This is a genomic window from Stenotrophomonas sp. SMYL41 (assembly GCF_036319965.1).
Classification (GTDB): Bacteria; Pseudomonadota; Gammaproteobacteria; order Xanthomonadales; family Xanthomonadaceae; genus Stenotrophomonas; species Stenotrophomonas maltophilia_R.
In genome coordinates this window covers 1-56,357 of record NZ_JAWIRX010000009.1, presented here as the reverse complement: position 1 = coordinate 56,357, position 56,357 = coordinate 1, and the positions used below count along the sequence as shown (strand labels likewise).

The following is a 56,357-nucleotide window of genomic DNA, read 5'->3' as shown; positions in this document are numbered from 1 at the left end:
TCGGTGGTCGCCTGCTGGCCGGGCTTGGTGGCCACGCTGCCATCGCTGTTGAGCTGGCGGAAGTTGGCCGGCACCTTCAGCGCCTGGCAACGGGCAGCAACGGCCGGGCTGGTGGCGGCGGTACCGAAGGAGGTATCGCACGGGTCGGTGAACGAGTCGCGACTGCTGACGGTGCCACCGTACAGGTCATCCACGGTCGGCGCACGGAAGCCGGTGCCATAGGTGGCGCGCACCAGCAGGCTGTCGATCGGCTTCCACTTCAGGCCGAACTTGCTGTTGGTGGTCGAACCGAAGTTGTTGTAGTCCGAGTAACGACCGGCCATGTCCAGCGACAGTTCGCGGGCGAACGGCAGGTCGGCCAGCAGCGGCACCTGCAGTTCCAGGTAGACCTCGTTGAGCGAGTAGTTGCCGTGGGTCGGCTGGCCGCTGGTGCCGGCGATCTCGCCCTTCTGCACCATCGCGTCCGGCGTGTAGCTGGCTTCCTCGCTGCGGTGCTCGAAGCCCATTGCGGCCAGGATGTCGCCGGCCGGCAGGGTGAACAGCGAGCCGGAGATGTTGCCGCTGGCGACCTTGGTGGTGCTCTGCATCTTGTCGACGAAGCGGGTGAACAGGTAGTCCTGCACGTCCTGGTTGCTCAGCGAGCCCGGGCCGGTGTAACCCATCGGGGCGGCCGGGTTCCATGGCACGCAGCCGGCGATCACCGCGCCCGGCGCACCGCAGCGGGCCACGTTGCCGTCCATGAAGGACGGGCCGACGGCCAGGTTGACGTGCGGCTGGTACATGCTGCCGGTACCGATGCGCTCGCCTTCGTTGCGGTTGTACATGTAGTTGACGTTCCAGTCCCAGTACCGCGAACCGGTCTCGAAGCTGCCTTCCAGGCCGATGCTGGCGCGCTTGGTTTCCAGATTGTTCTCGGTGCCGCGCGGCAGTTCCTCGGTGCGGTGCGCGAACAGCGCGTCCTGGCCCCACAGGTTGAACGTGCTGTCCTTGGACAGGGCGGCACGGCTGCCATTGCGGGCCTGTGCGGCGCTGACCGAGTACGGGTAGCCGGCCAGGTGCTTGGTCGATTCGCGCTTGCTGTACAGCGCGTCCGCGACGATGCGCAGGTTGTCGGTGATCGAGAAGCCACCGTTGGCGAACACCGAGGTGCGCTCCAGGCCGGTCAGCAGGCTCATGTTCGACTTGGTGTTGGCACCATCGGCCGGATCCGGCGCGTGGAAGTTGCCGGCCTTGCTCGGGTCGCCGCCCGGGCCCACGGTCAGGTTCCTGCCGCCGACGGTGACGCTGCCCCACGGGGTGTTGCCGTTGAGGCCATCGTTCGGGTGGCGCGGGCCGTTGGTGTAGCGGCTGAACTCGCGGTCCTTGCCCAGCACCTCGTCTTCCTTGGTGCGCTCGGCGCCTACGCTGAACCAGCCGCGGTCGAAGGTCTTGCCGAAGGTCGCGCTGTAGGCGCGCTTCTGGCCGTCACCCTGGCCGTACTGGCCGACATAGACGCTGGCTTCGCCACCATCGAAATTCTTGCGGGTGATGATGTTGACCACGCCGGCAATGGCATCGGAGCCGTACAGCGCGGAGGCACCGTCGGTCAGCACTTCCACGCGCTCGACGATGGACGACGGGATCGAGGCCAGGTCGGAGTAACCGCCGGCGCTGACGCCCATGCGGCGGCCGTCGATCAGCACCAGGCTGCGTTCCGGGCCCAGGTTGCGCAGGCTGACGTACATGCCGCCGAAATCGCGCGAGGAGGTCAGCGAAGACGCGCGGCTCATGCTCGGCGCACCGGCGGCAGGAATGTCCTGCAGGATGTCGGCGACGTTGACGTAGCCCTTCTTCTCGATCTCGGCGCGATTGAGCGCGACCACCGGCTGTGCGGTTTCGACACTGGCCTGGCGGATGCGCGAGCCGGTGATTTCGATGCGGTCGAGGTTGGTCGGGGTATCGCCAGTGCTCTGTGCAAAGGCCGGGGTGGTGCAGCTGGCGGCCAGCGCGATGACGATCGCGTTGCGCAGCGGATTGGTTTTCAGGGACATCCGTGAAATCTCGTGTTTCAGTAAAAACAAGCGCCCGTTCTATGGGCGCGTGGGGTGCTGCAAACCAACGTGGGGGGCGCGATTCTAGAATGTTTCCATTCGTAACTGTTTGTCTCGGCGCCGCTGGAAGTGCGCGAAAATGAATCGCAACCAACAATCCACAGATGCGCTGTGCGCAGCGTCACGCGCGCTGCGTTTGCGATGGGAAGAGGCATCGATAGCGGCGGATTTACCGCAATCTGTAGCAGTGCGTGTGCGGTGGTATCCCTCCACGCATGGCGTGGATCTACTGCACCCAGATCGGGGGTCAGATCCCTTTGCGTAGCGAAGGGATCTGACCCCGCCAACGAGAAAGGGACGGAGCTTTCGCTCCGTCCCTCTGCAGGATGCGCAGTCTGTCGCTGCGTGATGCTCAGGTTTCGCGCAGCGCCGTGGTGATCGGCAAACGCGCCGCGCGCAGTGCCGGGAACAGGCCGCCGACCAGGCCGATGCCCAGCGCCCATTTCAGGCCGGTCCACAGCAGTTCCGGCGACACATGGAACTTGAACACCACTGCGCTGAAGTTACTGCCGATGGTGGACACGCTGTAGCCATTGAACAGCAGCCACGCCACTGCGCAACCGAGCAGGCCGCCGAGCAGGGCCAGCAGCATCGTCTCCAGCATCACCGCCGTCACCACCGGCAGGCCGCGGAAGCCGATCGCGCGCATGGTGGCGATTTCGCGGGCACGCGTAGCCACCGCTGCATACATGGTGTTGAGCGCGCCGAACACCGCACCCACTGCCATGATGGTGCCGATCACCTTGCCGAGGATGTCGATCAGCTTGGTCAGCCCGCCGCCCTGCTTGCTGTAGTAGACGCGGGTGGTTTCCACGTCCAGTTTCAGGCGCGGGTCGGCGGCGACGGCGGCCTTGAACTGCTCGAAGCCAGGCTTGCCACCGGTGCGCACGCTGATCGACTGCCACGCACTGCGCTGGTAGGTGGTGGCCAACGTATCGGCGTCGGTCCACAGTTCCGAATCATGCGCATCGCCGGTGGCGAAGACACCGACCACGGTCCAGGTCTGGTTGCCCAGGGTAAGCGTCTTGCCAACGTCCAGATCGCGGAACTGGCCCTTGGCGCCTTGGCCAACCACGATCTCACGCAGGCCGGTAGCGAACTTGCGGCCTTCAACGATCTTGACCTTGTCATGCACCGCCCACGCCTGCGGGCCCACGCCGCGGAACTGCGCATTGACGTCGGTGCCATCGGACTTCGACACCAGGTTGACCACCTGCGACAGCTCCGGCGAGAGCAGCGGCCGGCCCTGCGCATCGCGGCTGATGCCGGGCAGGGTGGACAGCATCGGTACCTGCTCGCGGGTGATCACCGAGTTGGTTTCGGCCTGCGAGCCGCCACGCAGCACGATGGCGGTGGTGTCATCGCCGGTGTTGTTGAGCGTGGCCTGGAAGCCTTCGCCCATCGCCAGCATCGCCACCAGCACGCCGACCACGCCGGCGATGCCGACCACGATCACCGAGGAGGCGCCCCAGCGCTGCGGCAGGCTGGCCACGCCAATGCGGGTGGCGGCCAGCGCCAGTCGCCCACCGCGGGTCAGCAGCAGCCACAGTGCCACCAGCACGGCCACGGCCAGCACGCCGATCCACGGCAGGCTGATCCACAGCACCAGGCCGACCACCAGCAGCAGCACCGTCACGCCGTTGCCCAGCCACTTCTTGAATTTGCTCTTGAACATGTCTGTGTTCTCCTCAGCGGCCGGCCAGTGCGTCGACGATCTTCAGGCGCTTGGCACGCAGCGCCGGCAACAGGCCGACGATGATGCCGATCACCACGATCAGGCCCAGCCCCATCAGCCAGGTCGGCGTCGGCACGTGCGGCGGCAGCATGCCCATGCTCTTCGGGCCGATGGCCGGCAGGATCAGCGCGGCCAGGCCCATGCCGATCAGGCCGCCCAGGCCGATCAGCAGCACCGACTCCACCATCACCAGGGTCAGCACGGTGCTGTCCTTGAAGCCCAGCGTCTTCAACGTGGCCAGCTCCGGCACGCGCTCGCGCACGGCCTGTGCCATGGTGTTGCCGGTCAACAGCAGCAGGGTGAAGAACACCGCGCCCATGATCGAGGTGACGATCATGCCGATGTCCGCGAACTGCTTGACGAAGGCCTGCTGGAACGCCGATTCGGTCTGGGTCTTGGTCTCGTGGTCGGAGTTGGCCGAGATCGCGTCGATCGCCTGCGCCACCCGCGAGGAATGGTCCGGGTTGTCCAGCGTCACCGTGTACCAGCTCACCTGGTTCTTGATGTAATCGTTGGATTCATCGAAGTACTTCCAGTTCATCATCAACTGGCGTTCTTCATTGGCGGCCAGCGCACGGTCCTTGGAGCGGTAGATGCCCTTGAGCACCAGCGGCCAGTCGTTGCTGCCGCCACGCGGGAAGATCGTTGCCTGCAGCGGGATGGTGTCGCCGATCTTCCAGCCGAACTGCTTGGCCAGGGTCTCGCCGACGATGGCGCCGGTGCGGGTCTGCTTCCAGTCTTCCAGCTGCGCCGGGTCGATCTGCAGCTCGCGGTAGACATCGAAGTAGTTGGGCGATACCGAGAAGTTCGGGAAGAAGTTCTTCGGGTCCTGGTAGATGCCACCGAACCACATGCCATAGGCCACGTCGCGCACGCCAGCGACCTGCCGCACCTGCGTTTCCAGGCGGATCGGCAGTGACTGGGTGATCGACAGCCGCGAAGCGACCACCAGCCGGTTGGCCCCTTCCACGCTGCCGCCGGAGGTGAACGCCACGCGCACCGAGTCGAGCATGCCGAACAGCAGGAACGCGGCTACTACCGAGAGCAGGGTCAGCAGGGTGCGCGTGCGGCTGCGGAACAGCTGCGCCCACACCAACGAGAAGTATTTCATCGCCGTGGCCTCCGTCAGTGGGCCAGCGGCGCGTCGGCCAGCTCGCCCTTGTCCAGGTGCACCGTGTGCGTGGCGTACTCGGCGGCCTTCGGGTCATGGGTGACCATGATGATGGTCTTGCCATGCTCGCGGTTGAGCTGCTGCAGCAGGCCGAGGATCTCCTCGGCGGACTGGCGGTCGAGGTCGCCGGTGGGTTCGTCGCAGATCAGGAAGGTCGGGTCGGAGACGATCGCCCTGGCGATCGCCACGCGCTGCTGCTGGCCGCCGGACAATTCATTCGGGCGGTGGCTGCGGCGGTCGGCCAGGCCGACCAGGGTCAGCGCGATCTCCGCATTGCGGCGGCGCTGGGCGGCATTGAGGTGGGTCAGCAGCAGCGGCAGCTCCACGTTCTTCTGTGCGGTCAGCATCGGCATCAGGTTGTAGAACTGGAACACGAAGCCGACATGATGGCTGCGCCAGGTCGACAGCTGGCCGCCGCTCATCTGGTCGATGCGCTCGCCCTCGATGCTGATTTCGCCGCCGCTGGGATTGTCCAGCCCGCCGATCAGGTTGAGCAGGGTGGTCTTGCCCGAACCGGACGGGCCCATCAGCGCGACGAAGTCGCCGCGGGCGATGTCCAGGTCGATGCCGTGCAGCACCTGCACTTTCTCGGGGCCACGCTGGTAGGTCTTGGTGATGTTGCGCAGTGAAACCAGGGTCGACATGGGTGGTTCTCCACGGAAGGCGGGAAACGGGGAAGCGCACCGGCGGAGGCCGGGGGCGTGCGTCGAACGGTGCTGCCGGCGGCGCCCGAAGGCGCCAGGCCGTTACTGCGCTTGTTTCTGTTGCACCTTGGCGCCATCGCGCAGGGTGTCGGGCGGGTTCACCACCACCGATTCACCTGCGCTCACGCCCTTGAGGATCTGGCGGTCCTTGCCCATCGCCTGGCCGGCCTCGACCGTGCGCTGCTGCACGCGGTTCTCGTCACCCAGCACGAAGGCCACCGAGGCGCCCTCGCGCTGGACCACGGCGCCGCCCGGCACGCGCACACCCTGCGGCTTGGCCGCGGCCTGCGGCTGCGCCTGTTCCAGGAAGCTGACCCGCACGCCCATCTCCGGCACGATGCGCGGGTCTTTCACCTTCAGCGCCACGCGCACCTTCACCGTGGCCTTGCCGCGGTCGGCGGTGGGGATGATGGCGATCACCTCGCCGGGAATCTTCCATTCCGGGTAGGCGTTGAGCGTGGCTTCCACCGGCATCTTGGGCTGCACGCGGCCGATGAAGGCCTCGCCGACCTCGACTTCGATCTCCAGCGAATCCATGTCGACGATGGTGCCGATGCCGGTACGGGTGAAGCCACCGCCGGCCGACAGCGGCGAAACGATTTCGCCCGGCTGCGCCGCCTTGGCGGTGACCACGCCGGAGAACGGTGCGCGCACGATGTTGTTGTCCACGCCCAGGTCGGCGATGGCCAGCTGGTCGTGGGCGACCTTGACGTTGCGCTGTGCGGTATCCAGCTGCGCGCGCAGGCTGTCGCGCTGGGCCACGGCCTGGTCGTACTGCGAGCGCGAGACCAGCTGCTGGCCGACCAGCGCCTGCAGGCGGCTGGCTTCGGCGGCAGCTTGCCGCTGCTGCGCCTCCAACCCGGCGACCTGGCTGCGCGCGGCCTGCAGCTGCGAGGCGTACAGGCTGCGCTGGGCGTCGGCATCGATCGGGTCCAGCGTGGCCATGATCTGGCCCTGCTCCACCCGCATGCCTTCCTCGATCATCACCTCGCGCACCTTGCCGGTGATCTTGGCCGAGACCGTGGCCATGCGACGGGCGACCACGTAACCACTGGCGTCGAGCACCGAACTGCTGGCGCTGCCCTGCTGGATGGCCACGGCGGGGGCGGTTTCCACGTCCACCGCCGGCGCGCGGCCGAACAGGGCGAAGGCCGCAGCGGCCAGCAGCAACACGACCACGATGATCGCGATCCACAGCCAACGGCGGCCACCGCCATTGCTGCCACCACCGGAGGCGGGCGGCGGCTTGCGTTCGATACGGAGTTCCTTCAACAGCTCGGCAGAAGCGTTCATTCGTTCCATCACAGGCGTTCGGGCGGGTGTGGCCGGAAGCGCAGACGGCGGCGGTTCCGGCGGTGGAGCGTGCGGCACAGCATGAAGGCAGGCACAGCGATGACGGCAGTGACAGCTGTCACCCGATGACACTGACGGCAGCAACTGCGAAATGTGACCACGGCGGCACAGGATGGCAACGTCCCCGCTACCGGTACCGCCCATGGATCCGATCGCCCCGTCGCTGGCCCGCCTGCAGCAGGTGCAGGTGCGCTACCGCGACCATACCGCCCTGCATGGCATCGACCTGCAGGTCCGTGCTGGCCAGGTGCTGGCGTTGCTGGGCCGCAACGGTGCCGGCAAGAGTACCGCGATCAGCGTGCTGTTGGGCCTGCGCCGTGTCGACGCCGGCCAGGTCGAGCTGCTCGGCGGCGACCCGCAGCATCGCGCCAGCCGCCTCGGCCTGGGCGTGATGCTGCAGAGCACCAGCCTGCCAGCGATGCTGCAGGTGGATGAACTGGTGGCGCAGGCCAGCGCCTGCTATCCCGACCCGATGCCGTTGCAGGAGGTGCTGCAGCGCGCGGGCCTGCAGGCGCTGGCGCGCCGTCGCTATGGCCAGCTGTCCGGCGGCCAGCAGCGTGCCGTGCAGTTCGCCATCGCCCTGTGTGGCCGCCCACGCGTACTGTTCCTGGACGAGCCCACCACCGGCCTGGACATCCAGGCGCGGCAGGCGATGTGGCAGGCGATCCGGCAGCTGGTGGCCGAAGGCTGCGGTGTGCTGCTGACCACCCATTACCTTGAGGAGGCCGAGGCATTGGCGCAGCAGGTGGTGGTGCTGGAGCAGGGGCGGGTGCTGGCCGATGCGCCATTGAGCGAGCTGCGCCTGACTGATCGGCCGCGCCGCATCCGCTGCCGCAGTGTGCTGCCTGCTGAAGACGTACTGCGGTGGCCGGGCGTGCAGGAGGTACAGCGTGACGGTGAACACCTGCAGCTGCTGGCGAGCCCGGCCGAGCCGGTGGTGGCCCGCCTGCTGGCTGCCGACGCGCAGCTGCGCGAACTGGAAGTACAGGGCGCGGCGCTGGCCGACGCCTTCCTCGACATGACCCGGGAGGCTGCATGAACACCCTGATCCGACCCGCCGGGCAACCGCTGCCTGTGTGGCGGCAGGTACTGCGCCCCTACCGTGCCGAACTGCTGGCCGAACTGCGCCGGGCCTGGCGCACACCGGCGTTCGCAGTGCCCTCGCTGCTGTTCCCGGTGCTGTTCTACCTGCTGTTCGGCGTGCTGCTGGGGCGCGGTCACGCGCCACTGTACCTGCTGGCCACCTACTGCGTGTTTGGTGCGATGGCCCCGGCGCTGTTCGGCTTCGGCGTGCAGCTGGCGCTGGACCGCGAAGGCGGCCTGCTGACCCTCAAGCGCGCGCTGCCGATGCCGACGGCAGCACCGCTGCTGGCACGGCTGGCCATGGCGGTGATGTTCGCGCTGCTGGTGGCCTCGCTGTTGATCGGCGTGGCACACGCGTTCGGTGGCGTGCGGCTGCATGCGCTGCAGGTGCTGCAGCTGCTGGCGGTGGCGGGCCTGGCGGCACTGCCGCTGGGGGCGATCGGCCTGCTGATCGGCAGCCATGCCAGTGCCAGCGCGGCGCCGGCGATGGTCAACCTGGTCTACCTGCCGCTGGCCCTGCTGTCGGGCCTGTGGTTGCCGCTGTCGGCGCTGCCCGCCGTGTTCTCGACGATGGCACCGCTGTGGCCGACCTGGCATCTGGCGCAGCTGGCGTTGCCGGTTGTCGGGCTGCCCTCCGCGGGCAGTCTCGCCAGCCATCTGCTGGTGCTGCTGGTGGTCACGGTAGTGGCGCTGCTGTTGGCACGGCGCCGCCTGCGCCGGATCGGCTGAACTGGCATGATCGGCAGCGATCGTCCCCGCCTGGATCCGCCCGTGCCACCGAGCTGGCTTGCCTCCCTGCTGCGCCCCGCACCGGATTCGGCGGTGGCCGAGCTGCTGCGACGTGGCAAGTCGCCCTGGGGCGGTGCGATCCACCTTCTGTGGTCGGTATGGATCTTCCTCACCCCGGTGCTGGGGAACGGCTTCACCCTGCGCTGGCTGCTGCTGACTCTGGTCAGCTATCCGCTGTTCCTGCTGTTCTACGCCAAGGTGATGCTGGCGCCACGGCACCATGCATGGCGCTATGCGCTGGGCATGATCGTGATGGCCCTGGTACTGCTGCCGTGGTATCCCTCGGGACTGAGCTATTTCGTGTTCGGCTGCGTGATGATCCGCATGAGCGGGCGGGGCGGCTGGTGGCAGTATCTTCTGCAGCTCGCTGGGTTGAACCTTCTGTTCTGCAGCACCGCGCTGTACTTCGGTTATCCGTGGCAGGCCATGGTGTGGATGCCGGCGGTCTCGTTCATCGTCGGGCTGGTGGTGAACGTGGAGGCCCTGAGCCAGCAGCGCGACGTTGCCCTGCAGCTGTCCCAGGACGAGGTGCGGCGGCTGGCAACCACCGCCGAGCGCGAGCGCATCGGCCGCGACCTGCACGACCTGCTCGGCCATACCCTGTCGCTGATCACGTTGAAACTGGAACTGGCGCGCAAGCTGCACGACCGTGGCGATGCGCGCGCGCGGCAGGAGATCGGCGAAGCCGAGGCGATCGCCCGCGAAGCGCTGGCACAGGTGCGCAGTGCGGTGACCGGCATCCGCGCCAGCGACCTCGCTGGCGAGCTGGCATCGGCACGCCTGCTGCTGGAATGCCAGCAGGTACATCTGCAGTACACGACGCCACCTGCCATGCCGGTGGACGTGGAACGTGGCCTGGCACTGGTGCTGCGCGAGGCGGCAACCAACATCGTGCGCCATGCGCAGGCGACCCGGGTGCAGGTGGATTTCACGCTTGAGGAACGACAGTTGGCGATGCAGATACGCGATGACGGCCGTGGCGGCGTGCAGGCCGAGGGCAATGGACTGTGCGGCATGCGTGAGCGGGCCGCAGCACTCGGTGGCCAGTTGACGCTGCAGTCGCCGCGCGGGGCCGGCACAGTGCTGACGGTACGGGTGCCGTTGATGGCCGCGACCACGCCGCTGTCGTCCACGTCGTTGGCGCAGGACGGTGCCGCATGATCCGCATCCTGTTGGCCGAAGACCAGGCGATGGTGCGCGGTGCACTGTCGGCGCTGCTGGGCCTGGAGCCGGATATCGAGGTGCTGGGCAGCGCCGCCGATGGCGAAACCGCGTGGCGGATGCTGCAGCAGCTGCAACCGGACATCCTGGTTACCGACATCGAGATGCCCGGCCTGTCCGGTCTGGAACTGGCGCAGCGCATCGCCCGCCACGAACTGCCGATCAAGGTGGTGATCGTGACCACCTTCGCCCGTGCCGGTTTCCTGCGCCGCGCGCTGGAGGCGGGCGTGCTGGGCTACCTGCTGAAGGACGCACCGGCCGAGAACCTGGCCGACGCGCTGCGCAAGGTGAAGCAGGGCATCCGCGCGATCGACCCGCAGCTGGCACTGGATGCGTGGTCGCAGGCTGATCCACTGACCGACCGTGAGCGCCGCGTGCTGCGGCTGGCGGGCGAGGGCCGCAGCGCGAGCGAGATTGCCGAGCAGTTGGGGTTGTCGCACGGTACGGTGCGCAATTACCTGTCCGAGTGCATCGGCAAGCTGGGCGTGGCCAATCGGATCGAGGCGTATCGGCTGGCGCGGCAGAAGGGGTGGTTGTAGGGGCGGCCTGGCTTTCCTGGTGATGTCGTTTCCGCGACGGCGGAGGGGTGTCACTTTCTTTGCTCGTGCAAAGAAAGTAACCAAAGAAACACGCCGCCAGAGCGCGAGCCGGTGCTACGCACCGGTGCCCTGCGCTTCTCGGGGAATCAGGGGACGGCGCCGAACTCGCTGCGCTCAGAGACCGGCGCCTCTTCGCCCCTGATTTCCCTGCGATGCTCGGCTCGCTCAAGGCGGACCCAACGTCAAAGGCAAAAGCTGCACCCAGTAGATCCACGCCATGCGTGGATGCTCTTGCTGTTGATCTTGACCTTCCAGTCCGCCTTGAGCGAGCCGAGCACCGCAGGTCCGGCGAGGGCGAAGAGGCGCGGGTGTTTGAGCGCAGCGAGTTCCCGCGCCGTCCCTCGACGGGCCGAGGAGCACAGGGCACCGGCGTGCGCAGCACGTCGGCTCGCGGCCGGCGGAGCGTTTCTTTGGTTACTTTCTTTGCGCGCAAAGAAAGTGACACCCCCCCGCGGTCGCGGAAATGACATCACCGGGAACTCCCGGCGAACCCGCTCAATCCTTCCCGCGCGCCATCGCCTGGAACACCCCATCACGCCGAATCCACAGGTGGAACAGCGCCGCACCCACATGCATCAGCACCGTGGCGAACAACACATACGCCAGCAGGCTGTGCGCATTACGCAACGCGGCATACAGCGCTGGGGTATGCGGCACGATCGGCGGCAGGTGCAGGCCGCCCCACAGCACGATCGGGTAGCCGCCGGCCGACAGCATCGCCCAGCCGATCAACGGCATCGCCAGCATCAGCGCGTACAGCATCCAGTGCGAGGCCTTGGCCGCCATCACCTGCCACACCGGAAGATCCGCCGGCAGTGGCGGCGGGCGATGGCGCAGCCGGTTGTACAGGCGCAGCAGCACCAGTACGCCAATGGCGATGCCCAGCGGACGGTGCAGGTCGATCAGCATCGGTCGCAGGTGCAGCGAGGCAACCATGGTCACGCCGACGAACAGCATGGCGATGATCATCAGTGCCATGGACCAGTGCAGCACCCGCGCCAGCAGGTTGAAGTGGCCGTTGCCGGTGCTCATCGCGCGGCCTCCTTCGGTTGCTCGACGTTGCCGGTGGCGCGTTCGCGTTCGCGGCGGTTGAAGGACTGCGAGTACACGGCGGAGCGGGCCGCCAGGATCGGATCGTCACTGCCACGCACGCCACTGGGCAGGATCAGCGGATCGAAATTGATCTGGCCGCACGCGCCCTGTTCCTGCGACTGCATGCGGTCCAGGCTGAGCACGCCGGCCACCACCTGATCACGCGACTCGGGCCACGGTACCGACGGATCATCGATGGCATCGCCGGGCTCGGCCGTGGTCACGACCAGGTTCCAGCGCACCGGGCCGCTGGCCAGGCGCCGCTGCAGTTCCTGGCTGAGGAAATCGACGCTGGCCTTCTTGCGCGTTTCCGCATCCATCTCCACCACCGGCGACTGCGGCTGCCAGTGCCAGCGCACTGCGCGCTTCTGGCCCTGCGCGTTGGTGAACCAGAAGCTGTTGACGCTGTTGAAGGTGGTGTCGGCCCAGCTGCTGGTCCACGGCGCGGTCTTGGCCCACTGCTGGAAGGCCTGTGCACTGGGGTACTTGGCCAGCACCGCGGCCATCTTCTGCGGGTCGGGCTTGCCGGTGGCCGGGTCCGGGATGGAGGCGCGGGTCTGTTCGTAGAACGCCTCGGCGTTGGGCACGGCGAAGAACGGGAAACTGTTCATCGCCATGCGCCATTCCTGGCCATCATCGCTGACCATCTGCACCGCCAGGCTGCGCACGCGCGCGGTGTTGTCGGCGCCATACGGGTCGCCGCCGCCGATCGACAGGCGGCCCATCACCGGCACGCGGCGTTGCGAGAACACCCGTGCACTGGACAGGGTGGGGGCCTGCGCACTGGGTTCGAACCAGCCGTTCACGCAGATGCCCTTGCTGTGCGCGCGGCGGAAGCCGGGATGGGCCGGTCCGGTGGCCTCGATGGTGTCGGTGAAGCGCTGCGCGGTGAGGCGGTCGCCAATCCAGCCGGCCAGCCAGGCAAAGGCCAGCGCGACGCCGCCCAGGATGAGCGCGATCAGTGCGATCCAGAGCAGCGGCGAATGCCCGCGCGGTGCGCCCGCCGTCTGGCCGGCACGGGTGTAGCGGAAGAGCGACATGGTCGGGTTCCTGCCTTCACGGAGCGTGTGGGTGGTCGACCCACACATCCTCGCAGAACCCGGCCGGGGCCGAAATTCAATTTTTCGTCAGATTTGCCGGGGACGGCGTGCCGACCAACGGTCGGCACCCACCCGATCAGCTGTAGCGCTGCTTCAGCATCGCCCACGCCGAACGCAGCGCCAGCGCTTCGCCACCGGCCGGACGGCCCGGGCGTTCGCCGTCGTTCCAGGCGTACACGTCCAGGTGCGCCCAGCGCTGGCCGTCTTCCAGGAAGCGCTCCAGGTACAGCGCGGCCGTCACCGAGCCGGCCATGCGCGAACCGGCGTTGGCCAGGTCGGCGATGCCGCTGCTCAGGTAACGCAGGTAGGGGCGCCACAGCGGCATGCGCCAGACCGGGTCGCGCGTCGCGTCGCCAGCCTGCAGCCACTGCTGGGCCACGCTGTCGTCATTGCTGAAGAGCGCCGGCAGATCCGGGCCCAGAGCGATGCGTGCGGCACCGGTAAGGGTGGCGAAGTCCAGCACCAGGTCCGGCTTCTGCTCACCGGCGAAGGTCAGCGCATCACACAGGATCACGCGGCCTTCGGCATCGGTGTTGTCGATCTCCACGCTCAGGCCCTTGCGGGTGGCGATCACTTCGCCCGGGCGGAAGGCATCCGGGCCGATCGCGTTCTCCACCGCCGGCACCAGCAGGGTCAGGCGCACCGGCAGCCCGCGCGCCATCACCAGGCCGGCCAGGGCCAGTGCATGCGCGGCGCCGCCCATGTCCTTCTTCATGTTGCGCATGCCGTCGGCCGGCTTGATGTCCAGGCCGCCGGTATCGAAGCACACGCCCTTGCCGACCAGCACCAGCGCCGGATCGGTGTCCTTGCCCCAGCGCAGCACGATCAGGCGCGGCGCGCGGTGCGATGCGCGGCCCACGGCGTGGATGGCCGGGAAGTTCTGTTTCAGCAGTTCATCGCCGGTGATCGCTTCGACCTGCGCGCCATGCGCATCGGCCAAGGCGCGCGCGGCGTCTTCCAGCTGCTGCGGGCCCATGTCTTCGGTCGGGGTGTTGACCCAGTCGCGCACGCGCAGGCTGGCGGCGATCAGGTCGGCCACCTCGCCGGACGGTGCCGCCACCAGCTGGGCCGGCGCGCGGTTGCGCTTGCGGTAGCGGTCGAAGCGGTAGCTGCCCAGGCCCCAGCCCAGCTGCAGCAGCGCCAGTTCGGCGGCCGGCAGATCGCTGGCCAGCTGCCACACGCTGCCTTCCGGCAGGGCGTGCGGGGCATGCGCATAGCTGTAGGCATCAGCACGATCACCCACACCCATCACCGCACCGGCCAGGCCATCGGTGCCGGGCAGCAGGGCCACGCTGTGCGCGCCGGCATTGAAGCCCTGCGACGCCAGCCAGGCCTGGGTGGCGGCCGGCTGGCCGTCCTTCCAGGCGGCGAACTGCTCGCGGTCCAGCACGTACAGCGGCAGCGCTGCGGCGGTGTCGGTGGTGAAACCAGTGATCTCGCTCATGCGTCAGGTACTCCGGGGTGCGGCGGCGTCGAGGTTGGCGTCCAACCAGTCGGCCAGGCCGGTGAGGGTGTTGAACTGCAGGTCCGGCTGCAGGTGCGGATGGGTCCAGGTGGCTGATTCGCGATTGATCCAGCACCCGCGCAGGCCGGCAGCGATCGCCCCGGCCACGTCCATCTCGGCATGGTCGCCGACATGCAGTACCTGTGCCGGCACCACACCCAGGCGGGTGCAGGCGGCGTGGAAGATGCTCGCCTCGGGCTTGGCGGCGCCGTGCTCGCGCGCGCCCAGCTGGAAGGCGAAATGATGGGCCAGGCCGATCCGCTCCAGATCGGCATTGCCGTTGCTCAGCGCTGCCACCGGCACCCGCGCGGCAATCCGCGCCAGCGCGTCGATCGCATCGGGGTAGCACTCGACCTGGTTGCGTGCGGCGAAGAACACGTCATACGCCGGTTCCAGCAGCTCCAGGCTGGCGCCGCTGGCCTGCAGGGCTTCGTGCAGGGTCAGCCGGCGCAGCGCGCTCAGGTCGTGGTGGAGGTGCGGATGGGCGTGGTACAGGCGCTCGCGCAGTTCGCGCATTGCCGCCACCGGATACATCTCGGCAGTGGCGGGGCTGTGTTCGCGCATCCACTCGTGCAGGACCAGGTCGATGCGGGCGCCGATCGGAGCGAACGGCCACAGCGTGTCGTCAAGGTCGAGAGTGATGGCTTGGACGGGGAAATTCACCCCGCCATTCTACGCCTGCCCGCGCGGGCTTTCATTCCAGCAGCCGCGCCCAGCCCTGCATGCCGTCCAGTCGCGCCAGCACCAGCTTGATGCAGACCAGCAGCGGCACCGCCAGCAGCAGGCCGATCATGCCCCAGGCCCAGCCGAACACCATCAGCGCCAGGATCAGCACCAGCGGCGACAGCTTCATGCGCCGGCCCAGTACGATCGGGGTCACCATCTGCCCTTCCAGGGTGTGCAGGGCCAGGTAGGCGGCGGCCGGCAGCAGGGCCTGCAGCGGATCGCGGAACTCGACGAAGCCCATCAGCAGCATCAGTGCCACGCCGATCAGCGGCCCCACGTACGGGGCGAAATTCAGCAGCGCAGCCACCGTGCCCCACAGCAGCGCTTCCTGCAGGCCGATGCCGAGCAGCATCAGCACACCGGCGAACACCAGCCCGACCAGGGTGTTGATCACGCTGATGGTCAGCACATACCGCGAGACCTCGCGCTCGATCGAACGCAGGATGGCACTGGTGAAGCGCTGCTGCTGGCGGTTCGGGAACAGGGCGATCGCCGCGCGCTGCAAGCTCTGCCCGTAAATCATGAAGAACAGGGTCAGCAGCACCACCGCCAGCACCGACGCGGCCAGCCGTGGCGCACGGGTCAGCATGCGGTACGGGTCGTCGAGCTGGGCGCGGATCACCTGCACTTTGCGGTTGCTGTCGCCGCCGGCAACGCGGGCGAAGTTCTCCGCGGCCTGGTTGGCCTGCTGCACCGGCTTGGTCAGGTCCTGTACCTGGCGGGCGATCTTGCGCAGCTGCTGCGGTGCTTCCTGCGCCCACTCCATCGACGGTCCGATCAGCTGCACTGCCAGCGAGCCGGTCACGCCCAGGCCGGCACCGAGGATCAGCAGTGCGCCCAGCGCACGCGGAATCCACAGCTTCTGCAGCAGGCGCAGGATCGGATTGCCGACCAGCGCGAAGAACATTGCCAGCAGCACCGGCAGGATGATGTCCTGCGCCGCCCATAGCGTGTAGCCCACCGCCAGGGTCGCCAGCACCACCAGCGACATCGGTCCGCGCGGACGCGACGGTGGCGGCAACGGTGCGTCGGGCTGTTCGGGGCTGGCCGGTGACGGGGACAGGTGGGACTCGCTCATCGACGCACCAACCGGGAAGGGGAGCGCATTATCCGCCGGCCGTGATCGGCGCGGCGGATTCCGTGGATCAACGTTCGGACAGCTCGGTGGCCGCTTCGGCCGGGCGCGGTTCGCGCAGTTCCGGTTCGGGTTCCGGGCGCGGTGCCGGTGCAGGCGGTGCTTCAGCAGCAGCGGCCGCCGCTGACGCCTGTTCGCTGGCCTCGCCGGCTTCTTCGGCCGCGTCGTCGGCGGTGGCGGCCGCCTGCGCCGCCATGGCCGTGGCGAACGCGGCCTGCGCGCTGGCGAACAGGTTCGAGACTGAACCCACCATCTGCAGCCAGCGCGCACCGTTGACCTTGCCCGGTACTTCCAGCTTGCCGGCAATGAAGCCGCCGGCCAGGCCGACCACCACGATGCGCAGCGGTGACCAGCCCTGTCGCCAGACCTGGCTGAGCGTGGACCAGTGGTCCTGGGTCTCGACCAGGCGCACGGTCACCACCTGTTCGCAGCGTTTCACCCGCCGCTGCAGTGCACCGAACTTCATGGCTTGCCCTCTGGCAGCTGCACGTCGGCATCGGGATCGTCTTCGCTGGGCTCGTCGAACAGGCCCAGGCGTGACAGCTGGCGCCGGGTGGCGTGCATGCCGGTGTGGTGGAAGAAGTAGGACACCCGCCAGATCGCATAGCCGGTAACGGCCAGGCTCAGCAGCGAGGTGATCAGCAGCGCCTGCAGCCAGCTCAGGCCCCAGCTCTGCAGCAGGGCGATGAGGGTGGCGGCCATCAGCAGCCAGGCCGAGGCACCGAACACGATCGCCACGCCGGCCCAGGCCAGTGCACGGCCGAACGCACTGCGTGCCAGCGCGAAGTCGGCCGAGGCCAGGCGGCGCAGCGAACGCAGTGAATGCTTGGCCGAATCGGCGGCGGCACGACCGGCCGCGCCGACCTGGCGGATGCTCTCATCCAGCGGCGGGGTGGCCGCCGGATCAGGGGCTTGCGCGTTTTCTTCGCTCACGCCGCGGCTTACTTGTCGCTGCTGCCGCGGGCCAGCTTGGCGATGATCCAGCCGGCAGCGAAGGCGACGCCGAACGAGGCCAGCGGACGCTCGCGGATCAACTCGGCTGCGCTGTCGATCAGGTCCTTGCCCTTGTCCATCAGGGCATCGACCTGCTCCTTGGCGGCGGCACCACCGAACTCGGCGGCGGCCAGGCCGGACAGCGCGCTGTCGGACAGTTCAGCCTTGACGTTGGCCTTGCCGATGCGCAGTTCGTCGGTCGCTGCGCCGGTTGCGCCCTTGATCGCACCGCCGGCGGCCGTGGCGGCCTGCTTCAGGTGGGAACCGGCTTCACCCAGGTGTTCCTTCAGGTTCTCGGTATTGGTGGGGCTCATCGAATCACTCCTGTTGCGATGGGGGAACGGGTGTCGGCGGTGCCGACCTGGACTGACAGCAATAGCATTGCCGCGGTATAGGGGGTGTTACGGCAGGGCGATCAGCGCATCACGAGCTGGCCCTGCTGCTGGCCGTTGTTGCGCAGCACGCGCACCACCAGGGTCGGCGGGCGTTGCTGGAAATTGGCTCGCCAGCTGGCCAGGTCGGCGAATTCACCCACGGTGGCGTCGGTGATGATGTCGCCCTGCTGCAGGCCGTTGGTCGCCGCGCGGCTGCCGCGCTTGACCTCGCTGACCAGCACGCCGCCGACGCCCGACTGCCGCAGCGACTCGGGCAGGTCGACGAAGGTGGCACCGGTCAGCCGGGGGTCCAGGCTCTCACCGGTGACCGCACGCGCCTGTTCCTTCAGCGTTGCCTTGATCTGCAGTGGCTTGCCTTCGCGTCGGACGTCCAGCGCCAGCGGGCTGCCGACCGCCGCCAGGCCTTCCACGTTGTGCAGGGCTTCGGCGCTGTCCACGCGCTGGCCGTTGGCCGAGACCACCACGTCGCCCGGCTTCAGTCCGGCCGCGGCGGCGGCCGATCCGGCCAGCACGCGTGTGATCAGCGCACCCCGCGTTTCGCCCAGGCCCAGCCCCTGCGCGATCTGCGCGGTCAGGTTCTGGCTCTCCACGCCCAGCGTGCCGCGCACCACCACGCCGTGCTTGACCAGCTGGTCGACCACGCTGCGCGCCAGGTTGGACGGAATCGCCAGGCCCAGGCCGATGTTGCCGGCCATGCTGCCCTGCGGGTTGAAGCTGGCGGTATTGATGCCGACCAGCTGGCCCTGCAGGTCGACCAGTGCGCCACCGGAGTTGCCCGGGTTGATCGACGCATCGGTCTGGATGAAGTTCTGGTAGCCCAGGCCACGGATGCCGCTGCGGCCCACCGCCGAGACGATGCCCGAGGTGACCGTCTGGCTGAAGCCGAACGGGTTGCCGATGGCCACCACGAAGTCGCCTACCCGCAGGCGGTCGCTGTTGCCGAGCTTGATGTCGGTCAGGTTCTGCGCCGGGATGCGGATCAGCGCGATGTCGGTATCGCGGTCCGAGCCGAGGAACTCGGCCTTCACCGTGCGCCCGTCGGCCAGTGTCACCTGCACGTCATCGGCGTTCTCGATGACATGGTGGTTGGTCAGCACCAGGCCTTCCTTGGCGTCGATGATCACGCCGGAGCCGAGCGATTCGTTGATGCGCTCCTGCGGGATGTCCGGGAACAGGCGGCGGAAGAACGGGTCGTTGAAGAAGGGGTTGCGCACGCGCACCACCTGCTTGGTGTTGACGCTGACCACTGCCGGCATCGCTTTTTCCAGCATCGGCGCCAGCGATGGCACCGCCTGCCCGGCCACCGCGGCCGGCAACGCCGCCGTGGTCGGCAGTACCGCTGGCAGTGGCGCGGCGTCGGCACGGTTGTCCAGGTGGGCATTGATGCCGGTGGCAACGAAGCCACCGAAGGCGGCGGCGATTGCGAGCGTGAGCAGAGTGGGAAGCGGTCGCATGGGAGTCGGTTCGCTGGCGTGGGTGGGGGCGGTTCGGCCCTACGGTAAAACAGGCTGAATGAGTGTGTCGCGGTCTGGATAAATGCGCCATGAAAATCGCAGGCTGCAAAAGGCCGGCGTGGAGGGGCACCAGGCTGTGGCGACACCCGCACAGGCGAAGCCTGCGCCACCAAAGACGATCGCTTGGCGCGCGGACACCGACGGATACTTGCGCAGTTCCGCGCAGCCGGGTGCCGCAATGCGCCGCAACATGCACCGGATGCCGTATCCGTGCAACCGCACGCAACGGCAATCCCCGACCGCGTGCTTGGCGTGGCGTAGTCCTTAAAAAAAGGGGTTTCCTGCAAACCCGGCGCTCTTGTAGCGGTGCTGCGCTACACCATGGCCGTCGCATCAGATGCGATTGCGGGCGCGTGCCCCGTTCCACGATCGTCAATGTCGGTATAGCATCGCCCCGTTTTGATACTTAAGGCCCCCAGGAGGGCAACATGAGCAACGGTAATGGTGTGTCGGTCGTGACCGACGCCGTCGAGAACGTCAAAGAAACCGCCACCAACGTCGGCGAGACCATCGCCCACGCCGCCGAAGACGCCGTGAAGTCGGTCAAGAAGACCGTCAAGCGCGCCACCAAGGCTGCCGGTACCCGCGTTGCCAAGGCCAAGAAGGCTGTGGCCAAGGTCGAGAAGACCGTTGCCAAGAAGGCCGAGAAGGCCGCCAAGTCGGTCGGCAAGACCGTTGCCAACGCCAAGAAGAAGCTGGAAGCGGCCAAGAAGAATGCCAAGGCCGAAGCCGCTGCCCTGAAGAAGGAAGTGGCCAAGAAGAAGGCCGCTGCAGGCAAGGCTGTGACCAAGAAGGCCGCTGCTGCCAAGAAGACCACCAAGGCCGCCACCAAGGCTGCCGGCAAGAAGGTCGCCACCGTGAAGAAGGCCGCCACCAAGAAGGCTGCCGTCGCGAAGAAGACCGTTGCCAAGAAGGCCGCTGCGGCCAAGAAGGTTGTCGGCAAGAAGGTCGCCACCGCCAAGAAGGCCGTGGCCAAGAAGACCGTCGCCGCCAAGAAGGTCGCTGGCAAGAAGACCGTCGCCGCCAAGAAGGTCGCTGGCAAGAAGGCCGTGGCTGCGAAGAAGGTTGTCGGCAAGAAGGTTGCCGCCACCAAGAAGGTCGCCACCAGGAAGACCGCGGCCACCAAGAAGGTGGTCGGCAAGAAGGCTGCCGTCGCCAAGAAGGCCGTCGGCAAGAAGACCGCCGCTGCCAAGAAGGTTGTCGGCAAGAAGGTTGCCGCCACCCGCAAGACGGTCGCCAAGAAGGCTGCGCCGCTGAAGAAGGTCGCCGCCAAGAAGGCTCCGGCCAAGAAGGCTCCGGCCAAGAAGGCCGTGCGCAAGGCCGCCAAGCGCAAGTAATCGCGCCGTGACCGAAGGCCCTGCCACCCACCGGGTGGTGGGGCCTTTTGCGTTTATGGGGCGCGGTCTGGGGCAAGATGCAGGTTCTTCCTGCAGGAGCCCTGACCATGCGTGGTATCGACTTCAGTTCCTGGCAGGGCGTGCTGTCCACGTTGGCCGGCCTGGTTTTGATCACCCTGCTGGGCGTGGGCATCCGCCTGCTGGTGATGCAGACCCTGCAGCAGCGCCGCGAGCGCGAGAACCGGCAGATCAACGAACGGCTGCGCACGCTGATGGCGGCCTACAAGACGCTGGGGGGTTCGTTCACTGGAGAACTGGGCGTGGATCCCAGCCATCGCCGTGACCTGCGCCAGCGCGAAGATGCCGAAGGCATCGCCGAGCCGCGCTCGGATCGCGCGCGCCGCATCCGCGATGCAGTCGAGGCCGCGCTGTCGGACATCCTGCTGCTGGGCACCGACGAACAGGTTCGGCTGGCCGCGCGTGCGGCCAACGAACTCGCACAGGGGCGGCCGATACACATTCACGACCTGGTGGTCTCGCTGCGCGATTTCGTGCGCGCAGCATTGGACCTCGCGCCGATCCCGTCCGACCTGCACATTCCACCGCAGGGGCCGACCCGGCCCGGTGCCAGCGGCGGCGGCAAGGGCCGCAACGATGGCGATGCCAAGGGCGCCCGCAGTGGTGGAGGTGGCGGCGGCGGAACGGGTGCCGGCATGGGTGGCATGGGCCTGGGTGCCGGCGCCGCACTGGGCGCCGGCCATGCCGCTGCCGGCGATGAAACGGACGCGCGCTGAGCACGTCCGCCGGCGGGTTCAGCGCGTCAGTTCGTAGATCGGCACGAAGCCGCCGTAGATCATCCGCGCGCCGTCGAACGGCATCGGATTCTTCGCCGGATCGAACCGCGGGTCTTCCATCATTTTCTTCATCCCGGCATCGCGGGTCGGCTTGTCCGGCCATTCGATCCAGGAAAACACCACCGTCTCATCCGGCGTGGCTTTCACCGCGCCGAAGAAGTCGGTGGTCTTGCCGTGCGGTACGTCGTCACCCCAGCATTCGACCACGCGCAGCGCGCCGTACTCGACGAAAACGGGATCACCCGTGCGTGCGTGGGCGAGGAACTTCTCCTTGTTGGCGGTGGGCACCGCCAGGACGAAACCATCGATGTAGCTCATTGCCTGCCTCCGGATGGACCGTGCCGCATGCACGGCCTTCAAGTACCCGACGAACCAGGGCACCCTGGTTCGACATCCTGTGTACGCCTGTTCAGCCCGGGCCGCCGGGCAGCGGTGCCAGCACCGTATCCGGCGGCTCCCGGCCGGCCAGGTGACGCACGAAGTAGTCCCACATGCGGTGCGTGTAGGTGGCGTCGTTGCGGAACAGCTCGTGGTCCTGCCGGGCCAGGTACAGCAGGTCGTAGCGGCGCTGGGCCGTGTTCAGGGCCGCAGCCAGCTGCAGGGTCAGTGCCGGCGGTGCGTTCTCGTCCAGTTCGCCGTAAACCAGCAGCAGATGCCCGCGCAGGTTGCCGGCCAGCGCTGCATTGTCGAGCCCGGCAAAGGGTGGCGGCACGCCATCGGCCATCGCCGCAGCTGGCAACACGCCACCGAACAGCCGGTCCATGCCGTGCAGTGTGCCGCCGTACATGCCCTGGAAGTTGTGGCTGCCAGCCGAAGCCACGCCGACCCTGTAGAACGCCGGATAGCGCAGCAGGGCGCGTGCTGCACTGTAGCCGCCGAACGAATGCCCATAGATGCCCACCCGCTGCAGATCGATGCCCCGGTAGCGTTCGCCCAGCTGGCGCAGTGCAGCCACATGGTCATCCAGCTGCACATCGGCGGCGTGCAGGAAGCTGCTGTCATGGAACGCCTTGTCGCGGCCGCCGGTGCCGCGCGCATCGATGCTGACCACCACGAAGCCCAGTTCGGCCAGGCTGGCGCGCGAGACGGGATTCAACGCCGATACGGCTTCGGCATAGGTCACCGGCGCATTGCTGATGAAGGCACCGCCGTACATCGCATCGATCACCGGGAAGCTGCCGTCATCGCGATAGTCGCGGGGCAGGTAGACGGTGGCGAAGATCGGCGTGCGCCCGTCGGCAGCCAGCAGCCGTTCGCGCCGTGGTGGGCGCCAGCCGGCAGCAACGATCGCGCTGTCATCGGCTGTTTCCAGCACCATCACTTCACGGCCGTCATCGCTGGCCCGCAGCACGGTGCGTGGTAGCTGGTCGAGACGGGAAACGGTATCCACCAGATAGCCACCGCCAGGCGACAGTGCCTGGGGAGCGCGCCCGCCGAACAGCGCGCCGGTACCGGCATCGGCCAGGTGGTCATTGCCTTCGGCGGCCAGGCGCTGGACCGGCCCGCCCTGCAGCGAGACCCGGTACAGGCCGCGCACGTAGGGATCGCCCCCCTCGACACCCCCGGCGCTGAAGTACACCCAGCCGCGCGCAGCGTCCACGCCCAACAGGTCACGCGCGGCCCAGCGGCCACGCGTCAGCTGGCGCAGCACCTTGCCGTCGGACAGGCGCACCCGGTACAGATGGCCCCAGCCATCGCGCTGCGAGAACCACACGGCCGTGTCCTGCCCAGGCAGGATCGCCACCGCCGGCCGGTTGTACGAGTACACGTTGAGCTGCAAGCGGGTATCGCTGGCCTCCTCCAGCACGGTGCGCAGTGCACCGCTGCCGGCCTCGATCTCCACCAGGCGCAGGCGCCGTGGCGCTGCGAAGTGCGCGATCACGGCATACAGGCGGCCACCGTCCCAGCCCAGGATGCCGGCTTCGCTCAGGGTGTTCCAGCCCTCGGGCAGCGCGATGTCATGCTGCCTGCCGCTGCGGGTATCGACCACATACAGGCTGTCGCGTACCTGTTGTGCATCGCCAAGCACTCCCAGCTTCACTGTATGCACGCGCGGGCGCGCGCTGTTGGCCGGCGTGCTTTCCAGATAGGGGTAGTCCTGCAGCGCACGTTCGTCGTAGCGGATGCCGGCCACGTAGCGGCCGTCCGGTGACCAGCCGACCGCGAACGGCCGCGCCGGCATCCGGCCCTGGCGGCGTGGAATGCCACGCAGGGTGAAGTCCGGCAGTACGCCATAACCCTGGCCGGGTTCACCGCCGGTGGTCAGCGCTCGTGCTGCCATTCCGGGCGACTGCAGCCACAGATTGTGGTCGCGCACCTGCAGCCAGGCATCGCCAGCGGGCGCAGGCAGCGCATCTGCCGGCGGCATTGCATCCTGCGACCGCACGCAGTGCCAGCGTGGCCATTGGCAGTCGATCGGCATCTCACCGCTGAAACGCAGGCGCAGGCCATCACCCATCACCTGCACGCTGGCCAGGCGCAGGCGTGGTCCGCTGGCTCCGAAGGGCGCAACCGCAGTGTCCAGTGCGTCTGGCTCGAACAGGATCTGCCGGGTGGCCTGCGCTGGATCGACCAGGACCGCTTGGCGTCGGCCCTGCGCATCTTCGCGCTCGTACCAGAAGCGGCCATCGGCCAACCAGTTCGGCATGATCGAAGCATTGCGCAGTGCACCGCGCAGATGACTGTCGTGCACGCGTTCGGCGCGCTGGTAGTCGGAGGGTTGCAGCGGCTGCGCCGATGCGATGGAAATCACGCCGGCGAAGGCCAGGATGGCGGCGCAGAACGGCAACCGCAGCGGGGCAGGCACGTACAAGGCAACCTCCTTTTGCAATCGTCGGCGGGATTCAGATGCACGCGCGCCGCGCGCGTATGCCAGACGAAGCCTGAATCAAGGCAAAAAATTCAGCAATGCGAAGACTGCTGTTTTCAGGGAGCGTTGTGGCGAATAACGGAGAATTTACATTCCCGATGCGATGGCGCCTTGGCGCTGCTGCACACCATAAGAAAGTAAAGGTGTACCCCCATGAAGAATTCGCTGATTGCTCTGGCCCTGGCCGCTGCCCTGCCGTTCACCGCCTCGGCTGCTGAGAACCTGTCCTACAACTACGCCGAAGCCGACTACGCCAAGACCGACGTCGATGGCATCAAGGCGGATGGCTGGGGCGTGAAGGGTTCCTACGGCTTCCTGCCGAACTTCCACGCCTTCGGCGAATACAGCCGCCAGGAAATCGACCACACCAACCTGAAGGTTGACCAGTGGAAGATCGGTGCCGGCTACAACGTTGAAATCGCTCCGAGCACCGACTTCGTTGCCCGCGTTGCCTACCAGAAGTTCGACCCGAAGCACGGTCTGGACTTCAACGGCTACAGCGCTGAAGCCGGTATCCGCACTGCCTTCGGCGCCCACGCCGAGGTCTACGGCATGGTCGGCTACGAAGACTACGCCAAGAAGCACGGCGTCAATCCGGATGGCGAGTGGTACGGCCGCCTGGGTGGTCAGGTCAAGCTGAACCAGAACTGGGGCCTGAACGGCGAGCTGAAGATGAACCGCCACGGCGACAAGGAATACACCGTCGGCCCGCGCTTCAGCTGGTAATTGCCCACTCGGCGCGATTCCCGCGCTGGAGAAGCTTCAACAGGCCCGGCATTTGCCGGGCCTGTTGCGTTTGCGGCGTGGCGAACCGGAACGCTGTCTGACTGACCGGGTTGGCGGGCCGGCCATTGCAAGGAATTGGATTCCGCCGCTGCGGGCACCGACCTACGGTGGATGCCCCATGTTGCCTGGACAGGCCGCGATGCCACCGACCCTCCCGCCCCTGCTGCCTGATCGGCCACGACGCTTGGCATTGCTGGACCCGCACCCGGTGCTGCGGTTGGGGGTGGAAGTGCTGCTGCGCCAGCACAGTGGCGTGCAGGTCCGGGTGAGCCTGTCCAGCGAGGCCCATCTGCTGCAGCTGCTGGAGCGCAGCCCGGCATGCGTCGACCTGCTGCTGATCGATGCGTTGCCGATGGGCGACCTGGGCGATGGATTGGCCCTGTTGCGCGTGCTGTCGCAGCGCTGGCCGGCGCTGCCGGTGCTGGTGCTCTCGGCGCACTGCAATGCCAGCACGGTGGCCACTGCGATGCGTGCTGGTGCGCGCGGCTTCCTGTCCAAATCGACGCCACCGGACCTGTTGCTGCGTGCCATTGACGTGGTCGCCCGGGGAGGCCGCTTCGTGCCACCGGAACTGCGCGCGGAACTGAATCTGCCACGCACCCGTGCACGCAGGATGCCGGCCCCGGCACTGGCGCCGCTGAGCCAGCGCGAACGTGAAGTGCTCGGGCTGGTGCTGAAAGGGATCAGCACCAGCGAAATGGCCCTGCGATCGGGGCGCTCGGCCAGCACGATCAGCTCGCAGAAGACGTCGGCCTACCGCAAGCTCGGCATCCGCGGTGACGGCGACCTGTTCCGCTTCCGGCACCTGCTGGAGTGCGGATGAGCGGTCTTACTCACCTTGGTACTGCTTCTCTTCCACCAGTGCCGAACCGGCCACGCGGTTGATCTCGTTCTTCACCTGCACGCGCTCGCCGTTGGTGCCGTAGACGCCGCGTGCCAACTGGATGAACGCATCGTCGAACGCCTGGGCCGCTTCCTTGTCGCGCAGCTGGTCCTGGATGTCCCACATGCGCTCGTTGATCGCTTTCAGCTGCTGCTGCAGTGCGGCCAGCGCCGGCTGTGCCTGCAGCTGCTGCTGCAACAGGGGCAGCAGGCCATCCAGCTCGGTGCGCACGTTGGCCAGCTTGGCGGCATCGTCGATGCGCTCTGCCTTGATCTGGAGAATGGTGATCTTGTCGATCAGCTCGCCGATCGATACCGGGGTCAGGATGGCGTCCACGCGGTTGGTTCCTGGAAACAGGGCGTCATGATACCGCGCCGCTGGCGCGTGGCCCCGATCCCAAGGGATTTACGCCGAATTTGCGCCGCAGGCCGGGCCGCACCCTCGATCCGTTACGGCCACGCACTGGACACTGCCGTCCCGGCGGCGTGGCCGCTTTCGACGAGGAACACAGTGCAGTGAACAGCAAGGGGATGATGGCGGCGGTGGTGGCCGCCCTGGCAGGCCTGCTCGGCATCGGCAGCGCGCAGGCACAGGTGAAGGTCAGTGGCAGCGCAGCACTGACCAGTGATTACGTGTGGCGCGGCAGCTCGCAGAGCGATGGCGACCCGGCGGTGCAGGCCGGCGCGAAGGTCTCGATCCCATCGGGCTGGTACGCCAGCGTGTGGGGGTCCAACGTCTCGTTCAAACCGGACAATGGCGCTCGCAGCGAATTCGACCTGGTGGCGGGCTGGTCCGGCGCGCTGGCACCGGACTGGACGCTGGATGCGAACCTGACCCGCTATGTGTACCCGGGCACCGGCCGCGCGCTGGACTGGACCGAACTCAACACCACGCTGACCTGGAAGGAGCGTGCCTGGCTGCAGGTCGCGCATTCCAATGATGCGTTGGCCGGTGGCCATCGCGGAACCTATGCCCAACTGGGCGTGCGTGTGCCGCTGCACGAACGCGTGCGCCTGGAAGCAGCGGTGGGGCAGTACTGGCTGGCCACCACACAGGGCCCGGACTACCTGCATGGCCAGCTCAGTGCCATTGCCACGCTGGCTCCGGCATGGGAGCTGCGCGCCACCGTGCATGACACCGACAGTGCTGCCAAGCGCCTGTTCCCCGGCAACGCCGGCGGGCGATGGGAACTGGCGCTGCAGGGCAGTTTCTAGTTCAACGATGCCGCCTGGCGCGCACGCAGCGCGCCGGGCAACCACAGCAGCAGGGCAAGCACGGCCACCGCGGCACCGGCCACGCAGATGCCGGTCCAGCCGAAGCGCTGGTAGACCTGCGCCGACAGCAGCGAGCCCAGCGAGCCGCCGATGAAATAACCGGTCATGTAACCGGCATTGAGGCGGTTGCGTGCCGCAGGCTGCAGCGCATAGATCAGGTTCTGGTTGCTGACGTGCAGCAGCTGCGCGGCCAGGTCCAGCACCACCACGCCAACCAGCAACGCCAGCAGCGAGTGGGCCGACAACCCCAGTGGCAGCCACGACAGCAGCAACAGCACCAGCGCGATGGCGGTCGCACGACCGGTCTGGCCACGGTCGGACATGCGGCCGGCCAGGCCCGCGGCCAGCGTGCCGGCGGCACCGACCAGCCCGAACAGGCCGATGGTGGCATCGCTGTAGGCGTAAGGCGGCTGCGCCAGCAGGAACGCAAGCGGAGTCCAGAAGATCGCGAACATGGCGAAGCTGCAGGCACCCAGCAGGGTGCGCTGGCGCAACACCGGCTCCTGCACGAACAGCACGCCGATCGAGCGCAGCAATGCGAAATAGCCGAGGCCGGCGCTGTGATGGAATCGCGGCAGCCCGCGCTGCAATGCCAGTGCGGTCAGCACCAGGGTGCCGGCGGCGATCGCATACACCAGGCGCCAGTCGCCCAGGCTGGAAAGCAGGCCGGCCACGGTACGCGCCAGCAGGATGCCCAGCAGCAGGCCACTCATCAACGTGCCGACCACGCGGCCACGATGTTCCGGCGCGGCCAGCGTGGCCGCAAACGGAACCAGTACCTGTGCCACCACCGAGAACAGGCCGGTGATCGCGGTGCCCACCAGCAACCATGTCAAGGACGGCGCACAGGCACTGATCACCAGCCCACCCGCCGACAGCAGGCTCATCACCACGATCAGGCGGCGGCGTTCGAACAGGTCACCCAGCGGCACCAGCAGGATCAGTCCAGCGGCATAGCTCAGCTGCGCAGCGGTGACCACCATGCCGACCTGGCCGAACGGCACGCCGAAGGCATCTGCGATGGTGTGCAGCAGCGGTTGCGCATAGTAGTTGCTGGCCACGGCCACGCCGGTGGCGACCGACATCAGCAGCACCTGCCAGCGGTGCAGAGGGGGGAGGGACGGGCTCACGCGGTGTTCCAGGAAGCGGGGTGCACAGTGTCCGCCTGCTGCGATCATGATGGAAATGAATCATCATCATCCCTGTCATCTGAAAATGAGATGGTTGCGTGAATCTCAAGCAGCTCGAATTCGCCGTGGCGCTGGCCGAAGAGGGCAATTTCACCCGTGCCGCCGAGCGCTGCCACGTGGTGCAGTCCGCGCTCAGTCACCAGATCGCCCATCTTGAACAGGAACTGGGCACAACGCTGTTCGAGCGCCTGCCACGCCAGGTGCGGGCCACCGCCGCCGGCGAGGCGCTGCTGGTGCACGCACGCCAGGTGCTGGCCAGCCTGCGCCATCTGCGCGCCGACGTGGCTGCCGTCAGTGGCGAGGTGCGCGGGTTGCTGGCCATCGGGCAGATCTCTTCGCTGACCGGCATCGACGTCGTGGCGATGCTGGCGGCCTTCCAGCAGGTGCACCCGCAGGTGGAGTTCCAGTTGCGGGTGGACAAGAGCGAGGACCTGATCGCGCAGGTGCAGTCACGTGCGCTGGACGTGGCGCTGGTCGGTCTGGCGCCGTCGGCAGCGCTGGACGGGGTCTGTCACCGCATGCTGCAGGAGGAGGATCTGGTGGCGGTGCTGGCGCCATCGCACCCGCTGGCCGGGTGCAAACGGTTGCCCTTGACCGCGCTGCAGGATGAAGCGCTGGTCGACTTCCCGCGTGGTACCGGTGCGCGCCGGCAGACCGACGATGCCTTCGCCGTCGCGGGGCTGCCACACACGGTGCGTTTCGAGGTCAACCTGATGGAACTGGTCGAGCGCTTCGTCCGCCATGGGCTGGCGGTTGGCATCGTGCCGGCGTTGATCGCCGACGGGTTCCAGGGGGTGGTGCAGATTCCGTTGCAGCCGGCCCCGACCCGACGCGTGCACCTGGTCTGGCAGCGGCTGCCGACACCGGCGGCGCGGGCCTTCGTCGAGGCCGTGCTCAGCCGCGCAGGCGCAGGCTCAGGCCCTTGAGGAAATTGCGCAGCATCTGGTCCAGGCAACGCCGGTAATTGGCATGGCCGGGCTGGCGGAACAGCGCGCCGACTTCCGACTTGGACACGTTGAAGCCGGCGCTGGCGAAGATCTCCATCAGATCGACGTCGCGCAGCTGGAACGCCACGCGCAGCTTCTTCAGCACCAGGTTGTTGTCGATGCGGGTTTCCACCGCACGCTGCGGCTGGCTCTCATCGCGACCGCGCAGGTGCACGATCAGGCCATCGAGGAAGTGCGCCAGCGCGCTGTCGCTCATCGCCTCGAAACCGGCTTCGTCCTCGCGGCGCAGCCAGGCCTTCACCTGCTCGGGATCCACGGCGAAGGCCGGGTCGGCCATCTGGCACAGGGTTACCACGTGGTGGTCGCCCAGGTCCAGGGAATAGCGCACGCTGCGCAGGACATCGTTGTTGATCATGGCCCATTGTACCGGCCTGGCGCTTGTCACCGGACTGTCATCGTATTGCAGCATCGTGAGCGCTCTCCTGCAGAGATCTTTGCCGATGCGCCGGTACCTCCTCGCCACCCTGCTTGCTACCAGCAGCTTCGCCTCCAACGCACTGGACCGCTTCGTGCCGGTCGAACAACGGCTGAGTGCGGCCCAGCTGGCCGAAGTTGGGCTCAGTGCGGCTCAGTTGCAGGCCCTGAACCGCGTGCTGCGCGATGCCGAGGGGCGCCACCCGGTGCCAGTCACTGCGGTTGCGGGCGCGCCGGTACCGGCCAACGTTCCCGCCCCGGCGGCGATGCACCTGGGCCTGGATGAGGGGCCGGTCAGCGCCCGTGTGGTCGGAGACGTCGCGGGCTGGGAACCGGGTACGGTGTTCACCCTGGACAACGGCCAGCAGTGGCAGGTGATGAAGGGCCAGATGACATTGCGCAAGACCCTGCAGGCACCGCAGATCGAAGTGATTCCGGGTATCGCGGGGCGCTGGTTCCTGCAGGTGGATGAAGACCTGCCCAAGGCAAGGGTGTTCCGCCTGCGTTGAACCTCGCCGGCGCAGACCGCGGCCTGATGCGGCAACGCAGCGGGCGGCCGAGGGTGCCAGAATGATGGCCTGGTTCCTCACGGAGTTGTCTGCATGACCCGCACTGCCCTGATTACCGGCGCCACTTCCGGCTTCGGCGCCGCAGCCGTTCACCGCTTCGCCCAGGCCGGCTGGAAGGTGATCGCCACCGGCCGCCGCGGTGAACGCCTGCAGCCCTTGGTCGAGCGCTATGGCAAGGACGTGGTGCATGCCGCCGTCTTCGACATCCGCGATCCGGTCGCGATGGAAGCGGCGCTGCTGGCACTGCCGCCGGCCTTCGGCGAGATCGATCTGCTGGTCAACAACGCTGGCCTGGCGCAGGGCACAGCGCCGGCGCAGAGCGCCACGTTGTCGGACTGGACCACGATGATCGACACCAACATCACCGCGCTGGTGACACTGACCCACCGCCTGCTGCCGCAGCTGGTGGAGCGCAAGGGCGCAATCATCAACATCTCGTCGGTGGCCGGTGTCTACCCGTACCCGGGGGGCAACGCCTACGGCGGCACCAAGGCCTTCGTCAGCCAGTTCTCACTCGGCCTGCGTTCGGACCTGCACGGCACCGGCGTGCGCGTGACCACCATCGAGCCGGGCATGGCCGAGACCGAGTTCACCGTGGTTCGCACCCACGGCGACCAGAACGCGTCGGACAAGCTGTACAGCGGCGCCAACCCGATGACCGCCGAGGACATCGCCGAACAGATCTTCTGGGTGGCCACGCTGCCACCGCACCTGAACATCAATCGCCTGGAGCTGATGCCGGTCAGCCAGTCGTTCGCTGGTTTCCAGGTCGCCCGCGAGAGCTGACCGCCGTTTGTAGCGTCGAACATGGCCCGGCGCTGCAGAAGCAAAAAAAAAGCCGGGCAATGCCCGGCTTTTTCATTTTCATCCACGCCGGCAGACTCACTGCGCCTTGATCGCCATCGCCTGCAGGCCGGTGCCATCCAGCTTCTGCTTGGCTTCAGACAGCTCGCTGGCGCTGCCGTATGGCCCCATGCGTACGCGGTACACGGTCTTGCCGTTGATCTGCGCCGATTCCACGCGAGCCGCCAGGCCCATCATCGCCAGCTTGGCCTTGGTGGCTTCGGCATCGCCGGACGCACCGAAGGCACCTGCCTGCAGGATGTAACGCGCGTTGTCGGCCGCTGCTGGGGCGGCAGTGGTCGCCGGCGTTGAGGGTGCGGTTTCCGCGCGCGGTGCCGGGGTGGCGGCCGCCGTGCTGGTCGACGCGGGGGCGGTGCTGGCCGGCGGGGTTGCCGCGGCCGGGCGTTCGCTCAGCGGTGCCGGCAGCGGACGGTGGGTTGCGGTCACCGGTGCGGTGCTGGCGACGCTGGACGTTGCGGTCGGTGCCGGCGTGGCCGTGCTCGCCGGCGGCACCGGCTTGCCTTCCAGTGCGGCCTGCGCGCGCGACGCTTCGGCCTTGGCCCGGCGCTGGTCCTCGGCGCGCGCGCTGGCGGCCAGTTCGGCGTCGGACATTTCTACTTCCTTGCCCGGCAGCAGGGTGTAGAAGTCGTACTGCGTCGCGGCGGGCTTCTCCGGTTCGGCCGGCTTCGGCGTGGCCGGCTGCGCGGCTGGCTGGCTGCCGACATCGCTGTCGGCATCAGCAACCGGGGCCGGCTGCGCGTTCGGGTTCGGCTGCGGGCCGGCGCGCAGGAAGCCATCGCCTTCGCCCTTGAACAGGTTCGGCGCCGCCAGGAACACCACGGCGGCGATCGCCACACCGGCCACCAGCCACACCCATCCGGGTGTGCCCTGGCTGCTGCTGTTGCGTCGTGCCTGGCTTTTGCCGCGTCGTGCTGCCATGTGTACTGCGTCTCCTGATGCTTACATTTTTTCCGGGGCGCTCACGCCCAGGAGTTCGAGGCCGTTGGCCAGCACCTGGCGCGCCGCGCAGGCCAGGGTCAGCTTGGCATTGCGATCGGCGGCGTCGTCCACCAGCACCGGCGTCCCGTGATACCACGTGTGGAAGGCATGCGCCAATTCACGCAGGTACTGCGCCACCAGATGCGGTTCCAGCGCCACGCCGGCCGCTTCCACCACTTCCGGATACCGCGAGATCTCGTTCATCAGCACCAGTGAGGCGTCGTCTGCCAGGCGGCCCAGGTTGGCCAGGCCATTGCCCTGCTCGTACACCAGGCCTTTTTCCTGCGCCTGGCGCAGCAGGCTGCAGACACGGGCGTGCGCGTACTGCACGTAGAACACCGGGTTGTCGTTGCTCTGCTGGCGGGCCAGGTCGATGTCGAAGGTCAGCTGCGAATCGGGCTTGCGCGCGATCAGGAACCAGCGGGTCGCATCGCGGCCGGCTTCCTCGATCAGGTCGCGCAAGGTGAAGTAGCTGCCGGCACGCTTGGACAGCTTCACTTCTTCGCCGCCGCGCATGACGGTGACCATCTGGTGCAGCACGTATTCCGGCCAGCCCTGCGGGATGCCCACTTCCATCGCCTGCAGGCCGGCGCGCACGCGCGCCAGCGAGCCATGGTGGTCGGCGCCCAGTTCGGTGATCGCGCGCTCGTAGCCGCGCTGCCACTTGGACAGGTGGTAGGCCACGTCCGGCACGAAGTAAGTGAACGTGCCGTCGGACTTGCGCATCACGCGGTCCTTGTCGTCACCGAAGTCGGTGCTGCGCAGCCAAAGCGCGCCGCCTTCCTCATAGGTGTGGCCGGACGCCTGCAGCTTGGCCACCGCTTCGGCGACCTTGCCGTCGGCGTACAGCGAGCTTTCCAGGAAGTAGATGTCGAAGTCGACGCCGAACGCGGCCAGGTCCAGGTTCTGCTCGTTGCGCAGGTAGGCCACAGCGAAGCGGCGGATCGCCTGCATGTCGTCCGGGTCCTTGGCACCGACCACGGTGCTGCCCTCCAGGTCGACGCTGGCGCCGGCCATGTAGGCGCGGGCGACGTCGGCGATGTATTCACCGCGGTAGCCGCCTTCCGGCCAGCCGTCCTGGTCCGGTGCGACGCCCTTGATCCGGGCCTGGGTGGACAACGCCAGGTTCTCGATCTGCACGCCGGCGTCGTTGTAGTAGAACTCGCGCTTGGCGTTCCAGCCGTTCGCATCGAGCACGCGTGCCACGCAGTCGCCGATCGCCGCCGCGCGGCCATGGCCGACATGCAGCGGGCCGGTCGGGTTGGCCGACACGTACTCCACGCCCACCGTGCGGCCATTGCCGGACAGGTTGCGGCCGTAGTCGTGGGCTTCCTTGATGACCGACGCGGCTTCACGCTGGTACGCGGCCGGGGCCAGGTGGAAGTTGATGAAGCCGGGACCGGCGATCTCGACCTTGCTCACGTCCTCACTGCGCGGCAGCGCCTCGACCAGCGCCTGTGCCAGTGCACGCGGATTGCTGCGCGCGGCCTTGGCCAGCAGCATCGCGGCGTTGGTGGCGAAGTCGCCATGGTCGCGGGTCTTCGGGCGCTCGACCACGAACTCCGGCGGCAGCGAGTCGGCGGTCAGGGTGCCATTGGCGCGCAAGGCTTCGATGCCTTGGCTGATCAGGGCGCGGAGGAGATTTTTCACGAGGCCTGCTGTGAGAATGAGCGGCGGAATCGCCCATTTTAGCGCAGATACCCGCGCCCACGCTGACCAGAACATGCCTGCCGGGGCATCCGCCCGCCCCGGGCCAGGGCCGTTCAGCCGAACAGCCGCGGCTGGGGCTGGGCCAGCAGGCCCCGTTCAGCAAACGAAACGGGACGACCCTCGCCCACCACGAAATGATCCAGCAGGCGCACGTCCACCAGTGCCAGCGCCTGTTGCAGTTCGTCGGTGATGCGGGTATCGGCGCTGGAGGGCTCGGGGTCGCCGGACGGGTGGTTGTGGCTGAGGATCACCGCTGCTGCATTGTGCAGCAGGGCTCGCCGCACCACTTCGCGGGGATAGACCGGGGCGGCGTTGATGGTGCCCTGGAACAGCTCCTCGCAGGCGATCAGGCGGTGGCGGTTGTCCAGGAACAGCGCCATGAAGATCTCACGGGCCTGGCCGCGCAGGCGGTGCTGCAGATAGCGGCCGACTGCGGCCGGGTTGTTGCCGACTGCTTCGCCGTGTTCCAGCTCCGCGGCCAGATAACGGTGGGCCAGTTCCAGTCCGGCAGCCAGCGTACAGCTGCGGGCCGGGCCCAGCCCGGGCAGGCGGGCCAGCTCGCGGGCGGGGCGGTCCAGCAGGACGCGCAGGGGGCCATGCGCCTGCAGCAGGTCGCGCGCGGTCTGCACCGCGTCGCGGCCACCGAAGCCCGAGCCCAGGAACAGCGCCAGGAGCTCTGCGTCGGACAGCATGGCAGGGCCGCGTGCGATCAGCTTTTCGCGGGGGCGTTCCTGTTCGGGCCAGTCATGGATGGGCATGCCTGCATCATCGGCAGTACGGACGATGCGTCACATCAGGGCATCGCGCACGTCCGGGTCGGACGTTGCCTCAGTCGCGCCGCGACTGCAGGTAGGCGAACAGCTCCTGGTTGTTCTGCAGGCCCAGCTTGCGCTTGGCCTCGGCCTTCTGCCGGCTGATCGTCTTCGGGCTGCGGCCGCAATGGACGGCGATGGCGTTCACCTTCAGCCCCGCGGCCAGCAGGTCCAGCACTTCCTGCTCGCGGGCCGACAGCGCCGCCGGTTCGCGCGCGAACATCAGGTCGCGGGCCTGCAGGTGGTGGCGCAGCTGCTGCGAGACGAACACCTGGCCCGCCATGGCTGCGTTCAAGGCCTGGGGCAGCTCGCCGAAATCGGCGCACTTGTCGACCAGGCCGCTGACACCCTCACGCAGCAGGCCGTCGAGCAGGCCGGGGTGGCGGGCGCCGGTGAGTACCACCACCGGCATACCGGGGTGGCGGGTACGCAGTTCAGCGATCAGTTCCGGGCCGTCCGGGCCGTCGCCGGGCATGTGGAGGTCGGTCAGCACCGCGTCGCAGCCGTGGTGCTCGACCAGTTGCAGCAGCTGGGCGCCGTCACGCGCGCTGCCGACGACCTCCATCAGATGGGTCTGCAGCACGATGCGGATGCCGTGCAGGACGACGGGATGGTCGTCGGCGATGATGATGCGCGGGTGCACGCGGAATCCTTGAAAAGCGAAGCGGCACACCTGCGGTGGCCACTGACGATTCTGCAAACGTGACCGGCCTGCAGGTATAGGAAAGTTCCGAAACGCAGTGGTTTGAACCCCGGAAGCGCTGTGGTGCAAGTCCCATCTGCTGATAGCCGCCCGCTATGTGCACTGTGCACCGGGACATTACCGACCATCGGGTAAGCTAATGCCCTCGTTTGCACAGGAATTCCAGGTGGCTGACTCCCCCAACGCTTTCCCCGCGCCGGCTCGCGCGCTGGAAGACCAGAAACTGCTGTTGTGCGTCGGAGGTGGGATCGCGGCCTACAAGGCCCTGGAACTGGTGCGTCGCCTGCGCGATGCCGGTGCCCAGGTGCAGGTGGCGATGACCGCCGGCGCCCAGCAGTTCGTCACCCCCCTCAGCTTCCAGGCGCTGTCCGGGCAGCCGACCCGCACCACGCTGTGGGACAGCGCTGCCGAACAGGCCATGGGCCACATCGAGCTGGCCCGTTGGGCCGATCGCATCGTGGTCGCGCCGGGAACGGCCGATCTGCTGGCCCGGCTGGCCCAGGGCCATGCCGATGACCTGGTCAGCACGTTGTGCCTGGCCAGCACCGCACCGCTGACGTTCTGCCCGGCAATGAACCACCGCATGTGGCTGCATCCGGCGACCCAGGCCAACATTGGCCTGCTGCGCCAGCGAGGCGCGCAGGTGATCGGCCCGGTGGATGGTCCGCTGGCCGAAGGTGAATCCGGTCCCGGCCGGCTGGCCGAACCCGTCGACATCGTGGCCGCGCTGGCGGCCAATGGCGCCGCCGCTGCAACGGTTGCCGCGCCGGAAACCCGTGCCCTGCAGGGGCTGCGCCTGCTGATCAGTGCCGGCCCGACCTACGAGGACATCGATCCGGTGCGCTACGTCGGCAACCGCAGCAGCGGCAAGATGGGTTTCGCCCTGGCGGCTGCCGCAGCGGCGCTGGGGGCGCAGGTGGTACTGGTCAGCGGCCCGGTACAGCTGGCGACGCCCCCCGGTGTACAGCGGGTCGATGTGCGTTCGGCCGCGCAGATGCGCGATGCCGTGCTGAAGTCGTTGCCGGCCGACATCTATATCGGTGCCGCAGCGGTGTCCGACTACACGCCGCGTCAGGTCGCCCCGCAGAAGCTGAAGAAGACCGCCGACAGCCAGTCGCTGGTGATCGAGCTGGTGCGCACGCCGGACATCCTTGCCGAAGTCGCCGCGCAGACGCAGTCTCTGAAGCTGGTGGTCGGCTTTGCCGCCGAAACCCACGATGTGGAGAAGTACGCGCGCGGCAAGCTGGTCGACAAGCGCCTGGACCTGGTGATCGCCAACCAGGTCGGCATCAGTGGCGGCGGTTTCGAGAGCGACAACAATGCCGCCACTGCCTTCTGGCAGGACGGTGAACAGGTATTCCCGGCCACCTCCAAGCGCGAGCTGGCCGAACAACTGCTGGCGCTGATCGCGCGGAGACTCCAGGCATGACCCAGGCATCCCTTTCCCACCCGCTGCAGGTCAAGCTGCTTGATCCGCGCTTCGGCGACAGCTGGCCGCTGCCGGCCTACGCCACCGAAGCCAGCGCCGGCATGGACCTGCGCGCAGCACTGGATACCGCGATGACCCTGCAGCCGGGTGACACCGCGCTGGTGCCCAGCGGCCTGGCCATCCACATTGCCGACCCGAACCTGTGCGCGGTGATCCTGCCGCGTTCGGGGCTGGGCCATCGGCATGGCATCGTGCTGGGCAACGGTACCGGACTGATCGATGCCGACTACCAGGGGCCGCTGCTGATCAGCGTCTGGAACCGTGGCCGCGAGGCCTTCACCATCGAGCCGGGCGATCGCATCGCGCAGCTGGTGGTGGTGCCCATTGCCCGCGTCAGCCTGCAGGTGGTGGATACTTTCACCGACAGCGTGCGGGGCGCGGGTGGATTCGGCCATACCGGGGTGCGTTGACAGGGGACATCGATGAGCGGCATCGGGGAAGGACAGCGGGGACGGTCGTTGGGTCGCAATGCACCTCTACTGGGGGTGCTGTTGATCCTGCTGGCCGGCTGGTTCGGATGGAGCGCGGTGCAGCAATGGCGCCAGGAGGCCAACGGGCAAGCGCTGGAAGAGGCGCGTGACCAGGCCGTGCAGGGCCTGCAGCAGGCCGCCGCGGGCCAGTTGCAGCAGCTGCGGCAGCAGCTGAAGAACGACCGCGTGCAGCAGGCGCTGCAGGCCGGCGATGCCGCTGCGGCGGCGCTGGCGCTGCGCGAGAGCTGGACGGGAGTCGAGCAGGTCGAGGTGCTGGCGGCCGATCTGGGCAAGGCCTATGCCGACCCGGCTACCTTCGGGTACGCCCGCCTGGCGCTGCTGGAAGCCGCGCTGGCTGAGGCCAGGCCAAGCCTGCGCGTGGTCCGCGATGGCGGCGGCAACCGCCTCGGCCTGGCCGCGCCGGTGCAGCTGGGCAGCCTGGGGCCGGCGGTCGTCTATGTCCGCCAGCCGCTGCTGCGGCTGACCTCGCCGCTGGACCAGGTCCGTGCGCCATCCGCCGGCTTCCTTGGCCTGCGCCAGGGAGGGTTCGATCTGGTCACCCAGGGCAACCCGGCCTTGGCCGAAAGTGCGGAAGCCTTGGCGCGCCCGGTTGCAGGCACCCCGCTGCGGCTGGTCGCGTCGGTGCCGAATGTCGAAGCCGGTCCGCTCGGCCTGGGCGCGCTGGCCAGCGCCATCGTTGCCTTGCTGCTGGCCTTTATTGCCGTGCTGCTGGTGGTCGGTCGCGGCCGCCTGCCGAAGTCGCTGCCATTGCCGCGCCGTGCTGCCGCGTCCGAGGCCGACCATGGCCCGACCCTGAGCGAGAGCCTGCAGCAGGCGCCGCCACCGGTGGCGGCCGTGGCCAGCAGTGGCGATGCCACGCCACCGCCACCGCCGGTGCCAGCCGAAGAACTGGCTGCCGGAATCTTCCGCGCCTACGACATCCGCGGCGTGGTGGGCAGCGAACTGACACCGAAGACCGCGGCGCTGATCGGCCAGGCCATCGGTACCGTGGTGTTGGAGCAGGGGCTGCGTGAGGTGGTGATCGGACGCGATGGTCGGCTGTCCGGCCCCGAGCTGACGGCCGGGCTGGCCGAGGGCCTGCGCCGTGCCGGCTGCGCGGTGATCGACATCGGCCTGGCGCCGACCCCGCTCGTGTACTTCGCGGCCTTCCACCTGCGTACCGGCAGCTGCGTGGCAGTCACTGGCAGCCACAATCCACCGGAATACAACGGCTTCAAGGTGGTCATCGGCGGCGAGACGCTGTCCGGCGATGCCATCACTGATCTCTACCAGCGCATCGTCGAGGGCCGCCTGGTGCAGGCCGCCGAGCCGGGTGACTACCAGCAGCGCGATGTCAGTGCCGATTACATCCAGCGCATCGCCGATGACGTGCAGCTGGACCGTCCGCTGAAGGTCGTGGCCGATGCCGGCAATGGCGTGGCCGGTGCCCTGGCGCCGCAGCTGCTGGAAGCGATCGGCGCCGACGTCATCCCGCTGTACTGCGATGTCGACGGCACCTTCCCGAATCATCACCCCGATCCGAGCGAGCCGGCCAACCTGGAAGACCTGGTGCAGACGGTCAAGCGCTTCGGCGCCGACCTCGGCGTGGCATTCGATGGCGACGGTGACCGGCTGGGCGTGGTCACCGGCGAAGGCAGGATCATCCATGCCGACCGCCTGCTGATGCTGTTCGCTGCCGATGTGCTGATGCGCAATCCCGGCGCGATGGTGATCTACGACGTGAAGTGCACCGGCAAGCTGTCCGACCATGTGCTGCGCAATGGCGGCAGCCCGCTGATGTGGAAGACCGGGCATTCGCTGATGAAGGCGAAGATGCGCGAGACCGATGCCGAGCTGGCCGGCGAGATGAGCGGCCATTTCTTCTTCAAGGAACGCTGGTTCGGTTTCGACGACGGCCTGTACGCCGCTGCGCGCCTGCTGGAGATCCTTGCCCAGCGCGGGGAGACTCCGGACGAGGTGCTGGGCGAACTACCCGAGATGGTCGCCACGCCGGAGCTGAAGGTACCGGTGGCCGACGGAACGCCGCACGCGCTGGTGGCAATGCTGGTGGCGGCCGCACAGTCGCCGGACAGCCCGTATGTGGGGGGCCGCCTGTCGACCATCGATGGCCTGCGCGTGGACTTTGCCGATGGCTGGGGCCTGGTGCGCGCCTCCAACACCACGCCGGTGCTGGTGCTGCGTTTCGAGGGCAGCGATGAGGCCGCGCTGGAGCGCATCAAGGCATTGTTCCGCAGCCAGCTGCAACCGGTGCTGGGCGATACCCCGCTGGGGTTCTGAGGTGGGCCGGGCTGCGCCCGGTACCCGCCGGAGCAACGGCAGCATCACCATCAACATCATTCGCTTTGGAGGGTGCCGACCGTTGGTCGGCACGCCTCACCCCTTGAACCGCAAGCCCACGCCCGGTTCGGTGAACAGGTAGCGCGAATCCAGCGCCGAATCGCCCAGCTTGTGCCGCAGCTTGCCGACCAGGATGCGCAGGTAATGCGTGTCGTGCTGGTGGGTCGGGCCCCAGATCTCCTGCAGGATCTGCGGCTGGGTCACCACGCGCCCGGCATTGCGCAGCAGCAGCGACAGCAATGCATACTCCTTGCGGGTCAACGCCACCGGCTCGCCCTCCAGCGCCACCTCGCGCCGCACCAGGTCCACGTGCAGGTGGCCATCGTCGAACACCGGCGGTGTGCCGTCGGTCGGCACGCTGCGCGTGCGCAGCAGCGCGCGTACCCGCGCCATCAGTTCCTGCGTGCCGAATGGCTTGGTCACGTAGTCGTTGGCGCCGGTATCCAGCGCGCGCACCTTCTCGGCCTCTCCTGCGCGCACGGTCAGCATGATCACCGGCACCTGGCTCCATTGCCGCAGCTGTTCCAGCACCTCGTGGCCTTCCATGTCCGGCAGGCCGATGTCCAGGATCACCAGATCCATGTCCTCGCTGGCGGCGAGCTGCAGGCCTTCCTGCCCGGTGGCCGCCTGCCTAACCTGGTAGCCCTGCGCGCGCAGGCTGATGTCCAGGAACCGGCGGATCTGGGTTTCATCATCGATCACCAGCACGCGCGCGGCCGGTACGCTGGCATCAATCGGAGTCGGACTCATCGTGGGAGGCTGGCTTGAGCAAGGGCAGGATGATGCGGATCAGGGTACCGCGACCGTCGCGTCCGGGCAGCGCCTGCACGCTGCCGCCATGCGCGCCGATCATGCCCTGGCAGATGGTCAGGCCCAGGCCGGTGCCGTGGCGGCCCCGGTCACCGCGTTCGACGCTGTAGAACATGTCGAAGATGCGCGCACGCTCGTCGTCGGGAATGCCGGGGCCGGCATCGATCACGTCGATGCGCAGCTGGCCGTCCAGTTCGCGCGCCTGCACCTGCACGGCGGCATCGGGCGGCGAGAATTTGGCCGCGTTCTCCATCACGTTGAACACGGCCTGTTCGACCAGTGCCGGGTGTACCCAGATCGGCGCCAGCGTAGGCGGGATGTCCAGCTCCAGCCGCACCCTGGGCTGGTAGCGCTGCAGGCGCCGCGCGGCCGAGCCGATCAGTTCGTCCACGCCGATCCAGTCGCGGTTGATCTTCAGCCCTTCATGGCCAAGCCGGGTCATGTCCAGCAGGTTCTGGATGTAGCGGTCCAGCCGTTCGCCTTCGACCAGGATGGTGTCCAGCAGGGCACGGCGATCAGCCGTATCCATCGCCGCACCGTAGCTGGCCAGGCTGTCGGCCGAACCGATCATCGCCGCCAGTGGCGAGCGCAGGTCGTGCGATACCGAAGAGAGCAGCGCCGAGCGCAGCCGCTCGGTTTCGTTGTTGACGTGCGCCTGCTCCAGTTCGGCCACCAGCCGCGTGCGCAGCGCGGCCTGGGCGATGTCATCGACCATTGCTTCGGCCAGCTGCCGTTGCTCGGGCAACAGGCGCGCCTGTGCGCCGGGCAGGTACAGGCCGGCCACGCCGACGGCGCGGTCCTCGCCATCCAGCAGCGGCAGGAACCACCACTGTGCCCCGGCCAGGGTGTCGGTGAAGCGGCCGCTGGGCTGGCCATGGCGCAACGCCCAGTCGGCGGCGGCCAGGTCGGTATCGCCGGGCTGGCTGCGGCCACCGGTTGCGGTATCCGCGCCGATCCGCAGCCACGCCGGCACGTCCATGGCCTGTTCGAGCGCATGCCGACCCGCCTGTGCCACCTCGCCGTTGCCAGCGGCACTGGCCAGCTGGCGGCCCAGCTGCTGGCGCGCACGTGCGTGGCGGTTGGCTGCACGCAGCGCGATCACCTGCATGCGCAGGCGCGAGGCCAGGCGCCCGGCCACCAGTGCAGCGGCCAGGAACAGGAACACGGTGATCACGCCCTGGCGCGCACCGATGGCGAAGGTGAAGCGGGGTGCGATGAACAGGAAGTTGTAGGCGAGGAAACACAGGATCGCCGCCATCACCGCTACGCTGGCGCGCGTGCGCGCCGCCACCAGCACCACCGCTACGATGAACACCATCGACAGGTCGGCCATGCCCACCCAGCGTTCGACCAGCCATGCCACCGCACAGGCCAGCGCGGTAGCGATCAGTGCCTGCGCCGGTTCATGGCTGATGCCGCGTACCGGCGGCAGCAGGCTCTCGCGGCGTGAGCGTGCCCGCGCCTGCGGCGTGCTGATGATGGTGATCTCGTAGTGGGCGCCACGCTGGATCAGCTGCTGGGTCAGGGTACGATTGAACATCCGCGCCAGGGGACGTTCTCGGGTCCGGCCCAGTACCAGGGTCGATATGCCATTGTGCGCGGCGTGGTCGAGCAGGGCATCGGCGATGCTCGAACCATGCAGCAGTTCGGCGTCACCGCCCAGCCGCCGTGCCAGTGCGAAGGCCGCGTCGATCTCGCGCCGGGTCGCTTCGTCCTGGCGCCGGCCCTGCACGGTCACCACGGTCCAGGGAGCGTCGCGGCGTTCGGCGATGCGCCGTGCCACCCGCACCAGGTATTCGCTCTGGCCACCCCCATCGATGGCCACCAGCACGCCGCGACGCAACGGCAGGTTGCCTTCGCCACGCGCGGCGCGGGTCTCGCGCAGGCTGCTGTCGACGCGGTCGGCGGCTTCCTGCATCGCCAGTTCGCGCAGCGCGGTCAGGTTGGCCGGCGAGAAGAATGCCTGCAGTGCCTGCGCAGCCTGTTCGGGCACATAGACCTTGCCTTGCTGCAGGCGCGCGATCAGTTCGCGCGGCGGCAGGTCGACCAGCACGATGTCATGCAGGCGGTCGAGCACGCCGTCCGGCACGGTTTCGCTCACGCGCACGCCGGTGATCCGCATCACCACGTCGTTGAGGCTTTCCAGGTGCTGGATATTGACCGTGGTCCAGACGTCGATGCCGGCGTCCAGCAGCTCCATCACGTCCTGCCAGCGCCGCTCATGGCGGCTGCCGGGTGCATTGCGGTGGGCCAGTTCATCCACCAGCACCAGTGCCGGGTGCCGTGCGAGCACGGCATCCAGGTCCAACTCCTGCAGGGTGTGGCCGTGGTAGGCCACTGCCTTCAGCGGCAGCTGCGGCAGGCCCTCAAGCAGCGCCTGGGTATCGGCGCGGCCGTGGGTTTCCACCAGGCCCACCACCAGGTCGGCGCCGCGGCGCAGCTGTTCCTGCGCGCGGGTCAGCATGGTGTACGTCTTGCCTACGCCCGGCGCCGCGCCGAGGAACACGGTCAGCTTGCCGCCGGCTTCGCGTTGCAGGCCTTCAACCAGGGCATCGGCCTGGCGGGTACGTGCATCAGTCATGGGGGCCGTTGTCATGGCCGCCATTGTGCGCGCCGCCGGTGCAGGCCTGCATCACGGCGCCTTGGCCGCATGGTCCAGCGCGAAGTTCAGTGTCACCACGTTCACCCTCGGCTGGCCGAACAGGCCCCACTGCCGCCCTTCGGTATGCGCCTGCACCAATGCCTGCACGCGCTCCACCGGCAGGCCACGGGCACGCGCCACGCGCGCCACCTGCAGTTGTACGGCGGCAGGCGACAGCTGCGGATCCAGGCCGCCGGCGGACTGGGTGACCAGGTCCGCCGGCACCTGCGCCGGGGCGACACCTTCGCGTGCGGCCACTGCAGCCGTGCTGGCCGCAACACGCTCGGCCAGCGCCGGGTTGCTGCGCGCCATGTTGGAACCGGCCGCGGCCATCGGGTCGTAGTTGGCCGCCGACGGACGTGCCTGGAAGTAGCCGTCACCGGTGAACGGCTGCGACAACCATGCCGAGCCGCGCACCTGGCCGCTGCCATCGCGCAGCAGGCTGCCTTCGGCCTGGGTCGGGTAGGCCAGGCCGGCAAAACCGGTGGCGATACCGGCGTAGACCGCGCCAGCCAGCAGCAGGGTGGCCAGGCCCAGGCCGATCGCCGGGCGCCAGCTGGCGCCATCCTGCAGGCTGGCCACGCGGGCCTCGGCCTTCTGTTCGCGCGGAAGGGAAGATGACGTGGACACAGAACGGTTCATGCGCCGAATACCAGGACAAGGAGGAGGTCGATCAACTTGATCGCCGCGAACGGCAGCAGTACGCCACCGACGCCGTACACCAGCATGTTCCGGCGCAGCAGCGCCGTTGCAGTGGCCGGGCGGAAGCGCACGCCACGCAGGGCGAGCGGGATCAGGGCGGGAATCACCAGGGCGTTGAAGATCAGCGCCGCCAGCACCGCGTTGCGCGGGCTGGACAGCTGCATCACGTTCAGTGCGGCCATGGTCGGAACGGCCGCGGCGAACAGCGCCGGCAGGATCGCGAAGTACTTGGAGACGTCGTTGGCCAGCGAGAAGGTGGTCAGTGCGCCGCGGGTGATCAGCTGCTGCTTGCCCACTTCCACCACCGCCAGCAGCTTGGCCGGGTCCGAATCGAGGTCGACCATGTTGCCGGCCTCCTTCGCCGCCTGCGTACCGGAGTTCATCGCCAGGCCGATGTCGGCCTGCGCCAGCGCCGGGGCGTCGTTGGTGCCGTCGCCGACCATCGCCACCAGGCGGCCACCGGCCTGCTCCTGGCGGATGCGCGCCAGCTTGTCTTCCGGGCGCGCCTCGGCGATGTAGTCGTCGACGCCGGCTTCAGCGGCGATGGCGGCGGCGGTCAGCGGGTTGTCGCCGGTGATCATCACCGTGCGGATGCCCATTGCCCGCAGCTGTGCGAATTTCTCGCGCATGCCGTGCTTGACCACGTCCGACAGCTCGATCACGCCCAGCACGTGGCGACCCTCGGCCACCACCAGCGGCGTGGCACCATTGCGCGCGACCTGCTCGACCCGCCCGCCGAGTTCAGCCGGCACGCTGCCGCCCAGCGCCTGCACATGGGCACGGATCGCATCGGCGGCGCCCTTGCGGATCTGCCGGCCGTGTTCCAGGTCCACGCCCGACATGCGGGTCTGTGCACTGAAGGCGAGGTAGTCGGCATGGTCCGGTTCGGCGGTGGTGCAGCCCTGTTCGCGCGCCAGGCGCACGATCGACTTGCCTTCAGGGGTCGGGTCGGCCAGCGAGGACAGCAGTGCCGCTTCGCGCAGCTGGCTGGCGTCGATGCCGGCCAGCGGATGGAAGTGGCTGGCCTGGCGGTCGCCGTAGGTGATGGTGCCGGTCTTGTCCAGCAGCAGCACGTCGACGTCGCCGGCCACTTCCACCGCCTTGCCCGACTTGGCCAACACATTGGCGGCCAGCGCACGGTTCATGCCGGCGATGCCGATGGCCGGCAGCAGGCCGCCGATGGTGGTCGGGATCAGGCACACCAGCAGCGCGATCAGCAGCAGCGGATCGACCTGCACGCCCACGGCTGCACCGATGGCCGGCAGCGTCGCCACCACCACCAGGAAGGTCAGCGTCATCGCCGCCAGCAGCAGGGTCAGCGCGATCTCGTTCGGGGTCTTCTGCCGGTTGGCGCCCTCCACCAGGGCGATCATCCGGTCCAGGAAGCTGTGGCCCGGTTCGGCGGTCACCCGCACGATGATCTGGTCGGACAGCACCTTGGTGCCACCGATCACGCCGGAGCGGTCGGTACCGGCCTCGCGCAGCACGGGGGCCGATTCGCCGGTCACCGCCGCTTCATTGATGGTGGCCAGGCCCTGCACGATCTCGCCATCGGCCGGCACCAGTTCACCGGCACTGACGATCACGTGGTCGCCCGGGCGCAGTTCGGCGGCCGGCACCTGGGTTTCAGCGGCACCCGGCTGCGGCGCAGCCAGCCGGCGCGCCACCAGGTCCTGGCGGGCTCGGCGCAGCGAGGCGGCCTGGCCACGGCCGCGCGCTTCGGCCACCGCCTCGGCGAAGTTGCCGAACAACACGGTCACCAGCAGGATCGCGGTCACCGCCAGGCCGAAGCCCAGCGGCGCGTTGCCGGTCAGGGTGACGATCGCGGCGACGATCGTGCCGGCCATCACCACCGCCATCACCGGGCTGCGCACCAGATGCATCGGCGACAGCTTGCGCACCGCTTCGACCAGCGCACGGCGCAGGCCGGCGCCATCAAGCAGGGCGGGGCGCGGTGCATGGGTACTACGGGTTGAACTTGCTTGGGTACTCATCAGGGTGTCCTTAGTGCAGTCCCAGGCTCAGGTGGTCGGCGATCGGGCCGAGTACCAGCGCCGGCATGAACTGCAGCACGGTCAGGATGACGATCACCGAGACCAGGGTCAGGGCGAAGGTCGGGGTTTCGATCTGCAGGCTGCCGGCAGACTCCGGCGCCTGGCGCTTGGCGGCGAGCTGTGCGGCCACCACCAGCGGGATGATCAGCAGCGGGAAGCGGCCCAGCAGCAGCACCAGCGAACAGCTCAGGTTCCACCACAGCGTGGCGTCACCCAGCCCTTCGAAGCCCGAGCCGTTGTTGGCGTAGGCCGAGACATACTCGTAGAACACCTGGCTGATGCCATGGAAACCGGGATTGGAGGTGCCGGCCAGGCCGGGCACGGCCTGGGTGATCGCGGTGAACACCAGCAGGGTGATCGGCTGCAGCAGCACCAGCAGGGCCAGCAGCCGCACCTGTGGCGTCTCCAGCTTGCGGCCGAACAGTTCCGGCGTGCGCCCAGTCATCAACCCGGCCAGGAACACGCCCAGCAGCAGATAGACGATGAACTGCTGCAGGCCACAGCCGATGCCGCCCCAGATCGCGCTGACCAGCATGTTGACCATCGCGATGCCACCGCTCAGCGGCGCCAGCGAATCGTGCATGCCGTTCACCGAGCCGTTGGAGACCTGGGTGGTCACCGCCGCCCACAGCGCCGTGCCGTCGGCGCCGAAGCGCACTTCCTTGCCTTCCATCAGCAGCGGGGTGGCGGCGCTGGCGCTATGCCCTTCGCTCCACACCGTCGCGCCGGTGGACAGCAGCGACATGCCCAGCATGCAGCTGAACACCAGCGCGCCAAAGCGACGGCGCCCGGTGAACGCGCCGATCATGAAGATCACCGCCATCGGCACCAGCAGGATGCCGACGATCTCCAGCGCGTTCGACAGCGGGGTCGGGTTCTCCAGCGGGAAGCTGCTGTTCGGGCCGTACCAGCCACCACCGTTGGCACCCAGCTGCTTGGCCGCGACCATCGCCGCCACCGGGCCCAACGGCAGTTTCTGTTCGGCCATGCCGGCGCTGGCATCGATCGGCGTGGCCTGCGGCCCACCGGCCATCGTCGACGGTACGCCCTGGCTGGCCAGCAGCAGGGTCCATACCAGGCACAGCGGCAGCAGGAAGCGCACGCACAGGCGCACCACGTCCACGTAGTAGTTGCCGACCGCCACCTGGCGATCATCGCCGGTACCGCTGGCCGCCGTGGCCTGCGGCGCACGCGAGAACAACGCGCGCAGCGTCGCCACCGCCAGCGCCAGGCCCATCATCGGTGTCACCACCTGCAGGCCGGTGATGCCGGTCATCTGCGAGAGGTAGGACAGCTGTGCCTGGCCCGAATAGTGCTGCTGGTTGGTGTTGGTCAGGAACGAGATCATCGTGTGCAGCGCGGTGTCCCAGCGCATGTTCGGGATCTGGTCCGGATTCAGCGGCAGCCAGGCCTGGGTCATGAACACCGCCTGGGTCAACACAGCGACCACCACGTTGCTCAGCACGAAGGCCAGCACGTAGCCGCGCCAGGACATCGAGCGCGACGGATCGACGCCGAACACCCTGTACAGCGGCTTTTCAATCCAGTGGAACAGCACGTCGACCTTCATCGGCGTGCCGCGCATCACACGCGCCAGGTACAGGCCCAGCGGCCAGGCCAGCAGCACGCTGGCGGCAAGAATGGCAAGAATCTCAGTCATGGCAGTCTCCGCTCAGAACGACTCGGGCCGCAGCACGACATAAAGAAGATAGGCGGCGGCGACCAGCACCAGCACGCCACACAACAACGACAGCCAGGGGGACATTGCAATAGCGTCCTGGTGGAACCCCTCCACCTCAGGCCGTCATCGTCATCCTGCCCCCCATAAACGCACTACGCGCCGGACCGGGCCGACGCGTAAAGAGTGCATAAATTCCGCGGGCCAAGCCGTAACCAGGCCTGCCTTCCGTAGAGCCGGGCATGGGCCCGGCTCTGCAACGGGAATCAAGGAACCTGGCTCGCCGGCACCAGCCCCTTCAGTTCGCGGTAACGCTGCAGGCTGCTTTCGATTTCCGCCTTCAGCGCCTGCTGCTGCTGCAGGAATCCGGCCTGCAGGCGCTGCTGCGACTGCAGCTGCACGTGCCGCTGGCGGATCGCCTCGGCCTGCTTGTCGGCCACCTTGGCACCGGCCAGTTCACGGTCACCGGCGGCTGAAAGCAGCGCCACCAGCGATTCGCGCAGGCTGGTGACGTTGTACTCGGCGGTCTTGAGGTTGTTGTCCAGCACTTCCTGGCGTTCGGCGAACACCCGGCGCAGGTCGTCCTCGCTGCCATAGGTGGACAGCATCGCCTGCTCGGTGCGCTGGCGGGTCTGCTCGGCCATCAGGTCCAGCTGCTGCTGCTGTGCCACGGTGCTGGCCGCGGCGCGCTCTTCGTCAGTCAACGCGCGCTGGACCTGCGCATTGCGCAGGCCGCTTTTCGCATTGAACTCCTCGCGGGCGTGATTGACAGCATCGGCCGGCAGCGAATCACTGCAGATCCGCTCCTTGCCCTCGTTCCAGCAGTACAGCTTCTTTTCCACCTTGCCGCCGTCGCGCGACTGCGCCGGCAGCGTGAACGGCACGGCCAGCAGCAGGCCGGCAAAGAGAACAGCAGGAACTCGGGACATGACCTTTCCCCTGGTCGGTCAGCGGATCGAACGAACGCCGTACTGGGCCCGGTAGGCTTCCAGCGGCTGTCGGTAGCCCACAAGTTCCGGGTTGCCGGAGGCGAAATCAAGCAGATCGGCCAGCGATGCCACGGCGATCACCGGAATGCCGGCCTCTTCGGCCACCGATTGCGCCGCCGAACGGCGGTCGGTTTCCGAGGCGATCTCCTGGCGGTCCAGTGCCACCACGATGCCGGCCGGGGTGCCGCCGGCAGTGCGGATGATGTCCAGCGCTTCGCGGATCGCGGTACCGGCGGTGATCACGTCATCGACGATCAGCACGCGCTTGCCATTCATGTCGGCGCCGATCAGCTTGCCGCCTTCGCCATGGTCCTTGGCTTCCTTGCGGTTGAACGACAGCGGCAGGTCGCGGCCCCGCTGGGCCAGCTCGCAGGCCATCGCGGTGGCCAGCGGGATGCCCTTGTAGGCCGGGCCGAACACCACGTCGTACTTGATCCCGGTGGCGTCGATGGCATCGGCATAGCAGGCGCCGAGCTGCGACAGCAGCGAACCGGAGTCGAAACGACCGGCGTTGAAGAAATAGGGGCTCAGCCGGCCGGACTTGAGGGTGAACTGGCCGAAGCGCAGGGCGTCGGCGGTCAGGGCCAGCTGCAGGAAACGGTGGCGGTGGTCGCTCATCAAAACTCGATTCATCTTCATTTGGAGCACAAATCCTAATCCAGCTGGGCGTTTCGCGCTCGTCCGGGCCCTTGTGAAGGCTGTCCAGGCCCGGCCCTGCGGACTGCGCAGCGCTGCGGGCAACCGGTATGCTTGCCCGGTTTCCCGCCGCAGGTCCCCGCATGCGCATCATCAGTTTCAACGCCAATGGCATCCGTTCCGCCGCGACCAAGGGCTTCCTCGACTGGTTCCGTGCCCAGGACGCGGACGTCCTGTGCATCCAGGAAACCAAGGCCCAGGAAGACCAGCTGACCGACCCGATGTTCCGCCCCGATGGCCACCACTGCTTCTACCGCGACGCCATCACCAAGAAGGGCTACAGCGGCGTGGCGATCTACAGCAAGCGCGAGCCGGACCAGGTCATCACCTCGCTGGGCTGGGCCCCGTTCGACGACGAAGGCCGCTACATCGAGGCACGCTACGGCAACCTCAGCGTGGTCTCCTTCTATATCCCGTCCGGCAGCTCGGGCGACCTGCGCCAGGGCTTCAAGTTCGAAGTGATGGAATGGCTGCGGCCGATCCTCGAGGAGTGGGCGCGCAGCGGCCGCGACTACGTGCTGTGCGGCGACTGGAACATCGTGCGTTCGGCGCTGGACATCAAGAACTGGAAGTCCAACCAGAAGAATTCCGGCTGCCTGCCGGAAGAGCGCGACTGGCTCAACGCCCTCTGCGCCGACCACGGCCAGGCGACCGATGTCGCCGCTGGCCGCGGCTGGGCCGATGCCTACCGCCTGCTCAACCCCACCGGCGAGGACTACACCTGGTGGAGCAACCGTGGCGCCGCCCGCGCCAACAATGTCGGTTGGCGCATCGATTACCAGTTCGTCACCCCGGGCCTGCGCGACAAACTGCGTAGCTGTTCGATCTACCGCGACGAGCGCTTCTCCGACCACGCGCCGTTCACCGTGGACTACGACCTGTGACCGAGGCCGCCACGCCGGTCAGCTACAAGGGCTGGGCAGGCATCAAGCGCGCCTTCGGTACCCCGTCGGCGCTGACCATGGCCATGCTCGGGTTCGGCAGCGGCCTGCCGTTCCTGCTGATCGCTTCGCAGACGCTGTCCACGCGCCTGCGAGACGTCGGCCTGGACCTGGGCAGCATCGGCCTGATCAGCCTGGCCAGCTTCTTCTACCTGCTCAAGTTCCTGTGGGCACCGCTGCTGGACCGCTATGCCTTTCCGCTGCTGGGCGGGCTCGGCCGCCGCCGTTCGTGGCTGCTGGTGTCGCAGGTGCTGGTGCTGGTTGGCCTGGTCGCGCTGGCCTTCGTGCGGCCGGAGGAGGGTGTCTGGCCGCTGGTGATGTGGGTGCTGGTGGCGTCGTTCGCCGGTGCCACCCAGGACTCCGCCGTCGATGCCTATCGCATCGAGATCGCACCGCAGGCCGCCCAGGCGGCGCTGGCGGCCACCTATACGCTGGGTTACCGGATCGGCCTGATCCTGGCCGGTGCTGGCGCGCTGTACCTGGCGCAGTTCGAAGGCTGGATCGTCGCCTATCTGGCGATGGCAGCGCTGATGCTGCTGCCGATCGTCACCACCCTGCTGTGCGCCGAACCGGAGCGCCCGGCCATCGCCGTGCAGCGCCGCATCGATATCGCCGAAGCATTCGTCCAGCCCATCTCCAGCTTCTTCAGCCGCAATGGCGTGGCGCTGGCGCTGGTGCTGCTGGCCTTCGTCGGCCTGTTCAAGTTCCCCGATCAGGTGATCGGTGTGATGGCCGGGCCGTTCTATCTCGATTCGGGGTTCGACAAGGCCGACATCGCCACCGTGTCCAAGCTGTTCGGCGTGTGGATGGGAATCGGCGGCGCGTTCCTGGGCGGCATCGCGGTAGCCGCGTTCGGCTTCCGCCGCATGCTGCTGGTGGCCTCACTGGGCGTGGCGCTGTCCAATCTCGCCTTCCTGCTGATGGCGCACAATCCGGGCAAGCTGTGGGCGTTCTATGCCGCGCTCAGTGCCGACAACCTGTTCCAGGGCTTTGCCGGCACCGTGCTGGTCGCCTTCATGTCGTCGCTGACCGACCGCAACTTCACCGCCACCCAGTACGCGCTGCTGGTCTCGCTCGCCAACCTGCCGGGCAAGTTCGTCGGCGGTGTCTCCGGCTATATCGTCGAGGCCACGTCCTACAGCACGTTCTTCATCCTCAGCTCGATCACCGTGGTGCCGACCCTGCTGCTGCTGGCGTGGCTGTGGCCGCGGATCGCCGACCGCGGGCCGCCGGTCGCCTGATTGCCTGCCCGCCCGGTCTGCGGGATCATCGCCCCCGACGCGCCGAGGGGGCGGTGCCCTGCGAACGGGGAAGTGAGCATGGCCGATGTTGTGCTGCGGGACCTGGACCCGCTGCTGCTGGAACGTATCCGACGCGTCGCGGTTGCCCGCGGCTGGACCCACGAACAGACCTGCGCCGCCTTGCTGGAGCAGGGCCTGTTCAGTAGCGAACTGGAGGTCCGCTCCGGCTTCGGCGATCCCGAAGTGGACGCGCTCTCCGACGCCATCGCCGCCCTGCAGGCCCTGCCCGCAGGACAGGGCTTCGATTAGCGCCTTTGGGGAGTCGAGCCATGCTCGACTGCCGTTCCCGGTAGATCCACGCCATGCGCGGATGGCACCACCTCACGCCAGGTGGATCGCGCCCAGGATCCGCGGCCCTTTCGCCCCGGTCACGCTCGGCAGGTTGCCGGCCAGCCCGTCCATCGTCCGCTGCGCCAGCCAGGCAAAGCCCATCGCCTCGACGTACTCCGGGTCCAACCCGTGCACCGCGCTGGAATCCACCTGCACTCCCGGCAGCCGCGCCGCCAGGCGCTTCATCAGCTGCTGGTTGCGCACGCCACCGCCACAGACCAGCAGGCGCCGGGTCTGCGGCTGCTGCGCCAGCAGCGCATCGACTACGGTCGCCACGGTCAGCTCCAGCAGGGTGGCCTGCACATCGGCGGCGGCGTACTGGCCTTCGTCCATATGCGCCTCGGCCCATGCCAGGTGGAACTGTTCGCGGCCCGTGCTCTTCGGCGGCGGAAGCGTGAACCACGGGTCGGACCGCCAGCTGGCCAACAGGCTCTCGTCCACCGCACCACTGGCGGCATACGCGCCGTCGGCATCGAAGGTGCGGCCGGTGTGGCGCTGGCACCAGGCATCCATCAGCGCGTTGGCCGGGCCGGTATCGAAGCCACGCACCGCGCCCTCGCGCGGAATCAGGGTCAGGTTGGCGATGCCGCCCAGGTTGAGCACCGCGCGGTCTTCATCGGCGGTGCCCAGCATGCCCAGATGGAAGGCCGGCATCAGCGGCGCACCATGGCCCCCGGCCGCCACGTCGCGGCGGCGGAAGTCGGACACCGTGGTGATCCCGGTCAGCTCGGCGATGCGGTTGCCGTCGCCCAGTTGTACGGTGAACGCCGGGTCGGCCAGCGGGCGGTGGCGCACGGTCTGCCCATGCGAGCCGATCGCGCGCACCTGGCTGCGGTCCACGCCGGCTTCGGCCAGCAGCTGGTTGGCGGCGTCGGCGAAGTTGATCGCGATCCGCGCATCCAGCTCGCCCAGTTCCTCCAGCGAGTCCAGCGGTCCACCTTCACCCAGCGCCACCAGCCGCGCACGTAGCACCGGCTCCCAGCGGGCGGTCAGGCCGTGCACGAAGCGGCAGCCACCGCCACTGGGGAACTGCACCAGCGCGGCATCGATGCCATCGGCGCTGGTGCCCGACATCAGGCCAAGGTAAAGGGGGGCGTCAACGTCGGCAGTCGTGTTCATGGCAGGCATAAAAAAAGGACGCGGCAAGCTTGGGCTGCCGCGTCCTTCTTCGTCAACGCAGGGGCTCAGCCGCGCTTGCGGCCGGTCGCCTGCTTGTCCTTGGCACTGGCCACCTCGGTGGCGGCCTCGTCGCGGCTGGTCGGTGCCGGGCTGGCATCGGCGTAGATCAGCTTCTCCATGCCCTGGATGCGCGCCATCGCCGGTGCGGTCTGCGCGCGGAAGGCGACCAGCTCGGCACCCTTCAGCGGCTCCGGCGGCGGCATGGTTACGGTCAGCGGGTTGCGGTGCTCGCCGTTGACGCGGAATTCGTAGTGCAGGTGCGGGCCGGTCGCCAGGCCGGTCGAGCCGACATAGCCGATCACCGTGCCCTGGGCCACGCGCTGGCCTGTCTTGATGTTCGCAAAGCGCGACATGTGGCCGTACAGGGTGGTGTGGCCACGGCCGTGGTCGAGGATCACCACGTTGCCGTAGCCGCGCTGCACGCCAGCGAACTGCACGCGGGCGTCGCCGGCGGCCATGATCGGGGTGCCGGTGCGCGCAGCGTAGTCCACGCCCTTGTGCATGCGCATCTTGCCCAGCACCGGGTGCTTGCGCGCACCGAAGGTCGAGCTCAGCCGCGCGAACGGGATCGGCATGCGGATGAAGCTCTTCTTCAGCGAGCGGCCGTTGATGTCGTAGTACTCGGACTTGCCGTTGCGGTCGAAGCGGAAGCCGGAATAGGTCTTGCCCCCGGTGGTGAAGGTCGCCGCCAGGATCTTGCTGGTGTCCACCTTCTCGCCTTCGCGCCAGGTCTCATCCATCACCACGCTGAAGCGATCGCCCGGTTGCAGGTCTTTCGAGAAGTCGATGTCGTACTTGAAAATGTCGTCGGTCATCGTCGCGATCGCCGACGGCGACAGCCCGGCCCGGCGGGCTGCGGCATACAGCGAACTGGTGATCTCGCCGCTGGTGACCACGGTGCGCGTGGAAGTCTCGCGCTGGGTCACCTTCTCCTTGATGTCATCGCCGGCCAGGCTCAGTTCGACCCGGTTGTCGGCATCCCGGTCGAAACGGATGCTGCGCAGGTCGCCGGACAGCGGCATGTCGAAGGCGATCTCGGCACCCGGGCGAAGCTTGGTCAGCGCCTCACGCGCGCCCGGGTGGTCCAGTACCCGGTGCAGGGTGGTGGCCGGGATGCCAGCCTTGTCGAACAGGTCGCTCAGGGTCTGGCCGCGCTGCACCCGCAGCACCTGCCAGCTGTCACCGGGCACCTGCTGCTGGCGGGCCATCGCCAGCGGTGGCAACGGCAGCGCCAGGCTGGTGTGGCTGTCGGCGTAAGGTGCATCGATGGTGTGCGAGAAGCCGGGGACGATCGTCGCCACCAGGGCGCCGATGGTTGCGAACAGGCTGGCGTGCATCCAATGGCGGCGGGTCCAGCGCTCATTGAAGGCGGCGGGAAGATGACGCCTGAGCTTCCGATGCAGGGCGTTGTCGTGCAGGACGTGGAGGCGTTCCTGGAAGCGCTGCTTGCGTGCGCGCCCTTGTTCGGAATTGTGCATCTGCGGTTTTTTCCTGGCGGCCCGGGAGCGCGGGCCTGATCGCCGGTTACCATAGACACCTGAGAAAACCGCGTCAAACCCTTGTGCCCATTGGCTTTTGTGAAGCCAATCGGGTTAACTTTGCTTTAACACCCCACACAAGAATCGGCGTTGCCGGGAGTAGTCACGTGTCCTCGATTGAAGAAGCCCTTGCCCTGATCGGCCGCGGTGCCGACGAGATCCTCAAGCTCGAGGATCTGCGTGCGCGCCTGCAGGAAGGCCGCCCGCTGCGGATCAAGGCCGGCTTCGACCCCACTGCGCCCGACCTGCACCTGGGCCATACGGTGCTGCTGAACAAGATGCGCCAGTTCCAGGACCTCGGCCACCAGGTCATTTTCCTGATCGGCGACTTCACCGGCATGATCGGGGACCCGTCCGGCAAGAGCCTGACCCGCAAGCCGCTCAGCCGCGACGACGTGCTGGCCAACGCCCGGACCTATGAGGAACAGGTGTTCAAGGTGCTGGATCGCAGCCGTACCGAAGTCCGCTTCAACTCGGAGTGGTTCGGCAAGATGGGCGCGGCCGACATGATCCGCCTGGCCGGCCAGCACACCGTGGCACGCATGCTCGAGCGCGACGACTTCGCCAAGCGCTATGCCGCCCAGCAGTCCATCGCCATCCACGAATTCCTGTACCCGCTGGTGCAGGGCTACGACTCGGTGGCCCTGGAAGCCGATGTCGAGCTCGGCGGCACCGACCAGAAGTTCAACCTGCTGATGGGCCGTGGCCTGCAGGAGCACCACGGCCAGAAGCCGCAGGTCGTGCTGACCATGCCGCTGCTGGAAGGCCTGGATGGCGTCAACAAGATGTCCAAGTCGCTGGGCAACTACATTGGCATCAGCGAGCCGGCCATCGACATCGTCACCAAGACCATGAAGGTGGACGACACCCTGATGTGGCGCTGGATCGAGCTGCTGTCCTTCGACATCAGCCAGGCCGAGGCCGTGCAGCTGCGTGAGCAGGTGGCCAGTGGTGTCCTGAACCCGCGCGTGGTCAAGCTGCGCCTGGCCCGTGAACTGGCGACCCGCTTCCACGACGCTGCGGCGGCCGAGCAGGCCATTGCCGGCTGGGAAGCGGCGGTGACCGGGCAGGGGGACATCACCCTGCTGCCGCTGCAGGACGTGGTGATCCCGGTCGAAGGCCTGCGTATCGCCGCACTGCTGACTGCGGCCGGTCTGACCCCCAGCAATTCCGAAGCCAACCGCAAGCTCAAGGAGCGCGCGGTCAAGGTCGACGGCGAAGTGGTCGAAGACGGCCAGCAGGTGCTGCAGCCCGGCTTCGAAGGCCTGCTGCAGGTCGGCAAGCGCACCTTCGCCCGCGTGCGCCTGGTCGCGGCCTGAGACAAAGGAAGGGCCGGCGCAGCCGGCCCTTCCTTATGTTCTTGTAGAGCCAAGCCCGCGCCTGGCTGCTCTTCGCGGGATCCCGCAGCGCGACGGATGAACGGATGCAACATCCGTTGAAAAAAATCGCCACACCCCCTTCACAAATGATGGGAATGGGGACATACTTCTCCTCCCCCGTCGCAGGGGTCGCCACCAAGGGGCTTCAGCGGCAACAGGGCGCCCACCACCACCGAACGAGATGATCGAACGAAGGTGTTGACGGACTGAAAAAGTCTGGCATAATGGGCGGCTCGCTACGAAGGAAACTTCGCAGCACACGGGAACGGCGCTGAGGCCACTTCCCCGGATCTTTGAAAGTATGCGCAGGTATCTTGTGAAGGCGCCTGCAGGAAGGATGATTGTCCA

52 protein-coding genes (1 of these 52 running past the window's edge) are annotated in these 56,357 nt (G+C 67.9%); 19 read left to right on the top strand and 33 right to left on the bottom strand.

Translation table 11 applies throughout. From position 1 onward, the window contains the following. The 5 genes from V3B30_RS12195 to V3B30_RS12175 all read right to left on the bottom strand — a co-directional run. On the bottom strand, positions 1-2,030 hold the 5' portion of the coding sequence (locus V3B30_RS12195) for a TonB-dependent receptor (protein ID WP_262083983.1). The gene continues 796 nt to the left of window position 1, outside the view; only the first 2,030 of its 2,826 coding nucleotides appear in the window; it begins with the start codon at positions 2,028-2,030; its stop codon lies beyond the left edge, outside the window. Positions 2,031-2,442: 412 nt separating this feature from the next. Beyond that, positions 2,443-3,765, bottom strand: coding sequence for an ABC transporter permease (locus V3B30_RS12190; RefSeq protein WP_262083982.1), 1,323 nt, complete (start codon positions 3,763-3,765; stop codon positions 2,443-2,445). A 13-nt stretch (positions 3,766-3,778) separates the two neighbouring features. After that, complete coding sequence (locus V3B30_RS12185; protein WP_100474912.1) at positions 3,779-4,936, bottom strand: ABC transporter permease; 1,158 nt, start codon at positions 4,934-4,936, stop codon at positions 3,779-3,781. 14 nt (positions 4,937-4,950) lie between these two features. Beyond that, a complete protein-coding gene (locus V3B30_RS12180; protein ID WP_019661817.1) occupies positions 4,951-5,640 on the bottom strand; it encodes an ABC transporter ATP-binding protein in 690 nt (229 codons plus the stop codon). Positions 5,641-5,742: 102 nt separating this feature from the next. Then, positions 5,743-6,993, bottom strand: a complete 1,251-nt coding sequence (locus V3B30_RS12175) for an efflux RND transporter periplasmic adaptor subunit (protein WP_100474911.1) — start codon at positions 6,991-6,993, stop codon at positions 5,743-5,745. Between the two features lie 202 nt (positions 6,994-7,195). Between V3B30_RS12175 and V3B30_RS12170 the strand changes: the two genes are divergently transcribed. The 4 genes from V3B30_RS12170 to V3B30_RS12155 are packed head-to-tail and all read left to right on the top strand — an operon-like array spanning position 7,196 to position 10,685. Further along, positions 7,196-8,092, top strand: a complete 897-nt coding sequence (locus V3B30_RS12170; protein WP_262083981.1) for an ABC transporter ATP-binding protein — start codon at positions 7,196-7,198, stop codon at positions 8,090-8,092. Beyond that, positions 8,089-8,865 (top strand): ABC transporter permease, encoded by a 777-nt coding sequence (locus tag V3B30_RS12165; RefSeq protein WP_262083980.1) that lies wholly within the window; start codon positions 8,089-8,091, stop codon positions 8,863-8,865. The genes V3B30_RS12170 and V3B30_RS12165 overlap by 4 nt, the downstream gene beginning before the upstream one ends. 6 nt (positions 8,866-8,871) lie before the next feature. Further along, a complete protein-coding gene (locus tag V3B30_RS12160; protein ID WP_100474908.1) occupies positions 8,872-10,086 on the top strand; it encodes a sensor histidine kinase in 1,215 nt (404 codons plus the stop codon). Beyond that, the gene (locus tag V3B30_RS12155) at positions 10,083-10,685 is read left to right on the top strand and encodes a response regulator transcription factor (protein ID WP_100474907.1); all 603 of its coding nucleotides are present in this window, start codon (positions 10,083-10,085) and stop codon (positions 10,683-10,685) included. The genes V3B30_RS12160 and V3B30_RS12155 overlap by 4 nt, the downstream gene beginning before the upstream one ends. A gap of 555 nt (positions 10,686-11,240) precedes the next feature. Here the strand turns inward: V3B30_RS12155 and V3B30_RS12150 are convergent. From V3B30_RS12150 to V3B30_RS12110, 9 genes are all read right to left on the bottom strand, one after another. Further along, a complete protein-coding gene (locus V3B30_RS12150; RefSeq protein WP_100474906.1) occupies positions 11,241-11,777 on the bottom strand; it encodes a cytochrome b in 537 nt (178 codons plus the stop codon). Then, positions 11,774-12,877: a catalase family peroxidase gene (locus V3B30_RS12145; protein ID WP_100474905.1), complete on the bottom strand. Its 1,104-nt coding sequence runs from the start codon at positions 12,875-12,877 to the stop codon at positions 11,774-11,776. The genes V3B30_RS12150 and V3B30_RS12145 overlap by 4 nt, the downstream gene beginning before the upstream one ends. Positions 12,878-13,013: 136 nt before the next feature. Next, positions 13,014-14,381, bottom strand: a complete 1,368-nt coding sequence (locus V3B30_RS12140) for a M17 family metallopeptidase (protein ID WP_262083979.1) — start codon at positions 14,379-14,381, stop codon at positions 13,014-13,016. 3 nt (positions 14,382-14,384) lie between these two features. Then, positions 14,385-15,104: an HAD-IA family hydrolase gene (locus V3B30_RS12135; protein WP_262083978.1), complete on the bottom strand. Its 720-nt coding sequence runs from the start codon at positions 15,102-15,104 to the stop codon at positions 14,385-14,387. A gap of 31 nt (positions 15,105-15,135) precedes the next feature. Then, positions 15,136-16,245, bottom strand: a complete 1,110-nt coding sequence (locus V3B30_RS12130) for an AI-2E family transporter (RefSeq protein WP_262083977.1) — start codon at positions 16,243-16,245, stop codon at positions 15,136-15,138. 67 nt (positions 16,246-16,312) lie between these two features. Next, entirely contained in the window at positions 16,313-16,768 is a 456-nt protein-coding gene (locus V3B30_RS12125) for a protein sip-5 (RefSeq protein WP_262083976.1), read from the bottom strand. After that, positions 16,765-17,235 (bottom strand): phage holin family protein, encoded by a 471-nt coding sequence (locus tag V3B30_RS12120; RefSeq protein ID WP_262083975.1) that lies wholly within the window; start codon positions 17,233-17,235, stop codon positions 16,765-16,767. The genes V3B30_RS12125 and V3B30_RS12120 overlap by 4 nt, the downstream gene beginning before the upstream one ends. A gap of 8 nt (positions 17,236-17,243) precedes the next feature. Then, a complete protein-coding gene (locus V3B30_RS12115) occupies positions 17,244-17,609 on the bottom strand; it encodes a hypothetical protein (protein WP_004153835.1) in 366 nt (121 codons plus the stop codon). Between the two features lie 101 nt (positions 17,610-17,710). Continuing rightward, the gene (locus tag V3B30_RS12110; RefSeq protein WP_262083974.1) at positions 17,711-19,144 is read right to left on the bottom strand and encodes a Do family serine endopeptidase; all 1,434 of its coding nucleotides are present in this window, start codon (positions 19,142-19,144) and stop codon (positions 17,711-17,713) included. Between the two features lie 488 nt (positions 19,145-19,632). On the opposite strand from V3B30_RS12110, the gene V3B30_RS12105 reads away from it, so the two are divergent. Beyond that, complete coding sequence (locus V3B30_RS12105; RefSeq protein ID WP_262083973.1) at positions 19,633-20,541, top strand: histone; 909 nt, start codon at positions 19,633-19,635, stop codon at positions 20,539-20,541. Positions 20,542-20,648: 107 nt separating this feature from the next. After that, a complete protein-coding gene (locus V3B30_RS12100) occupies positions 20,649-21,335 on the top strand; it encodes a hypothetical protein (protein ID WP_262083972.1) in 687 nt (228 codons plus the stop codon). Between the two features lie 18 nt (positions 21,336-21,353). Here the strand turns inward: V3B30_RS12100 and V3B30_RS12095 are convergent, their stop codons facing one another. Next, positions 21,354-21,713: a DUF1428 domain-containing protein gene (locus V3B30_RS12095; RefSeq protein WP_100474897.1), complete on the bottom strand. Its 360-nt coding sequence runs from the start codon at positions 21,711-21,713 to the stop codon at positions 21,354-21,356. Between the two features lie 91 nt (positions 21,714-21,804). Next, entirely contained in the window at positions 21,805-24,207 is a 2,403-nt protein-coding gene (locus V3B30_RS12090) for a S9 family peptidase (protein WP_262083971.1), read from the bottom strand. 210 nt (positions 24,208-24,417) lie between these two features. Here V3B30_RS12090 and V3B30_RS12085 point away from each other — a divergent pair, with 210 nt between their 5' ends. Together V3B30_RS12085 and V3B30_RS12080 are read left to right on the top strand one after the other, a co-directional pair. Beyond that, positions 24,418-24,990: an Ax21 family protein gene (locus V3B30_RS12085; protein WP_100474895.1), complete on the top strand. Its 573-nt coding sequence runs from the start codon at positions 24,418-24,420 to the stop codon at positions 24,988-24,990. Positions 24,991-25,189: 199 nt separating this feature from the next. After that, positions 25,190-25,873: a response regulator transcription factor gene (locus V3B30_RS12080; RefSeq protein WP_202908136.1), complete on the top strand. Its 684-nt coding sequence runs from the start codon at positions 25,190-25,192 to the stop codon at positions 25,871-25,873. A gap of 6 nt (positions 25,874-25,879) precedes the next feature. On the opposite strand, the gene V3B30_RS12075 is transcribed toward V3B30_RS12080, so the two are convergent. Continuing rightward, the gene (locus V3B30_RS12075; protein WP_100474893.1) at positions 25,880-26,269 is read right to left on the bottom strand and encodes a DUF6165 family protein; all 390 of its coding nucleotides are present in this window, start codon (positions 26,267-26,269) and stop codon (positions 25,880-25,882) included. 179 nt (positions 26,270-26,448) lie between these two features. Between V3B30_RS12075 and V3B30_RS12070 the strand changes: the two genes are divergently transcribed. Beyond that, positions 26,449-27,147 carry a TorF family putative porin gene (locus V3B30_RS12070; RefSeq protein WP_100475283.1) on the top strand — a complete coding sequence of 233 codons (699 nt, stop codon included), beginning with the start codon at positions 26,449-26,451 and terminating at the stop codon, positions 27,145-27,147. Here the strand turns inward: V3B30_RS12070 and V3B30_RS12065 are convergent. Continuing rightward, entirely contained in the window at positions 27,144-28,385 is a 1,242-nt protein-coding gene (locus tag V3B30_RS12065) for an MFS transporter (protein ID WP_100474892.1), read from the bottom strand. The genes V3B30_RS12070 and V3B30_RS12065 overlap by 4 nt on opposite strands. 50 nt (positions 28,386-28,435) lie before the next feature. On the opposite strand from V3B30_RS12065, the gene V3B30_RS12060 reads away from it, so the two are divergent. Next, the gene (locus tag V3B30_RS12060; RefSeq protein WP_100474891.1) at positions 28,436-29,323 is read left to right on the top strand and encodes a LysR family transcriptional regulator; all 888 of its coding nucleotides are present in this window, start codon (positions 28,436-28,438) and stop codon (positions 29,321-29,323) included. Here the strand turns inward: V3B30_RS12060 and V3B30_RS12055 are convergent. Beyond that, positions 29,292-29,759, bottom strand: coding sequence for a DUF1456 family protein (locus V3B30_RS12055; protein ID WP_100475282.1), 468 nt, complete (start codon positions 29,757-29,759; stop codon positions 29,292-29,294). The genes V3B30_RS12060 and V3B30_RS12055 overlap by 32 nt on opposite strands. 85 nt (positions 29,760-29,844) lie before the next feature. Here V3B30_RS12055 and V3B30_RS12050 point away from each other — a divergent pair, with 85 nt between their 5' ends. Continuing rightward, positions 29,845-30,327: a hypothetical protein gene (locus V3B30_RS12050; RefSeq protein WP_100474890.1), complete on the top strand. Its 483-nt coding sequence runs from the start codon at positions 29,845-29,847 to the stop codon at positions 30,325-30,327. 93 nt (positions 30,328-30,420) lie between these two features. Continuing rightward, a complete protein-coding gene (locus V3B30_RS12045; protein WP_100474889.1) occupies positions 30,421-31,173 on the top strand; it encodes an SDR family NAD(P)-dependent oxidoreductase in 753 nt (250 codons plus the stop codon). A gap of 96 nt (positions 31,174-31,269) precedes the next feature. Here V3B30_RS12045 and V3B30_RS12040 read toward each other — a convergent pair whose 3' ends face one another. The 4 genes from V3B30_RS12040 to V3B30_RS12025 all read right to left on the bottom strand — a co-directional run bounded on the left by V3B30_RS12040 (position 31,270) and on the right by V3B30_RS12025 (position 35,394). After that, the gene (locus V3B30_RS12040; protein ID WP_262083970.1) at positions 31,270-32,169 is read right to left on the bottom strand and encodes an SPOR domain-containing protein; all 900 of its coding nucleotides are present in this window, start codon (positions 32,167-32,169) and stop codon (positions 31,270-31,272) included. A 21-nt stretch (positions 32,170-32,190) separates the two neighbouring features. Then, positions 32,191-33,879, bottom strand: coding sequence for an arginine--tRNA ligase (argS, locus tag V3B30_RS12035; RefSeq protein WP_262083969.1), 1,689 nt, complete (start codon positions 33,877-33,879; stop codon positions 32,191-32,193). A gap of 113 nt (positions 33,880-33,992) precedes the next feature. Continuing rightward, positions 33,993-34,697, bottom strand: coding sequence for a DNA repair protein RadC (radC, locus tag V3B30_RS12030; protein WP_262083968.1), 705 nt, complete (start codon positions 34,695-34,697; stop codon positions 33,993-33,995). A gap of 70 nt (positions 34,698-34,767) precedes the next feature. Continuing rightward, positions 34,768-35,394 carry a response regulator transcription factor gene (locus V3B30_RS12025; protein ID WP_262083967.1) on the bottom strand — a complete coding sequence of 209 codons (627 nt, stop codon included), beginning with the start codon at positions 35,392-35,394 and terminating at the stop codon, positions 34,768-34,770. Positions 35,395-35,593: 199 nt separating this feature from the next. Between V3B30_RS12025 and coaBC the strand changes: the two genes are divergently transcribed. The 3 genes from coaBC to V3B30_RS12010 are packed head-to-tail and all read left to right on the top strand — an operon-like array spanning position 35,594 to position 39,711. After that, complete coding sequence (gene coaBC, locus V3B30_RS12020) at positions 35,594-36,883, top strand: bifunctional phosphopantothenoylcysteine decarboxylase/phosphopantothenate--cysteine ligase CoaBC (RefSeq protein ID WP_262083966.1); 1,290 nt, start codon at positions 35,594-35,596, stop codon at positions 36,881-36,883. Further along, on the top strand, positions 36,880-37,353 hold the full coding sequence (dut, locus tag V3B30_RS12015; RefSeq protein WP_262083965.1) for a dUTP diphosphatase: 474 nt from the start codon (positions 36,880-36,882) through the stop codon (positions 37,351-37,353). The genes coaBC and dut overlap by 4 nt, the downstream gene beginning before the upstream one ends. Positions 37,354-37,365: 12 nt before the next feature. Next, positions 37,366-39,711, top strand: a complete 2,346-nt coding sequence (locus V3B30_RS12010) for a phosphomannomutase/phosphoglucomutase (protein ID WP_262083964.1) — start codon at positions 37,366-37,368, stop codon at positions 39,709-39,711. Positions 39,712-39,807: 96 nt separating this feature from the next. Here the strand turns inward: V3B30_RS12010 and V3B30_RS12005 are convergent, their stop codons facing one another. The 8 genes from V3B30_RS12005 to pyrE form a co-directional block, all read right to left on the bottom strand. Next, on the bottom strand, positions 39,808-40,521 hold the full coding sequence (locus V3B30_RS12005) for a response regulator transcription factor (RefSeq protein ID WP_100474881.1): 714 nt from the start codon (positions 40,519-40,521) through the stop codon (positions 39,808-39,810). Continuing rightward, a complete protein-coding gene (locus V3B30_RS12000; RefSeq protein ID WP_262083963.1) occupies positions 40,502-43,162 on the bottom strand; it encodes a sensor histidine kinase KdpD in 2,661 nt (886 codons plus the stop codon). Before V3B30_RS12000 ends, V3B30_RS12005 begins: the two co-directional genes overlap by 20 nt. 51 nt (positions 43,163-43,213) lie before the next feature. Beyond that, on the bottom strand, positions 43,214-43,864 hold the full coding sequence (gene kdpC / locus V3B30_RS11995) for a potassium-transporting ATPase subunit KdpC (RefSeq protein WP_100474879.1): 651 nt from the start codon (positions 43,862-43,864) through the stop codon (positions 43,214-43,216). Then, positions 43,861-45,918 carry a potassium-transporting ATPase subunit KdpB gene (kdpB, locus tag V3B30_RS11990; protein ID WP_262083962.1) on the bottom strand — a complete coding sequence of 686 codons (2,058 nt, stop codon included), beginning with the start codon at positions 45,916-45,918 and terminating at the stop codon, positions 43,861-43,863. The genes kdpC and kdpB overlap by 4 nt, the downstream gene beginning before the upstream one ends. 10 nt (positions 45,919-45,928) lie before the next feature. Beyond that, the gene (gene kdpA, locus V3B30_RS11985; RefSeq protein WP_262083961.1) at positions 45,929-47,638 is read right to left on the bottom strand and encodes a potassium-transporting ATPase subunit KdpA; all 1,710 of its coding nucleotides are present in this window, start codon (positions 47,636-47,638) and stop codon (positions 45,929-45,931) included. A 12-nt stretch (positions 47,639-47,650) separates the two neighbouring features. Next, a complete protein-coding gene (locus V3B30_RS11980; RefSeq protein ID WP_005407770.1) occupies positions 47,651-47,743 on the bottom strand; it encodes a potassium-transporting ATPase subunit F in 93 nt (30 codons plus the stop codon). Positions 47,744-47,922: 179 nt separating this feature from the next. Then, positions 47,923-48,585 (bottom strand): hypothetical protein, encoded by a 663-nt coding sequence (locus V3B30_RS11975; RefSeq protein WP_262083960.1) that lies wholly within the window; start codon positions 48,583-48,585, stop codon positions 47,923-47,925. Positions 48,586-48,603: 18 nt separating this feature from the next. Next, on the bottom strand, positions 48,604-49,263 hold the full coding sequence (pyrE, locus tag V3B30_RS11970; RefSeq protein ID WP_100474875.1) for an orotate phosphoribosyltransferase: 660 nt from the start codon (positions 49,261-49,263) through the stop codon (positions 48,604-48,606). Between the two features lie 161 nt (positions 49,264-49,424). Between pyrE and V3B30_RS11965 the strand changes: the two genes are divergently transcribed. The 3 genes from V3B30_RS11965 to V3B30_RS11955 all read left to right on the top strand — a co-directional run bounded on the left by V3B30_RS11965 (position 49,425) and on the right by V3B30_RS11955 (position 51,832). Beyond that, positions 49,425-50,225 (top strand): exodeoxyribonuclease III, encoded by an 801-nt coding sequence (locus tag V3B30_RS11965; RefSeq protein ID WP_262083959.1) that lies wholly within the window; start codon positions 49,425-49,427, stop codon positions 50,223-50,225. After that, positions 50,222-51,523, top strand: coding sequence for an MFS transporter (locus V3B30_RS11960; RefSeq protein ID WP_262083958.1), 1,302 nt, complete (start codon positions 50,222-50,224; stop codon positions 51,521-51,523). The genes V3B30_RS11965 and V3B30_RS11960 overlap by 4 nt, the downstream gene beginning before the upstream one ends. 78 nt (positions 51,524-51,601) lie before the next feature. Further along, positions 51,602-51,832 carry a hypothetical protein gene (locus V3B30_RS11955; protein WP_005420465.1) on the top strand — a complete coding sequence of 77 codons (231 nt, stop codon included), beginning with the start codon at positions 51,602-51,604 and terminating at the stop codon, positions 51,830-51,832. Positions 51,833-51,904: 72 nt separating this feature from the next. Here the strand turns inward: V3B30_RS11955 and V3B30_RS11950 are convergent, their stop codons facing one another. Next, positions 51,905-53,032 carry an anhydro-N-acetylmuramic acid kinase gene (locus V3B30_RS11950; protein WP_262083957.1) on the bottom strand — a complete coding sequence of 376 codons (1,128 nt, stop codon included), beginning with the start codon at positions 53,030-53,032 and terminating at the stop codon, positions 51,905-51,907. 65 nt (positions 53,033-53,097) lie between these two features. After that, positions 53,098-54,570, bottom strand: a complete 1,473-nt coding sequence (locus V3B30_RS11945; RefSeq protein WP_262083956.1) for a peptidoglycan DD-metalloendopeptidase family protein — start codon at positions 54,568-54,570, stop codon at positions 53,098-53,100. A gap of 167 nt (positions 54,571-54,737) precedes the next feature. Here V3B30_RS11945 and tyrS point away from each other — a divergent pair, with 167 nt between their 5' ends. Next, positions 54,738-55,949, top strand: coding sequence for a tyrosine--tRNA ligase (tyrS, locus tag V3B30_RS11940; RefSeq protein ID WP_262083955.1), 1,212 nt, complete (start codon positions 54,738-54,740; stop codon positions 55,947-55,949). Positions 55,950-56,357 lie beyond the last annotated feature (408 nt).

Bases quoted from the DNA above. Each gene is read 5' to 3' on its own strand.
- V3B30_RS12050 (WP_100474890.1), top strand. From the start codon at position 29,845: ATGCGCCGGTACCTCCTCGCCACCCTGCTTGCTACCAGCAGCTTCGCC.
- V3B30_RS11965 (WP_262083959.1), top strand. From the start codon at position 49,425: ATGCGCATCATCAGTTTCAACGCCAATGGCATCCGTTCCGCCGCGACC.
- V3B30_RS12115 (WP_004153835.1), bottom strand. From the start codon at position 17,609: ATGAGCCCCACCAATACCGAGAACCTGAAGGAACACCTGGGTGAAGCC.
- V3B30_RS12045 (WP_100474889.1), top strand. From the start codon at position 30,421: ATGACCCGCACTGCCCTGATTACCGGCGCCACTTCCGGCTTCGGCGCC.
- V3B30_RS12110 (WP_262083974.1), bottom strand. From the start codon at position 19,144: ATGCGACCGCTTCCCACTCTGCTCACGCTCGCAATCGCCGCCGCCTTC.
- V3B30_RS12185 (WP_100474912.1), bottom strand. From the start codon at position 4,936: ATGAAATACTTCTCGTTGGTGTGGGCGCAGCTGTTCCGCAGCCGCACG.
- V3B30_RS12005 (WP_100474881.1), bottom strand. From the start codon at position 40,521: ATGAGTCCGACTCCGATTGATGCCAGCGTACCGGCCGCGCGCGTGCTG.
- V3B30_RS12080 (WP_202908136.1), top strand. From the start codon at position 25,190: ATGCCACCGACCCTCCCGCCCCTGCTGCCTGATCGGCCACGACGCTTG.
- V3B30_RS12125 (WP_262083976.1), bottom strand. From the start codon at position 16,768: ATGAAGTTCGGTGCACTGCAGCGGCGGGTGAAACGCTGCGAACAGGTG.
- V3B30_RS12095 (WP_100474897.1), bottom strand. From the start codon at position 21,713: ATGAGCTACATCGATGGTTTCGTCCTGGCGGTGCCCACCGCCAACAAG.
- V3B30_RS12155 (WP_100474907.1), top strand. From the start codon at position 10,083: ATGATCCGCATCCTGTTGGCCGAAGACCAGGCGATGGTGCGCGGTGCA.
- V3B30_RS11975 (WP_262083960.1), bottom strand. From the start codon at position 48,585: ATGTCCCGAGTTCCTGCTGTTCTCTTTGCCGGCCTGCTGCTGGCCGTG.
- V3B30_RS12055 (WP_100475282.1), bottom strand. From the start codon at position 29,759: ATGATCAACAACGATGTCCTGCGCAGCGTGCGCTATTCCCTGGACCTG.
- V3B30_RS12040 (WP_262083970.1), bottom strand. From the start codon at position 32,169: ATGGCAGCACGACGCGGCAAAAGCCAGGCACGACGCAACAGCAGCAGC.
- V3B30_RS12175 (WP_100474911.1), bottom strand. From the start codon at position 6,993: ATGAACGCTTCTGCCGAGCTGTTGAAGGAACTCCGTATCGAACGCAAG.
- V3B30_RS12190 (WP_262083982.1), bottom strand. From the start codon at position 3,765: ATGTTCAAGAGCAAATTCAAGAAGTGGCTGGGCAACGGCGTGACGGTG.
- V3B30_RS12085 (WP_100474895.1), top strand. From the start codon at position 24,418: ATGAAGAATTCGCTGATTGCTCTGGCCCTGGCCGCTGCCCTGCCGTTC.
- V3B30_RS12010 (WP_262083964.1), top strand. From the start codon at position 37,366: ATGAGCGGCATCGGGGAAGGACAGCGGGGACGGTCGTTGGGTCGCAAT.
- V3B30_RS12065 (WP_100474892.1), bottom strand. From the start codon at position 28,385: ATGATCGCAGCAGGCGGACACTGTGCACCCCGCTTCCTGGAACACCGC.
- V3B30_RS11980 (WP_005407770.1), bottom strand. From the start codon at position 47,743: ATGTCCCCCTGGCTGTCGTTGTTGTGTGGCGTGCTGGTGCTGGTCGCC.
- V3B30_RS11950 (WP_262083957.1), bottom strand. From the start codon at position 53,032: ATGAACACGACTGCCGACGTTGACGCCCCCCTTTACCTTGGCCTGATG.
- V3B30_RS12100 (WP_262083972.1), top strand. From the start codon at position 20,649: ATGCGTGGTATCGACTTCAGTTCCTGGCAGGGCGTGCTGTCCACGTTG.
- kdpC (WP_100474879.1), bottom strand. From the start codon at position 43,864: ATGAACCGTTCTGTGTCCACGTCATCTTCCCTTCCGCGCGAACAGAAG.
- V3B30_RS12170 (WP_262083981.1), top strand. From the start codon at position 7,196: ATGGATCCGATCGCCCCGTCGCTGGCCCGCCTGCAGCAGGTGCAGGTG.
- V3B30_RS11945 (WP_262083956.1), bottom strand. From the start codon at position 54,570: ATGCACAATTCCGAACAAGGGCGCGCACGCAAGCAGCGCTTCCAGGAA.
- V3B30_RS12150 (WP_100474906.1), bottom strand. From the start codon at position 11,777: ATGAGCACCGGCAACGGCCACTTCAACCTGCTGGCGCGGGTGCTGCAC.
- V3B30_RS12130 (WP_262083977.1), bottom strand. From the start codon at position 16,245: ATGAGCGAGTCCCACCTGTCCCCGTCACCGGCCAGCCCCGAACAGCCC.
- V3B30_RS12180 (WP_019661817.1), bottom strand. From the start codon at position 5,640: ATGTCGACCCTGGTTTCACTGCGCAACATCACCAAGACCTACCAGCGT.
- V3B30_RS12165 (WP_262083980.1), top strand. From the start codon at position 8,089: ATGAACACCCTGATCCGACCCGCCGGGCAACCGCTGCCTGTGTGGCGG.
- coaBC (WP_262083966.1), top strand. From the start codon at position 35,594: ATGCCCTCGTTTGCACAGGAATTCCAGGTGGCTGACTCCCCCAACGCT.
- V3B30_RS12140 (WP_262083979.1), bottom strand. From the start codon at position 14,381: ATGAGCGAGATCACTGGTTTCACCACCGACACCGCCGCAGCGCTGCCG.
- V3B30_RS11955 (WP_005420465.1), top strand. From the start codon at position 51,602: ATGGCCGATGTTGTGCTGCGGGACCTGGACCCGCTGCTGCTGGAACGT.
- radC (WP_262083968.1), bottom strand. From the start codon at position 34,697: ATGCCCATCCATGACTGGCCCGAACAGGAACGCCCCCGCGAAAAGCTG.
- kdpB (WP_262083962.1), bottom strand. From the start codon at position 45,918: ATGAGTACCCAAGCAAGTTCAACCCGTAGTACCCATGCACCGCGCCCC.
- V3B30_RS12160 (WP_100474908.1), top strand. From the start codon at position 8,872: ATGATCGGCAGCGATCGTCCCCGCCTGGATCCGCCCGTGCCACCGAGC.
- kdpA (WP_262083961.1), bottom strand. From the start codon at position 47,638: ATGACTGAGATTCTTGCCATTCTTGCCGCCAGCGTGCTGCTGGCCTGG.
- V3B30_RS12000 (WP_262083963.1), bottom strand. From the start codon at position 43,162: ATGACTGATGCACGTACCCGCCAGGCCGATGCCCTGGTTGAAGGCCTG.
- V3B30_RS12105 (WP_262083973.1), top strand. From the start codon at position 19,633: ATGAGCAACGGTAATGGTGTGTCGGTCGTGACCGACGCCGTCGAGAAC.
- dut (WP_262083965.1), top strand. From the start codon at position 36,880: ATGACCCAGGCATCCCTTTCCCACCCGCTGCAGGTCAAGCTGCTTGAT.
- V3B30_RS12145 (WP_100474905.1), bottom strand. From the start codon at position 12,877: ATGTCGCTCTTCCGCTACACCCGTGCCGGCCAGACGGCGGGCGCACCG.
- pyrE (WP_100474875.1), bottom strand. From the start codon at position 49,263: ATGAGCGACCACCGCCACCGTTTCCTGCAGCTGGCCCTGACCGCCGAC.